46 protein-coding genes (2 of these 46 running past the window's edge) are annotated in these 57671 nt (G+C 68.4%); 9 read left to right on the top strand and 37 right to left on the bottom strand.

Features of this window, described 5'->3' with window-relative positions; all coding sequences use genetic code 11:
- The 4 genes in view from bioB to VZC37_RS19255 are tightly spaced (each overlapping or abutting the next) and all read right to left on the bottom strand, a layout consistent with a single transcriptional unit that may run on beyond the window.
- A protein-coding gene (gene bioB, locus VZC37_RS19270) for a biotin synthase BioB (protein WP_330434746.1) crosses the window boundary here: on the bottom strand, nucleotides 1-225 show its start. It extends 816 nt beyond the left edge of the window; the window shows 225 of its 1041 coding nt (coding positions 1-225); the start codon lies at nucleotides 223-225; its stop codon lies beyond the left edge, outside the window.
- A complete protein-coding gene (gene bioD, locus VZC37_RS19265) occupies nucleotides 222-1091 on the bottom strand; it encodes a dethiobiotin synthase (protein ID WP_330434745.1) in 870 nt (289 codons plus the stop codon). The genes bioB and bioD overlap by 4 nt, the downstream gene beginning before the upstream one ends.
- Complete coding sequence (locus tag VZC37_RS19260) at nucleotides 1088-2275, bottom strand: 8-amino-7-oxononanoate synthase (RefSeq protein ID WP_330434744.1); 1188 nt, start codon at nucleotides 2273-2275, stop codon at nucleotides 1088-1090. Before VZC37_RS19260 ends, bioD begins: the two co-directional genes overlap by 4 nt.
- Nucleotides 2272-3573, bottom strand: coding sequence for an adenosylmethionine--8-amino-7-oxononanoate transaminase (locus tag VZC37_RS19255; protein WP_330434743.1), 1302 nt, complete (start codon nucleotides 3571-3573; stop codon nucleotides 2272-2274). Before VZC37_RS19255 ends, VZC37_RS19260 begins: the two co-directional genes overlap by 4 nt.
- 141 nt (nucleotides 3574-3714) lie before the next feature.
- Here VZC37_RS19255 and VZC37_RS19250 point away from each other — a divergent pair, with 141 nt between their 5' ends.
- From VZC37_RS19250 to treY, 4 genes are all read left to right on the top strand, one after another.
- Nucleotides 3715-4323 (top strand): TetR family transcriptional regulator, encoded by a 609-nt coding sequence (locus VZC37_RS19250; protein WP_330434741.1) that lies wholly within the window; start codon nucleotides 3715-3717, stop codon nucleotides 4321-4323.
- Between the two features lie 185 nt (nucleotides 4324-4508).
- Complete coding sequence (locus tag VZC37_RS19245) at nucleotides 4509-6701, top strand: acyltransferase family protein (protein ID WP_330434739.1); 2193 nt, start codon at nucleotides 4509-4511, stop codon at nucleotides 6699-6701.
- A gap of 75 nt (nucleotides 6702-6776) precedes the next feature.
- Nucleotides 6777-9260 (top strand): glycogen debranching protein GlgX, encoded by a 2484-nt coding sequence (gene glgX / locus VZC37_RS19240; protein WP_330434737.1) that lies wholly within the window; start codon nucleotides 6777-6779, stop codon nucleotides 9258-9260.
- A 10-nt stretch (nucleotides 9261-9270) separates the two neighbouring features.
- Nucleotides 9271-11616 carry a malto-oligosyltrehalose synthase gene (gene treY / locus VZC37_RS19235; protein WP_330434735.1) on the top strand — a complete coding sequence of 782 codons (2346 nt, stop codon included), beginning with the start codon at nucleotides 9271-9273 and terminating at the stop codon, nucleotides 11614-11616.
- A gap of 60 nt (nucleotides 11617-11676) precedes the next feature.
- Here the strand turns inward: treY and VZC37_RS19230 are convergent, their stop codons facing one another.
- The 9 genes from VZC37_RS19230 to VZC37_RS19190 are packed head-to-tail and all read right to left on the bottom strand — an operon-like array spanning nucleotide 11677 to nucleotide 21001.
- Complete coding sequence (locus VZC37_RS19230) at nucleotides 11677-12489, bottom strand: hypothetical protein (protein WP_330434734.1); 813 nt, start codon at nucleotides 12487-12489, stop codon at nucleotides 11677-11679.
- Between the two features lie 14 nt (nucleotides 12490-12503).
- On the bottom strand, nucleotides 12504-13685 hold the full coding sequence (locus tag VZC37_RS19225) for an MlaD family protein (RefSeq protein ID WP_330434732.1): 1182 nt from the start codon (nucleotides 13683-13685) through the stop codon (nucleotides 12504-12506).
- On the bottom strand, nucleotides 13682-14833 hold the full coding sequence (locus tag VZC37_RS19220) for an MlaD family protein (RefSeq protein WP_431309450.1): 1152 nt from the start codon (nucleotides 14831-14833) through the stop codon (nucleotides 13682-13684). Before VZC37_RS19220 ends, VZC37_RS19225 begins: the two co-directional genes overlap by 4 nt.
- Complete coding sequence (locus VZC37_RS19215; protein WP_330434730.1) at nucleotides 14830-15930, bottom strand: MlaD family protein; 1101 nt, start codon at nucleotides 15928-15930, stop codon at nucleotides 14830-14832. Before VZC37_RS19215 ends, VZC37_RS19220 begins: the two co-directional genes overlap by 4 nt.
- Complete coding sequence (locus VZC37_RS19210) at nucleotides 15924-16913, bottom strand: MCE family protein (RefSeq protein ID WP_330434728.1); 990 nt, start codon at nucleotides 16911-16913, stop codon at nucleotides 15924-15926. Before VZC37_RS19210 ends, VZC37_RS19215 begins: the two co-directional genes overlap by 7 nt.
- Nucleotides 16910-17944 (bottom strand): MCE family protein, encoded by a 1035-nt coding sequence (locus tag VZC37_RS19205; protein ID WP_330434726.1) that lies wholly within the window; start codon nucleotides 17942-17944, stop codon nucleotides 16910-16912. Before VZC37_RS19205 ends, VZC37_RS19210 begins: the two co-directional genes overlap by 4 nt.
- Complete coding sequence (locus VZC37_RS19200; protein WP_330434724.1) at nucleotides 17944-19266, bottom strand: MlaD family protein; 1323 nt, start codon at nucleotides 19264-19266, stop codon at nucleotides 17944-17946. Before VZC37_RS19200 ends, VZC37_RS19205 begins: the two co-directional genes overlap by 1 nt.
- 12 nt (nucleotides 19267-19278) lie before the next feature.
- On the bottom strand, nucleotides 19279-20145 hold the full coding sequence (locus VZC37_RS19195; RefSeq protein ID WP_330434722.1) for an ABC transporter permease: 867 nt from the start codon (nucleotides 20143-20145) through the stop codon (nucleotides 19279-19281).
- 1 nt (nucleotide 20146) lies between these two features.
- Nucleotides 20147-21001, bottom strand: a complete 855-nt coding sequence (locus VZC37_RS19190) for an MlaE family ABC transporter permease (protein ID WP_431309449.1) — start codon at nucleotides 20999-21001, stop codon at nucleotides 20147-20149.
- A gap of 211 nt (nucleotides 21002-21212) precedes the next feature.
- Between VZC37_RS19190 and treZ the strand changes: the two genes are divergently transcribed.
- A complete protein-coding gene (gene treZ, locus VZC37_RS19185) occupies nucleotides 21213-23090 on the top strand; it encodes a malto-oligosyltrehalose trehalohydrolase (RefSeq protein ID WP_330434720.1) in 1878 nt (625 codons plus the stop codon).
- A 398-nt stretch (nucleotides 23091-23488) separates the two neighbouring features.
- Here the strand turns inward: treZ and ilvA are convergent, their stop codons facing one another.
- Nucleotides 23489-24874 (bottom strand): threonine ammonia-lyase IlvA, encoded by a 1386-nt coding sequence (gene ilvA, locus VZC37_RS19180; protein ID WP_330434718.1) that lies wholly within the window; start codon nucleotides 24872-24874, stop codon nucleotides 23489-23491.
- Between the two features lie 285 nt (nucleotides 24875-25159).
- On the opposite strand from ilvA, the gene VZC37_RS19175 reads away from it, so the two are divergent.
- Entirely contained in the window at nucleotides 25160-26077 is a 918-nt protein-coding gene (locus VZC37_RS19175; RefSeq protein ID WP_330434964.1) for an SMP-30/gluconolactonase/LRE family protein, read from the top strand.
- Nucleotides 26078-26164: 87 nt separating this feature from the next.
- Here VZC37_RS19175 and VZC37_RS19170 read toward each other — a convergent pair whose 3' ends face one another.
- The 4 genes from VZC37_RS19170 to lspA all read right to left on the bottom strand — a co-directional run bounded on the left by VZC37_RS19170 (nucleotide 26165) and on the right by lspA (nucleotide 31916).
- Nucleotides 26165-26416: a hypothetical protein gene (locus VZC37_RS19170; protein WP_330434716.1), complete on the bottom strand. Its 252-nt coding sequence runs from the start codon at nucleotides 26414-26416 to the stop codon at nucleotides 26165-26167.
- A gap of 149 nt (nucleotides 26417-26565) precedes the next feature.
- Entirely contained in the window at nucleotides 26566-30111 is a 3546-nt protein-coding gene (dnaE, locus tag VZC37_RS19165; RefSeq protein WP_330434714.1) for a DNA polymerase III subunit alpha, read from the bottom strand.
- Between the two features lie 277 nt (nucleotides 30112-30388).
- Entirely contained in the window at nucleotides 30389-31315 is a 927-nt protein-coding gene (locus tag VZC37_RS19160) for an RluA family pseudouridine synthase (protein ID WP_330434712.1), read from the bottom strand.
- Nucleotides 31308-31916, bottom strand: a complete 609-nt coding sequence (gene lspA, locus VZC37_RS19155; RefSeq protein ID WP_330434710.1) for a signal peptidase II — start codon at nucleotides 31914-31916, stop codon at nucleotides 31308-31310. Before lspA ends, VZC37_RS19160 begins: the two co-directional genes overlap by 8 nt.
- 54 nt (nucleotides 31917-31970) lie before the next feature.
- Here lspA and VZC37_RS19150 point away from each other — a divergent pair, with 54 nt between their 5' ends.
- Entirely contained in the window at nucleotides 31971-32894 is a 924-nt protein-coding gene (locus VZC37_RS19150; protein WP_330434708.1) for a hypothetical protein, read from the top strand.
- A gap of 100 nt (nucleotides 32895-32994) precedes the next feature.
- Here the strand turns inward: VZC37_RS19150 and VZC37_RS19145 are convergent, their stop codons facing one another.
- The gene (locus tag VZC37_RS19145) at nucleotides 32995-33537 is read right to left on the bottom strand and encodes a WKL family lipoprotein (RefSeq protein ID WP_330434705.1); all 543 of its coding nucleotides are present in this window, start codon (nucleotides 33535-33537) and stop codon (nucleotides 32995-32997) included.
- Between the two features lie 277 nt (nucleotides 33538-33814).
- On the opposite strand from VZC37_RS19145, the gene VZC37_RS19140 reads away from it, so the two are divergent.
- Complete coding sequence (locus tag VZC37_RS19140; protein WP_330434704.1) at nucleotides 33815-34771, top strand: asparaginase; 957 nt, start codon at nucleotides 33815-33817, stop codon at nucleotides 34769-34771.
- A 25-nt stretch (nucleotides 34772-34796) separates the two neighbouring features.
- Here the strand turns inward: VZC37_RS19140 and VZC37_RS19135 are convergent, their stop codons facing one another.
- Together VZC37_RS19135 and VZC37_RS19130 are read right to left on the bottom strand one after the other, a co-directional pair.
- Nucleotides 34797-36191, bottom strand: a complete 1395-nt coding sequence (locus tag VZC37_RS19135; protein ID WP_431309457.1) for a DNA polymerase IV — start codon at nucleotides 36189-36191, stop codon at nucleotides 34797-34799.
- A gap of 104 nt (nucleotides 36192-36295) precedes the next feature.
- Nucleotides 36296-36745, bottom strand: a complete 450-nt coding sequence (locus VZC37_RS19130; protein ID WP_330434699.1) for a nitroreductase/quinone reductase family protein — start codon at nucleotides 36743-36745, stop codon at nucleotides 36296-36298.
- A gap of 112 nt (nucleotides 36746-36857) precedes the next feature.
- Here VZC37_RS19130 and VZC37_RS19125 point away from each other — a divergent pair, with 112 nt between their 5' ends.
- Nucleotides 36858-37559, top strand: a complete 702-nt coding sequence (locus VZC37_RS19125) for a TetR/AcrR family transcriptional regulator (protein WP_330434695.1) — start codon at nucleotides 36858-36860, stop codon at nucleotides 37557-37559.
- 171 nt (nucleotides 37560-37730) lie between these two features.
- Here the strand turns inward: VZC37_RS19125 and VZC37_RS19120 are convergent, their stop codons facing one another.
- The 16 genes from VZC37_RS19120 to mraY form a co-directional block, all read right to left on the bottom strand.
- Nucleotides 37731-38633: an RNA polymerase sigma-70 factor gene (locus VZC37_RS19120; protein ID WP_330434694.1), complete on the bottom strand. Its 903-nt coding sequence runs from the start codon at nucleotides 38631-38633 to the stop codon at nucleotides 37731-37733.
- The gene (locus tag VZC37_RS19115) at nucleotides 38630-39823 is read right to left on the bottom strand and encodes an NAD(P)/FAD-dependent oxidoreductase (protein ID WP_330434692.1); all 1194 of its coding nucleotides are present in this window, start codon (nucleotides 39821-39823) and stop codon (nucleotides 38630-38632) included. Before VZC37_RS19115 ends, VZC37_RS19120 begins: the two co-directional genes overlap by 4 nt.
- Nucleotides 39824-39906: 83 nt before the next feature.
- Entirely contained in the window at nucleotides 39907-43131 is a 3225-nt protein-coding gene (ileS, locus tag VZC37_RS19110) for an isoleucine--tRNA ligase (protein ID WP_330434690.1), read from the bottom strand.
- Between the two features lie 430 nt (nucleotides 43132-43561).
- Nucleotides 43562-44281, bottom strand: coding sequence for a hypothetical protein (locus tag VZC37_RS19105; RefSeq protein WP_330434688.1), 720 nt, complete (start codon nucleotides 44279-44281; stop codon nucleotides 43562-43564).
- A gap of 25 nt (nucleotides 44282-44306) precedes the next feature.
- Nucleotides 44307-45143: a DivIVA-like cell division protein Wag31 gene (gene wag31, locus VZC37_RS19100; RefSeq protein WP_330434686.1), complete on the bottom strand. Its 837-nt coding sequence runs from the start codon at nucleotides 45141-45143 to the stop codon at nucleotides 44307-44309.
- A 320-nt stretch (nucleotides 45144-45463) separates the two neighbouring features.
- A complete protein-coding gene (locus VZC37_RS19095; RefSeq protein ID WP_330434685.1) occupies nucleotides 45464-45790 on the bottom strand; it encodes a YggT family protein in 327 nt (108 codons plus the stop codon).
- A 95-nt stretch (nucleotides 45791-45885) separates the two neighbouring features.
- Nucleotides 45886-46623, bottom strand: a complete 738-nt coding sequence (locus tag VZC37_RS19090) for a cell division protein SepF (protein ID WP_330434683.1) — start codon at nucleotides 46621-46623, stop codon at nucleotides 45886-45888.
- 93 nt (nucleotides 46624-46716) lie between these two features.
- Nucleotides 46717-47475, bottom strand: a complete 759-nt coding sequence (locus tag VZC37_RS19085; protein ID WP_330434681.1) for a YggS family pyridoxal phosphate-dependent enzyme — start codon at nucleotides 47473-47475, stop codon at nucleotides 46717-46719.
- Nucleotides 47462-48241, bottom strand: a complete 780-nt coding sequence (pgeF, locus tag VZC37_RS19080) for a peptidoglycan editing factor PgeF (RefSeq protein WP_330434679.1) — start codon at nucleotides 48239-48241, stop codon at nucleotides 47462-47464. The genes VZC37_RS19085 and pgeF overlap by 14 nt, the downstream gene beginning before the upstream one ends.
- 8 nt (nucleotides 48242-48249) lie before the next feature.
- A complete protein-coding gene (gene ftsZ / locus VZC37_RS19075) occupies nucleotides 48250-49422 on the bottom strand; it encodes a cell division protein FtsZ (RefSeq protein ID WP_330434677.1) in 1173 nt (390 codons plus the stop codon).
- A 225-nt stretch (nucleotides 49423-49647) separates the two neighbouring features.
- The gene (locus tag VZC37_RS19070) at nucleotides 49648-50370 is read right to left on the bottom strand and encodes a cell division protein FtsQ/DivIB (protein WP_330434675.1); all 723 of its coding nucleotides are present in this window, start codon (nucleotides 50368-50370) and stop codon (nucleotides 49648-49650) included.
- Complete coding sequence (gene murC, locus VZC37_RS19065) at nucleotides 50367-51947, bottom strand: UDP-N-acetylmuramate--L-alanine ligase (protein WP_330434673.1); 1581 nt, start codon at nucleotides 51945-51947, stop codon at nucleotides 50367-50369. Before murC ends, VZC37_RS19070 begins: the two co-directional genes overlap by 4 nt.
- Nucleotides 51948-52011: 64 nt before the next feature.
- Nucleotides 52012-53211 carry an undecaprenyldiphospho-muramoylpentapeptide beta-N-acetylglucosaminyltransferase gene (gene murG / locus VZC37_RS19060; protein ID WP_330434671.1) on the bottom strand — a complete coding sequence of 400 codons (1200 nt, stop codon included), beginning with the start codon at nucleotides 53209-53211 and terminating at the stop codon, nucleotides 52012-52014.
- 115 nt (nucleotides 53212-53326) lie between these two features.
- On the bottom strand, nucleotides 53327-54997 hold the full coding sequence (ftsW, locus tag VZC37_RS19055; RefSeq protein WP_330434669.1) for a putative lipid II flippase FtsW: 1671 nt from the start codon (nucleotides 54995-54997) through the stop codon (nucleotides 53327-53329).
- Nucleotides 54994-56574, bottom strand: a complete 1581-nt coding sequence (gene murD / locus VZC37_RS19050) for a UDP-N-acetylmuramoyl-L-alanine--D-glutamate ligase (protein WP_330434667.1) — start codon at nucleotides 56572-56574, stop codon at nucleotides 54994-54996. The genes ftsW and murD overlap by 4 nt, the downstream gene beginning before the upstream one ends.
- A gap of 10 nt (nucleotides 56575-56584) precedes the next feature.
- A protein-coding gene (gene mraY / locus VZC37_RS19045) for a phospho-N-acetylmuramoyl-pentapeptide-transferase (protein WP_330434665.1) crosses the window boundary here: on the bottom strand, nucleotides 56585-57671 show its 3' portion. It continues 8 nt past the right edge of the window; only the last 1087 of its 1095 coding nucleotides appear in the window; the start codon falls outside the window, past its right edge; the stop codon is at nucleotides 56585-56587.

Below are 57671 nucleotides of genomic sequence, written 5' to 3'. Positions count from 1 at the left end.
GATGATGCCCTCGACCTCCACCTCGGGACCGCACCACCGCATCCGGACGTCGTGGGCGAGTTCGAGCAACTCGGGAAGCCGGTCGTCGGGCAGGCGCAGCACCTGCAGGACCTGCTCGCGGTCGAGCGCTTCACCCTGCTCGAGCACCTGTCTGCGGGCGACGGCGAGGATGTCGTCGGCGGTCTGCGACTGCGCGGAGCCGGGGGCGACGGGGGCCTGGGTCACGGGAGAACTCCTTCTGTGGACTGTCGGTTCGGTGACGTGGAGGGTGCTGTGGGCGCAAAAGTGGGTTCCGTCGGCGCGGATCGGGGTTCCGTCGGCGAGAAAGTGGGTTCTGTCGGCGCGAAAGCGGGTTCTGTCGGCGCGAATCGGGGTTCCGTCGGCGGGCCGGCGGGGGCGAGTTCGCGCAGCAGCCAGGTGCGATCGATCCAGCCGGGGGCGCCGCGGCGGAACTCGGACGGCTCCAGACCGCCGGCTCCCGCCGGGATCGTCCCGACGATCGGCACACCGGTCAGCCGCGGTAGGTCGTCGCGGTTGCAGCGCATCGCGAGGTCGGGGTCGGTCGGCCAGGACCCGATGATCAGGCCGGCCGGGCGCAGGCCGTGGGCACGGACGGCGCGGGTGGTCAGCTCGGCGTGATTGAGCGCACCGAGTCCGGCCGGGACCACGACGACGATCGGGGCATCGACAGCGTCGGCGACGTCGAGCAGGGTGAGGTCGGCGGCCAGGCGGACCAGCACCCCGCCGGCACCCTCGACGAGGGTCACGTCGTGAGTCGCCGCGAGCCCTGTGATCGCGTCCGATGCGGTGTCGAGGTCCAGCGCCGACAGTCCGGCCAGTCGGGCGGCGGTTTCCGGGGCGAGGGGGTCGGGATAGCGGACGCATTCGGCGGTGGCGACCGGCCCCGCAAGGTCGTCGATGACGGCGAGGTCGCCCGGTTCGCCGGGCCCGATCCCGGTCTGGGCCGGCTTGCACACCGCGGGCGAGCACCCGGCGGCGCGGGCGGCGACGACCAGCGCCGCGGTGACGATCGTCTTGCCGACATCGGTCGAGGTACCGGCGACCGCGATGACGCGGCCGGGTGCCGTCATCGGGCGCCCACCGCGGTCAGCGCCTCGTTGACGACGTCTGCGACATGGTCGATGACGTCGAGTTCGAGGTCGGCGCGCACGGTCAGACGCAGCCGCGAGGTGCCGGCGGGAACCGAGGGCGGCCGGAAGCAGCCCACCAGCACACCACGGTCGCGACAGTGCGCCGCAGCCGCGACGGCCGCTCGCGGGTCGCCGACGATCAACGAGATGACCGCGGCCGACGGCATCGGCGCGCCGACGGCTTCCGCGAGGCGGGCGGCGTTGCCACGCAGGCGTTCGGGCAGCGATGGATCGGCACCCAGCACGCGCAGCGCGGCGTGTGCGGCACCCACCGCTGCCGGGTTCAGTCCGGTGTCGAAAATGAAGGTGCGGGCCCGGTCGATCAGATGCGACCGCAGCAGCTCGGGGCCGAGCACCACGCCGCCCTGGGCGCCGAACGACTTCGACAGGACCGTCGTCATCACCAGGTCGGGGGCCCCGGACAGGCCGAGTTCGGCGATCAGTCCCCGCCCACCGGGGCCGCGGACGCCGACAGCGTGGGCCTCGTCGACGAGCAGCGCGGCGCCGCCGTCACGAGCGGCGGCGTACAGCTCCGCCACCGGCGCCGGTTCGCCGTCGATGCTGTAGACGGAGTCGGTCACCACCAGTGCCCGTGCCTCCGTGCGCGCTTGCAGGGCATCGCGCACGGCCGCGTGGTCGCCGCGGTCCACGACCACCACCCGCGCCCGAGACAGACGGCACCCGTCGATCAGGGACGCATGGGTTCCGGTGTCGCTGACGATGAGATCGCCGCGTCCGACGAGCGCGGTGATCGCGCCGATGTTGGCGAGGTAGCCCGAGGAGAATGCGAGCGCCGCGGGGAATCCGAGGAAGCCGGCGAGGTCTTCCTCGAGGTCGACGTGTGCGGCGGTGGTACCGACGACGAGTCGAGACGCCGTCGACCCGGCACCCCAGGTGTCCAGTGCGGCGTGGCCGCCCGCGACGACGTCGGGGTGTGTGGACAGCCCCAGGTAGTCGTTGGATGCCAGGTTGATCATCGGCTGCTCGGCGCGGCGGACGACCGGGTCGCGGTGCAGTCCGGCGGTTTTCACCCGCTCGGCCTCCTCGGCGAGCCAACCCAGCGCGTCCTCGCGGGCGGCGGCGGTGTCGAGCAGTTCCGACAGCACGGAATCGGTGGTCGTCATCGTGCACCTTCCACGGCGAGGTCGGCGGACAGGCAGGCGTCGACGGCGGCGCGCACGCCACGGCAGATGGTGGCGATGTCGTCGTCGGTGCAGACGAACGGCGGCATCACGTAGACGTTGTCGCGGAACGGCCGCAGCCACACCCCGGCATCCACGGCCGCCGACGTCGCGGCGCCCATGTCGACCGGCCGGTCGAGCTGCACCACGCCGATGGCGCCGAGGACGCGGACGTCGACGACCCCACGCTTGCCCGCGAGGTCACCGAGACCGTCGTTCAGGCCGCGTTCGATCGCGCGGACACGCTCCCGCCAGTCCGACGACAGCAGAAGTTCGATCGCGGCGACGGCGACCGCGCAGGCGAGCGGGTTCGCCATGAAGGTCGGGCCGTGGGCGAGTCCGCCGGCCTCGCCGTGGCTGATCGTCTCCGCGATCTCGGTGGTGCACAGGGTGGCGGCGAGGGTGAGGTAGCCGCCGGTGAGCGCCTTGCCGAGGCACATGATGTCCGGGGTGACCCCGACGTGGTCGGCGGCGAACAGCTCCCCGGTGCGCCCGAACCCGGTGGCGATCTCGTCGAAGATCAGCAGCACTCCGGCGCGGTCGCAGATGCGCCGCAGCTCGGCGAGGTAGCGCGGGTCGTGGAACCGCATGCCGCCCGCACCCTGCACGACGGGTTCGACGATGACCGCGGCGAGCCGGTCGCGGTGTTCGGCGACGGCCGCCTCGAGCACCGCGACGTAGTCGGCGTCGAACCGGGCGGGTGGCGGTGGGACGAACACCTGGTCGGTCAGGACGTCGGTCCACATCGAGTGCATGCCGCCCTCGGGGTCGCACACGCTCATCGGGGTGAAAGTGTCGCCGTGGTAGCCGCCGCGCCACGTCAGCAGTCGGGTGCGCCGTGTCTCGCCGCGGCTGCGCCAGTACTGCAGCGCCATCTTGACCGCGACCTCGACCGAGACCGAGCCGGAGTCGCAGAAGAACACCTTCTGCAGGGCGTCGGGGGTGATCGACACGAGCAGTTGGGCCAGCCGCGCCGCCGGTTCGTGGGTGAGGCCGCCGAACATGACGTGCGACATCGACGCCGACTGCTCGACCAGTGCGGCGTCGAGCACCGGGTGCCGATACCCGTGGATGGCGGCCCACCAGGAACTCATCCCGTCGACGACGCTCCGGCCGTCGGCGAGCTCGATGCGGACGCCACGCGCACCGCGCACCACCAGCGGCGCCACCGGCGCCGGCATCGCCCCGTACGGATGCCAGATGTGCTCGGCATCGATACGGCTGATGGTGGGCTGGTCCACGCCTGATCGTCCTCACGGTGTCGCGATCCGCGCCGTCGGCGCGGTCTCGGGCGGTGGTCCTGGACGGTGTCCAGGACGCGATGTCCTGAACACTGTACAGGCATTTTCCTGAACGCTGTACAGGCCGCCTACGCTGGGCGGGTGAGCAACAGCCGAGTCGATGTCCTCCGCGCGGCCCGCGACATCCTCGCCGAGCACAGCCTGGCCGACCTGTCGATGCGGCGGCTCGCCGCGGACCTCGGGGTCCGACCCAATGCGCTGTACTGGCACTTCCCCAACAAGCAGACCCTGTTGGCCGCGTTGTCCGACGACATCCTCGAACAGATACCCGACGCACCAACCCACCTGCCGTGGGACGACCGCCTGGCCCACCTCGCCATCGGGCTGCGCACGGCGTTGCTCGAGGTCCCCGACAGCGCCGAGGTCGTCTCGTCCAGCTGGGCCAGCGGGCTGTCGGCGAAGACGATCGTGACGCAGCTGGCGGCAACGGCCCGCGACGGCGGTCTGAGTGAGCGCGATGCCCACGCGGTGGCGACCGCCGTATGTCAGCTCGCGATCGGACTGACGATCGAGGAGCAGACGCGCGCGCAGATGGAGCGCCTGCAGGTGACCGGGCCGTCCGGACGTGACTTCACCGGCGAGTTCGGCGACGGTCTCGGCGTGATCCTCGACGGCGCACGCCTACGCGCGGATCGCTCCGCCGTCACCTCGGCCGACGTCGAGAGCTCGGCCGAAGTCAAGAGAACGTAAAGGTCAGGGGCGGGTGCGGCACACGGTGTGTCGCACCGGACCGAATCGGGATATCACAGCTTCGACCTGTAAATTGCTCTGCGTAAATCGCTCCGGGACGCCGAGCCGGCACCACGCCGGCTCTCCGAGCAGCAGACTCGAGCACCGGGACCCGAGCACACAAGAGCAGAGAGACGCCCCAGTCCGTGGCAGCCACCACCCCCACCACCGCCTCGACCCATCGGGCCCCGGCGGACAATGTGCCCGCGTACCGCACCGACCTCGACGGTCTGCGCGGGATCGCGATCGCGTTGGTCGCGTGCTTCCACGTCTGGTTCGGACGCGTCTCCGGCGGTGTGGACGTCTTCCTCGTCCTGTCGGGGTACTTCTTCGTCGGGTCGTTGCTGCGGCACGCGATCCACAGCCAGGCCACCCACGTCACGCTGCGCGACACCATCAATCCGTGGCCACGGCTCAAGCGGCTGCTGCGACGACTGATCCCGGCCCTGTTCACGGTGCTGATCGCGGTCGCGATCCTGACCGTCATCGTGATCCCACAGACCCGGTGGGTGAGCATCGGCCGCGAGCTGATCGCCAGCGCGCTGTACTACCAGAACTGGCATCTGGCCTTCAATTCGCAGGACTACCTGGCGGCGAGCTCCGCCAACAGCCCGTTGCAACACATCTGGTCGATGTCGGTGCAGGGACAGTTCTTCGTTCTCACCCTGGTTGTCGCGCTCGCGTTCGCCGCGGTCATCAAACTCGTCGCGCGATTCATCGCCCCGGTGGCCGACCCTCGGGTCATCCGAATCCTGGTCGGCCTGGCCGTCCTCGCGGTGGCACTCGTCTCGTTCTACTGGGCGCACATGCGGATGGGCGTCAATCAGCAGTTCAACTACTACGACACCTTCTCGCGTCTCTGGGAGCCGCTCGCCGGTGGACTGCTGGCCATCTGGCTGCCGAGCTGGCGGGTGCCGCGCTGGCTGCGCACCGTCACCGCGGTCGTCGCACTCGCGTTGATCGTCACGTGCGGCTGGTGGATCGACGGCGTCAACGCGTATCCCGGCCCGTGGGCGCTGGTGCCGGTGGGTTCGACCCTGCTCATCATCTGGGCCGGGGCCACCGCGCTGGAACGACCGCGTGCCGGAACACCCGCGCCACAGGGATTACCACCGGTCAACCGGATGCTGGCGAGTCGCTGGCCGGTGTGGCTGGGCACCATCGCCTACTCGCTGTACCTGTGGCACTGGCCCCTGCTCATCTTCTACCTCACCTGGCGGGAGAAGAATCACGCCAACTTCATCGAGGGTGTCGGGCTGCTCGCCCTCTCGGTGGGCCTCGCGTGGCTGACCAAACGCTACATCGAGGACCCGCTGCGCGGCGGCCGCTCGGAGCCCGCACACGCCCGCCGCGACGGCCGCAGGCAGTGGGTGACCTATACCTCGGTGGTGACGTCGATGCTGGTGGTCGGCACTCTGGTCACCGGTATCGGCATCAAGGTCTGGGATCACCGCGTGGCCACGATGGTCGTCGACACCAAGAACCTCGATCCGCGGACCTACCCCGGCGCACGTGCCCTGCTCGAGGGCTGGCCGGTCCCCGCCGTCGACCCGCAACCGTCGCCGCTGATGGTCACGCAGGACTTCCCGGAGACCTCCACCGACGGGTACATGAGTGACTTCGAGGACCCGAGGATTCATGTCGGCGTCTACGGCGACCCGACCGCGACCAGGACGATCGCGTTGATCGGCGGCTCCCACGCCGAGATGTGGATCTCGGCACTGGACCTGCTCGGCCAGCGCAACAACTTCAAGGTCACCACGTACCTGAAGATGGGTTGTCCGATGTCCACCGAGCTGGTCCCCAAACAGGACGGTGTCCCCTACCCCGAGTGCCATGACTGGGTGATGCGCGTCATGGACAAGGTGATCGCCGACGACCCCGACGCGGTCTTCACCAATGCCACGCGGCCCCGCGACTACCAGCCCGGCGACTGGGTGCCGCCCTCCTATCCGCCGATCTTCGACGAGTTCATCGGCGCCGGCATCGAGGTGTTCGGCATCCGGGACACGCCGTGGCCGCACAACGCACAAGGTCTGATCGACACGCCCACCTGTCTGGCCGACGGCGGCTCGGCCACCAGCTGCGCGACTCGTCGAGCGGTGGCGCTGGCACCGGAGAACCCCGCCGAGGAGCTTGCGGCCACCCGTCCGATGTTCCACGCCCTGGATCTGTCCGACGGCGTGTGCGACGCCGAGTTGTGTCCTGCCGTCGTCGGCAACATCGTGGTCTACAAGGACTGGCATCACCTCAGCGCCACCTATGTCCGCAGTTTGACCGACGAACTGGGCAGGCAGATGGCCGCCACCGCACCCTGGACCGGGCCGCCGGGGCCGTGACGGAAGTCGCCATACCACACCGCAACCCGATCTGTCCGAGATGAACAGGCGACCGTCGACCGCTAGTGTTTTCTCATGGAATCGCCGAAGGCCGAGTTCACCAGGTTCGCGGCCCCCGCTACCGGTGGATCGAGCGCATCCGACCCCGCGGAGATCGCCAACGTCCCCGCTCCGGTGGACTACACCCAGACGCCGGCAGACTCCACCCCGTTCATCGTGTGGCCCGGGAACGCATATCCGCTCGGGGCCACCTATGACGGTGTGGGAACGAACTTCTCACTGTTCTCCGAGATCGCCACGGCGGTCGACCTCTGCCTGATCGACAGCGCCGGCGTGGAGCAACGGATCCGCCTCGAAGAGGTCGACGGCTACTGCTGGCACTGCTACCTGCCCAACGTGGGACCCGGACAGTTCTACGGCTTCCGGGTGCACGGTCCCTACGACCCGTCGCAGGGGCTGCGGTGCGACCCGAGCAAACTGTTGCTCGACCCCTACGGCAAGGCGTTCCACGGGGCGTTCGACGGGGATGCCTCACTGTTCTCCTACGCGATGGCCACGCCCGCCGAGGAGCCCCCCGCCGAGAACGCGGCCGAGCCCGCCGACGACGGGTCCGCGACGCCCGAGGACGAGACTGCCGAACCGACGATCGGGACCGACGCGACCCCGGCAGCGAAAGCACCGGCCGCCGGCGACGACGAGGTCGTCGAGACCGACCGGGTGCGTGCGACGACCGGCGAGCCGGAACCGGCGGTGTCGAGTACGGCCACGCCCAGCGTGCCGATGGCGTCGGCGCACCCTTCCGACATGCCGCAACTCGACTCGCTCGGCCACACCATGGTGTCGGTGGTGATCAACCCGTACTTCGACTGGCAGAGTGACCGGGCCCCGCGTCACCCGTACCACCAGACCGTGATCTACGAGGCGCACGTCAAAGGCATGACGGCGACGCATCCCGATGTGCCCGAACACCTCCGCGGCACCTACGCCGGCCTGTGCCACCCGGTCATCATCGACCACCTCAAGTCCCTCGGTGTCACCGCGATCGAACTGATGCCGGTGCACCAGTTCATGCAGGACTTCGTCCTGCTCGACAAGGGGCTGCGAAACTACTGGGGTTACAACACCTTCGGGTTCCTCGCCCCTCATCTGGAGTACGCGTCGCAGCCCGAGCAGCCCGCCAGCGCGGTGACCGAGTTCAAGGCCATGGTGCGGGAGTTCCACCGCGCGGACATCGAGGTCATCCTCGACGTGGTCTACAACCACACCGCCGAGGGCAACCATCTGGGGCCGACGATCTCGTTCCGCGGGATCGACAACGCCGCCTACTACCGGCTGGTCGACGGCAATCCCGAGATGTACATGGACTACACCGGCACCGGCAACAGCCTCAACGGCCGCCACCCGCACACGCTGCAACTGATCATGGACTCGTTGCGGTACTGGGTCCTGGAGATGCACGTCGACGGATTCCGCTTCGACCTCGCGTCCACCCTGGCGCGCGAGCTGCACGATGTGGATCGGCTGTCGGCGTTCTTCGATCTCGTCCAACAGGATCCGGTGGTCAGTCAGGTCAAGCTCATCGCCGAACCCTGGGATGTCGGCGAGGGCGGCTATCAGGTCGGCAACTTCCCGCCGCTGTGGACCGAGTGGAACGGCAAGTACCGCGACACCGTCCGCGACTACTGGCGAGGCGAGCCGGCCACCCTGGGCGAGTTCGCCTCACGGCTGACCGGATCGTCGGACCTGTACGAGGCCACCGGACGACGCCCCCTCGCGAGTATCAACTTCGTCATCGCCCACGATGGGTTCACCCTGCGGGATCTGGTCTCCTACAACGAGAAACACAATCAGGCCAACGGCGAGGACAACCGCGACGGGGAGAGTCACAACCGGTCGTGGAACTGCGGGGTCGAGGGCGCAACCGACGACCCGGACATCCTGGAACTGCGGGCCCGGCAGCAACGCAACATCCTCGCGACGCTCTTCCTGTCCCAGGGCACCCCGATGCTCGCCCACGGCGACGAGTTCGGGCGCACGCAGCAGGGCAACAACAACGTCTACTGTCAGGACTCCGAGCTGGCGTGGATGGACTGGGCGCTGGCCGAGAAGAACTCCGACCTCCTCGAGTTCACCCGCAAGGCGATCGCGCTGCGGACCGGTCATCCGGTGTTCCGGCGACGACGGTTCTTTGCGGGCAAACCGATCCGCTGGGGCGATCAGGCCCTCGACATCGTGTGGCTCACCCCGGCCGGTCAGGAGATGACCTCGGAGGACTGGGACAGCGGGTTCGGCCGCAGTCTCGCGGTCTACTTCAACGGTTATGGCATCGGCGAGCCCGACGAGCGCGGCGAGAAGATCGTCGATGACAGCTTCATCGTCTGTTTCAACGCCCATGACGGCGACATCGACTTCCGGCTCCCGTCGGCGTCGTGGGGCGCGGAATGGATCGGCGAACTCGACACCACCGACCCCACCGGCAGCACGGACCTGACCGCCACCGCCGAGGAGACCGTGACCGTCGGCGGGCGATCGGTGCTGGTGCTGCGCCGGACGGCGTGAGCCGCCACCGATGACCACCGACCGCTCGACCGCCACCGGCGGGTCACGTGAACCCGTCGCGACCTATCGCATCCAGCTGACCCCGGACTTCGGCTTCATCGAGGTGATCGGCATCCTCGACCATCTCGTCGACCTCGGGGTGAGCCATCTCTACCTCTCCCCCATCGGCCGCGCGACGGCCGGCTCGATGCACGGCTACGACTGGGTGCCGCCGCCGGGTGTCGCCCCGGCACTCGGCGGATTGTCCGGACTGCGCGAACTCCGTAGCGCTGCAACCACTCTCGGCCTGGGCCTGATCATCGACATCGTGCCGAACCACACCGGGGTCGCCGATGTGGCGCAGAACCCGTGGTTCAGCGACCTGCTCCGCTACGGTCCGGCGTCGCGCTACGCCGGCTTCTTCGACGTCGACTTCTCCACCGCGAACGGCTCCGACGGCAAGATCGCGCTCCCCGTCCTCGCCGCCGACGGCGACCTGTCCCCACTCGTGGTCGAGGACGGGCACCTGCGCTACTACGACCACGTCTTCCCCACCGCGCCCGGCAGCACCGCCGCGGGCGACCCGCTCGAGGTCCATGACCGTCAGCACTACCGCCTGGTGCCGTGGAACAGCGGGCTGATCGGCTACCGGCGGTTCTTCACCGTCAACGAGCTCGCGGGCCTCCGCCAGGAGGAGCCCGCGGTGTACGAGGCGACCCACCGGTGGCTCCTCGACCTCATCGACGAGGACCTGATCGACGGTGTGCGGGTGGACCATCCGGACGGCCTGTGGGATCCGCAGTCGTACCTGCGGCGACTGCGTGGCGACATCGGCGAACACCGCCTGCTCTACATCGAGAAGATCCTCGCCCCGGACGAACCACTGGAGCCCACTCTGCCCGTCGACGGCACCACGGGCTACGACCAGATGCGGGTCATCGACGCGGTGTTCACCGCACCGACCGGTGTCATCGAGCTCGGCGAGATCCACGAACGGATCACCGGAGTGCCCGGCGATGGGGCGTGGTTGCATCGCACCGAACGCGACCGCAAGCTGACCACGCTGCGCTCGATGTTCCCGACCGAGCACCGCCGCCTGGTGCGAGCCGTCACCCATTCGGATCCGTCCGCCGACGCCGAGGCGATCGAGGAAGCGACCGCCGAACTCATCGCCGACCTGGGGGTGTATCGCGCCGACTACCCGGCGCTGCGTCCACGACTCGAACGGATCGCATCCGAGATCACCGCCCGCACAGCCCGTCTCGAACCGGCCATGGAGCTCGTCGTGCGCGCCACGGCGAGTCCCGGCGCGGCGACGTCGCGATTGGCCCAGACGTGTGGGGCGGTCACCGCGAAGAGTGTCGAGGACAGCCTCTTCTATCGCACGGCCCGCCTGGTGTCGGCCCAGGAGGTGGGCGGCGACCCGGCCGACCCGACGATGGGTCTACGGGAGTTCCACGCGCACAACGTCCACCGTGCGCGCGAGTGGCCGTGGGCGATGACCGCCACCTCGACACACGACACCAAACGCGGCGAGGATGTGCGTGCGCGCATCGCCGTGCTGACCCAGGTGCCCGAACGCTGGTCGATGATGGTCGACACGATCTGGCGGTCCACCCCGCCACCGGACGACCTGACCGGATACTTCCTGCTGCAGAACATCATCGGCGTGTGGCCGACCGACGGCCCGGTCGACGACATCCTGCGTACCCGCATCACCGAGTATGCGACGAAGGCCGTCCGAGAAGCCGGGCTGCGGACCACGTGGACCGAGGTCGACGACGACTTCGAAGCCGCACTCTCGGACTGGATAGCGGCGATCACGTCCGGGCCCGCCGCGGAGGCCATCTCCGGACTGGTGGCCGAGATCGCCCCCAGCTGGCGGTCGGAAGCGCTGGGCCGCAAGATGATCGCATTGCTGGGGCCGGGCGTGGGCGATGTCTACCAGGGCACCCAGTGGTGGGAAGACTCACTGGTCGACCCGGACAACCGACGACCAGTGGATCACACGCAGTCCATGGACCACCCGAAGACCCAGCTCGTTCGGACCGCCCTACGGGTGCGCGCCGAGCACGCCGAGGCCTTCCGCGCCGGCAGCGGCTATCTGCCTCTGCTCGCCGAGGGCCGGGGAGCCGATCACGTCATCGCATTCGCCCGGACCGCCGGCGACGACCCGCGCGTCGTCGTGGTCGCGACCCGCTTCACCCATGCGCTCTCCGAGCACGACCGGGCGTCGACCACCGTCCCCCTCCCCGCGGGTCGGTGGCGCGACCAACTCGCCCCCGGGTCCGACGGCGAAAAGTTCCGGGAGGCAACGGTATCGCTCGCCGACCTGGCCACCTGGCACGGTCTGGCCCTGCTGACCCCGGCCGACTGAGCCCCACAGCTCCCACGACCGGCTGCTCGAGACCTACCGAGAGAGTCGAGACGCTCAGCGTCAGCCCGCCGGTGCAGGCGCCGGGGCCGGTTGCGGCGCCGGTGCGGGTGCGGGTTGCGCGGCGCCACCACCCTGTTCCGGCCCGATCCCGGCTTGCGCACCGCTGAGCTCCGACACCAGCCACTGTCCGTCTTCTTTGCGCAGATCGAGCCACATCAACATCAGGCTCTGGCCACCGTCCGGCGCGAGCGTGCTCGTTCCGCTGACCTCCATCAGCACGGCGGTGCGCGCGGTATCGGTGTCGAAGGTCTCCACCGACACCGACTTCACCGCCGACTCGGCATCCTGCAGATTGAGCTGCTGCACTGCTTCGGCGGTATCGGACTGCTGCTGTTCGAGGTGTTGGCGGAACTCGCCGGTCGACAACGGACCCAGCAGCTCCTTCATGCTGCCGACCCCGTCCTTGGTCATCGTGCTCACCAACTTGGTGACGAATTCCTCGGAGGCGGCCTTGCTGCCGTCGAACGCGTCGAGCCGTTGGCGCTCCTGGTAATACCCCCACCCGAGCAACGCGACGCCGACGACAGCAACGATCGCGACCACCGCGACGGCGACCTTCGCCAGGCCTGCGCTGGTGAACGTCAGCGAGAACTGACGCGGTCCTGACGATGGGATCTTCCCGGGCCCGTCGGTCTGCGTCGTGGTCTCATCGCTGTCACGGTCGGTCGACGGCCGCGCCGACGACCCACCCGACTTGCGCGCGGCCTTCGTCCGCGGGCGCGGGGTGGCCTCGGCTGTGGGGGTCTCGTCGCCCTCGGTCTCGACGGAGTCGGTCTCTGCGGAGTCGTCGGTCGGCTTGTCCTGCTCGGTCATTCCTACTCTTCACATCACTTGTCGAGCGGCACGGTCCGCGCGTTCGGGTCGAAACCGGGAGGCGGACCGGCGGTGTCGTCACCGGGCGGCCGTGGCGCGTTGGCCGATCCCCGGATCTGCTGTTGCGGATCCTCAGTGACACAGTACAGATTCGTCGGGACGGTGAGTTCCAGGATCTTGGTCGGCCGGACCGGCGTGACCGCGTAGTTGCAGTGCGGCCGCGGATACACCGATCCGAATGCCCACCACGCACCGTCGTGGAACATCGAGAGGCTCTTGACGCTCGCGTCACGAATCGACGGCAGCAGATTGGCGATAGCGGGCGCCCGGAGTGCACCCTGGCGCGCGATGTCGACGAGCTGGCCCACCACGTCGGTGACCGGATCCCGGATCTGGTTGAGCGAACCGGTCAGACTCGTCAGCTGGGTCGGCCCCCGGTCGAGTAGCGTCCGCAGCTCCTGATCGGCGGCGACCGCGGCGTTGACGATCGTGCTCAGCGAATCGACGGTCGTCCCGAGATCGGGCTGGATCTGGGCGGTCGTCTGCAGGATCGTGCCGGTGTTCTCGATCAGTTCCGTGGTCTCCGGCAGCACCCGCGCGAGGTCGGCGAAAATGGTTCCGCCGGAGACGAACAGCGATTCCAGGACGTTGTCACCGCCGTCCGCGCCGAGCCCGACCTCCAGGTTGTCGATCGCCGACCGGAGCTTCACCGGGTCGATCTGGTCGACGACGTCCAACGTCGCCTCCAGTGTGCCCGGGAACGGCGCGGTGACCCGAGTCTGATTCATGTTGATCTCGTCGCCGTTGGTGAAGTACGGACCGTCGGCGGTCGCGGGCTGGAAGTCGACGTACTGTTCACCCGCGGCGGACAGCCCGAGGGCGGCGACCACGGCGTTGCGGTTGATCTTCACGTCCTCGGACACCGTGACGGTGACGTCGACGGAGTCCGGTTGGACCTGGATGTCCTCCACGTCGCCGATGCGGTCGCCACGCAACGTGACGCCCGAAGTCTCCTGCAGACCACCGGAGTTCGGGAAGTGCACGGTGAGCTGATAGGTGCCCCGGAACGGGTCCCAGCGCAGCGCACCGAACGACAGATACGCCAGGCCGACCAGCATCACCAGGATCAACCCGAGGTTGCCGAACAGCACCGCATGCTTGCGCAGCCACATGATCGGACCTCCCGACGCGCTCATCCGCAGCACCCCTGTGTTCCGTTGAGCCGCGCCAGGAGTCGGGTGAGCGTCTGCTGCAACGCCTCCGAAGCAGAGTCCACGTCATCGAGTTCGGGCAGCCGGGTCGCGGAGTCGAACCCGACACCCGGGTTGAGGTAGTACACCTTCGACGACAACGCGGCCGCGCTGCCCGGAGTCGCCTTCACCCACTTCGGCGTCAGTTCGGCGAGATTGTCCGCCAACGGCCCCAACGTGACCGCCCCTTCCCGCAGCCCGTCGAGGGCGGTCTCGAGATGAGCCAGCAGTTCGACGAGGTTGTCCGAATCGGACTCGAGGAAGTCGTTCGTCGCCGCGGTCACCTGGTTCGTCTTGTCGAGTGTGGTGAGGATCTGTCCGATCTGGCTGTTCACCGCATTCACCGCCGGTGCGAGCTTGTTGATCGACGCCATGATCTGGGCGCGGCCATCCGCGAGCTGACCGGTCAGCACGCTCGTCACGCGCATCGACTCGTCGACCCGCGCCGCGTTCTCGTTGAACTTGGTGATCGCAGTGGTGAGGCCCTCGATCGACCCGGACAACGCGTCCGGGTTCGGCGAGACCGCCTTGCTCAGCTCGGTCAGGATCACCGTGAGCGAGTTGAGCGATCCGCTGTCGACGACCCCGGCGGTGCTGACGAGGAGGTCTTCGACCGTCGCCGCCGCCGAGGTCTCCCCTCCCAGCTCGTCACCGTCGGCAAGGTAGCCTTCCGGCTCGCCGGGTGGCGGGAGCAGCGCGACGAACACGTCACCGAGCGGCGTGGCCTGGCGCAGTTCGGCGCCCGTGCCGACCGGCAGCTGGGTGGCGTTGCCGACCTGCATGGTGACCACCGCGGTGTAGTCCTCGGCGACGATGTCGGACACCTGGCCGACGTCCATACCGTTGAGTTTCACCTTGGCGCGGGTGGGCAGGTTGAGGGCGTTCTCGAAGGTCGCGGTGATGTCGATGGAGTCGCCGATACCACCGGGCGCGGGCAGCGGGATCTGCTCCACGGTGAGGCCGGGCACCACCCCGCACCCGGACATCGCGAGGACCGCGGCCGCCGTCAGCGTGACCACCCCGCGTCGACCCAGTCGCCGGGGATTACGCGGTTCGCCGACGACCTGGAAGGGCCGTACTCCGTCGCGGGTCATTTCGCCAGCTCCAGCATCGCCGAGAACACTCCGAGGTCCGGACCGAAGCCCTCGAGCCGCCCCGTTCGGCAGCCGTTCTCCTGCAGGTTGATCGCCTGGCAGAACGTCGACAGCAGTTCGGTGTCGACGAGCGACTTGTCGAGGAGTACCTGCGCACGCCAGGCCCCCTGTTCCGGCGACACCGAGTTGCTCAGGTTCTGGAACAGCAGCGGACCGAGGTCGATGGTCTCGACCACCTGACGGGAGAAATCGCTGAGGTTGGCCGCGAGCGCAGCCAACCGGCCGGTGGACGAGCTGATCGCACCAGAGTTGTTCTGCAGGAAGACCGTGGTGTTCTGCAGTGCGACGTTGAGATCGCCGAGCACGGCCTGCAAACCGGGCGCCTGGGACTGCAGCATCTGGGACACGTCGTTGATGGAGTTGGAGAAGGCCGTCATCTTCGGGTAGTTGGCGACCAGCGTCGACGTGAGATCCTGCACCGTGCGGATGATGTCGACGAGCGCGTCGCCGTTGCCGGAGGCCACCTCGGCGGCCTGGCCCAGTTCGTCCAGCGCGAGCCGCATCCGTTCGCCGTTGCCGCTGGTGATCCCGGCGGTGATGTCGATCATGTCCGCGATCGGTCCCTCACCCGGGCCGTCCCCCGACAGCGACACCATCAATCGGTCGATGGAGTCGAACAGTTCGCCGACCGACACCGGACTCTTCGTCTCCTCGATCACGCCGCCGTCGACGAGTTCGGGCCCCTCGGTGTAGGCGGGGGTGAGCTCGATGTGGCGGGTCGTGACGATCGAGGTGTTGACGATGGCCGCGGTGGCGTCTGCGGGCACCGGCACGTCCTCGTCGACGGTGAACGTGACCTTGACCCGACCGCCCTGCTGTTGCACGGAGGTCACCTGGCCCACGGGCATGCCGAGCACGGCGATGTCGTTGCCCTCGTACAGGCCTGAGACGTCGTCGAAGTAGGCGGTCGCCTCGATGGCCCAGCCGAACGCGGAGGTCCACGACGCCGGGATGAGCGAGCATCCTGAGATACCGAAGACGGCGAACAGCGACACCGCCGTGAGGGCGACCGAGCGACGCATACGGGCGGTCAGCATCCGTCCACCACCCGGGCGGTGCACAGCCAGTTGTCGGGGAAGATGCCCCACGGCAGGTAGCCGTTGGCGTAGGGGCCGTCGCCGAGAGTGTTGTTGGTGGTCCGCGCGGTGATGGGCAGGATCTCGAGCAACTTGCGGAGATTCGCGCGGTTCTTCTCCAGGCCCTGCGAAATGGTGTTGAGGTTCGCCATGATCGGCGCGAACTGGTTGCCGTTCTCCTGCGCGACGGCGCGGGCCTGCTCGGCGAGTTCCGCGATGCCGTCGAGCATCCGGGTGACCAGAGCCTCCCGGGTCGCGATCTTCTCGGCGAGCTGCTGACCCTGGCCGACGATGATGGACAGCTGAGCCTGGCTGTCGTCGACGATCGCGGTGACGGCCTTGGTGTCGCTGACCAGCTGGTTGATCTGGTCGCGCCGGTTGGTGATGATCTCCGACATCGCGGTCAGCGAGTCGAGCGTCGGCTTGGTGACCGCAGGCGCGCCGGCGAGTTGGCGGTTCAGGGTGCGGATGCTCTCGCTGAGTTCCACGTCGTCGATGCCGGCGATGATCGGCGTGCCCTCTTCGATGGTCTTCTGCAGGTCATACGGGACCCGGGTGTCGGTGATGCGGTCGCCGTCGAGCAGGTCGGGCGAATCACCCAGGGTGACATCGACGTAGCGCTGTCCGAGCAACGTCGACATCTTGATCTCGGCCGACCCGTTCGCGGTGACGTCGACGTCGTCGTTCACCTTCATGGTGACGTCCACCTGGTTGCCGGCGAGCTCGGTGGCGCTGACCTCACCCACGTCGATCCCGGCGACGCGCACCTTGTCGCCGGGACGGATGCCGCCGGCCTGGGCGAACTCACCGACGTAGGTCTTCTTGCCGAGGTGTGCCTGGGCCAACGCGGTGACGCCGAGGACCAGCAGCACGATCACCACGGCGCCGATCACGCCGTACCACATCCGCTTGTTCTCACGGAAATAGTTGCGCCACCTACTCATTGGCACACCTCCGAGTGCTTGGTGCCGCCGATCTTGTTGATGATGCCGGGCGGGAAGAGCACGTCACCGATCGCGATGTCGAGGTCGCAGGCGTAGATGTTCAGATACGCTCCCTGGCCCTGCACCTGCGGGAAGTGCCCGAGGAAGATCGGCAGCTGGAAGGCCATCTTGTCGAGTTTGGAGCCGTTGGCGATGAGCGTGTTGGTCGCGGCGCGCGCGTCGGTGGCCGCGCCGGCCAGCGAGCTGCGGCTGCGGGCCAGGACGTCGGCGAAACCGGTTGCCGTCTCCCCGATCTGCGACACCGAGCGGCCGAACGCGGCCGAATTGGCGTTGAGGTTCTCGATGAGGGTGGAGATGCTGTCGATCACCGTCCCGACTTGCGAACCCTGCAGTGCGAGGTCACGCATGACGGCGCTGAGGTTGTCGATGATGGCCCCGATGACCGCGTCACGGTCGGCCATGTCGCTGGCCACCTGACCCACCTCGGCGACCGTGTAGCTCAAGGACACCTCGTTGCCCTGGAACGCCTGGATCAGGCCCTCCGACAACGCGTTCACCTGATCGGGTTCCAGCGTCTCGAAGACCGGCTGGAAGCCCGCGAGCAACTCGGTGACGTCGAACGAGTCCTCCGACGGCTGCTGCAACGTCGAACCGGCGGGCAGGGGGTTGTTGGGCTCGTCGGGCACCAGCGACAACGCCAGGTAGCGCTGTCCGATCAGGTTCTGGTAGCGGATGGCCGCCATGGTGTTGGTGAACACCGACTGATCGGTCAGCACCTCGAAACGCACTCGGGCGCGGCCGTCGTCGAGCACGATCTCGTCGACGCGACCGACCCGCACACCCGCCATCCGCACGTCGTCGCCGGACGCCAGTCCGGACGCGTCGTTGAAGACGGTGTCGTAGGTGCGGGTGTCGCCCGGCAGGGCACGTTCCAGCGTCGACCAGATGACGTAGGTCAGCAGGATCGCGATGACGGCGAAGATCGAGAAGCCGATGAGCGGCTTGCGGATGCCGGATTGTCCGTGGCTCATCAGCGGCCCCCTTCCCGCTCGCCGGGTGCGTCCGGCACGATCTGCGACGACTGCACGAGTGGTCCGAGCATCAGGGTGTCGGCGGTGTTCGGCTGGCGGCGCAGCGCCTCCCCCAGCGTGACCTTGTCCCCGGACGTCGACACCATCCCGAAGGTCTCCGCGGCACGGCGCATGCCGTCGGACGGATAGATCGTCAGCGGACCCGAACTGGTGGGGCCGGTGCCGGTGCCGGGGCCGACACAGTTCGGACCGCGCATCGTTCCGTATGGTCCGCCGTTGTAGACGGGGCAGTTCTGCCGCGTATAGCGCTCGAACGCACCGAAGTTCACACCGATGTTGAGCTGCGGATGGCCGTTGACGCCGGTGAAGACGGTGAGCACCCGGGCGGCGAGGTTGTTGAGCGCCGCCAGCCCCTGCGGCAGTGATTCCGGCTCGAGTACCGCGGCGCCGATCAGCCGGTTGAGGTCACGCACCACACGCTGGCCGCTGTCCCCGTTGGCCGCGAACAACGCCTGGGTCTCGTCGAGCAGGCCCTGGCCCGCCGACAGCAGTGCGGTCAGATCCTGCTGCTTCTCGGCGACCGTCATCGCGGGAATGACACTGCGGCCCAGGGTGTCGAGCAGTTCGGGCGTGGACTCCGCGAGACCCCGCACCGCGTTGTCGAAGTTGTCGAAGCCGCCCGGTGCGCCCGGCGGGAACTGTGCGTTGATGGTCTGCCAGTAGTTGTCCAGCAGGGGCACGAACGCGCCGAACACCGCGCCACCCCCTTCGAGTGCGTCGGCGATGACGCCGAGCACCGAGGCCAGATCCTCGGGAGGGACCGCCTGCAACAGGACTCGCAACTCGTTCTGCGCGTCCTGAAGTTTCAGCGTGGGCAACGACTCGTCGGCCGGGATCGTGGTCCCCGATGTGAGATGGTCCTCGCTGGGGTCGGCGGGCCGGATGAGTTGGACCGAGTTCACACCGAAGAGGTTGGCCGGAACGGTACGCGCGGTGACGTTCGCCGGGATGCCGTCGGCCTGGTCAGGGTCGATGTCGATCTCGACGTTCTTGTACTGGAGGTTGCGCGGCCCCACCTCGTCGCTGAGATCGATCGACTTGACCGACCCGACGATCAGCCCGTTGTAACGCACGTCGGCCTGCGTGATCAGTCCGTCGCCGACGTCGGTGAGCTTCGCGGTCACCGGGACGGTCGAGGTGAACACACCCTGGTAGCGCATGAACAGCAGCACGAACAGGATGAGCAGCGCGACGAGGAACGCGACCCCGCGCAGGATGTACTGCGGGAGCGAGGGGTTGCGGCCGTCGGTGTCGATCTGCATCGGTCTGTCCCCCTATCCCGATATCTGTATTCCGGGCGAGGTGCCCCAGAAGACCAGTGTCATGACCAGATTCGCGAAGACGATCACGATGATCGCCATGCGGATCGCGTGACCCGCGGCCACCCCCACTCCCTCGGGACCGCCCGAGGCGAAGTACCCGTAGTAGCACTGGATGAACGTCGTCAGCAGAACGAAGACGATCACCTTGACGAACGAGAACGCCATGTCCCCGGAGACGAGGAACTGGTTGAAGTAATACAGGTAGGTGCCCGCGCCCTGGCCGCTCTGCAGTTGGAACATGACCTGGCAGGCGAGGTAGTTGGCCGCCAGCGACACCGAGTAGAGCGGGACGATCGCGAGCACCGCGGCCGACATCCGGGTGGTGACCAGATACGGCAGCGGGCGGATCGCGATCGATTCCAGCGCGTCGATCTCCTCGCTGATCCGCATCGAACCGAGCTGGGCGGTGAACCGGCACCCCGACTGCGCGGTGAACGCGGTCGCCGCGAGCAGCGGGGCGATCTCACGGGTCGTCGCGAACGCGGACAGACCACCCGTCAGCGGGGACATGCCGAGCAGGTTGAGCGCGGTGTACCCCTCGATGCCGACCGTCGCGCCGCCCATGACGCCGAGGATGACCATGACCCCGACGGTGCCGCCGCCGACAACGATCGCGCCGTTGCCCCAGGCGACGTCGGACAGGAGCCGCCACACCTCTTTGCGGTAGTGGGTGAACGTAATCGGGACCGAGCCGATCGACTTCACCAGGAAGGTGATCAGGTGCCCCATCGCGGCGAGCGCGTTGCGCGGGCCCCGGTAGAGGCCCTTGGCCGCCTCGACCGGGCGCAGCAGCGGCGGTACGTAGCGTGAAGCGGTCACGTCACACCACCCTCGACGGGACGAGGATCGCGAACAGCTGGGTCAGCGCGACGTTGACGGTGAACAGCAGCAACACCGAGTTGACCACCGCGGCGTTGACCGAGTTGGCCACGCCGGCCGGCCCGCCCTTGGTGGTCAGCCCGCGGTCGCACGCGACGATGGCCACGATCGCACCGAAGATGACCGCCTTGATGATCGCGAAGGCCAGATCGGCCACCGACGCGAACGACGCAAATGTGCCCGTATAACTGCCCGGCGTACCGCCCTGGAAGTAGACGTTGAACACGTAGCCGGTGATGAACCCGACGAAGCACACGAATCCGCAGAGCAGGAAGCTGACCACCATGGTGGCCAGCAGTCGCGGCGAGATCAGGCGCTCGACCGGGTTGACGCCCATCACCCGCATCGCGTCGATCTCGTCGCGGATGGTGCGGGAGCCCAGGTCGGCGGCGATGGCCGACCCCACCGCTCCCGCGAGCAGCAGCGATGTGACGAGCGGCGCGCCCTGTCGGATCACGCCGAGGCCGGTGGCGGCACCCGAGAATGACGTCGCACCGATCTGACCGGCGATGTTGGACACCTGGATCGACACGATCACGCCGATCGGAATGGCGACCAGCAGGGTGGGGAACACCGAGGTGCTGGCCATGAATGCGCACTGCCGGACGAACTCCCGGAACGGGAACCGGCCCTTGGCGAGGTCGACGATCAGGACGCGGAAGACCTCGACGAACATCGCCATCTGCCGGCCGAAGGTGTCGAACGACGCCAGCACGTGCTCACGGAACCACCGACGAATACCGCCGCCGGAACCACGTGTGCCCTCGCCGCGCGAGGTCGCCGTGTCAGTCGTCACTCCCCTGCCCCTGCTGTCGGCTGCCTCAGATCGAGGCTCGTCGTATCACATATATGTTCCGCGAAGAGTGTCCTGTCAGACCACTCGAACACGGCTTCCCCCTGTCGACGACCCCCGGCCCGGAAATATACCTCGCTTCGATACTCGCTTGTGCTACGGGTCACAGTACCGACATCTGCGGCGGTGGCGTCCGCGACATACCTTGTGTTGGATGACCGATCAGTCAGGGGCTCCGGACACCATAACTGGGACGAGCGACCAACGTGCGCGAAATACTCGCATTTCGGTCCCGGCGAGTCCTTTCACACCGCCGTCGGATCCGGGTGAGATCCGGGTCTGGGCCCCCGCGGCCGGCACCGTCACCCTGGTCATCGGTACCGATGCCGGCGAGAGCACTGAGATCGCCCTGCAGCCCGACCCGACCGAGCCGGAGTGGTGGATGTCCCCGCCCGACGCGATCCCGAGCGAGATCCGTACGGCCGATCCCGCCGGGATGCGCTATCGGTTCGTTGTCGACGATGGGGACCCGTTGCCCGATCCCCGCTCGGTGCGCCTACCCGACGGGGTGCACTCGGCGTCCGCCCTGCACCGACTCGACGAGTCGATCTTCACCGACGAGGACTGGTCCGGCATCGACATGCGCGGTGCCGTGCTCTACGAGTTGCACATCGGCACCTTCACCCCGGAGGGCACATTCGACTCCGCGATCGGCCGGCTCGATCATCTGGTGGCGCTCGGCGTCGACGTCGTCGAGGTGATGCCGATCAACGCGTTCAACGGCACATACGGCTGGGGCTACGACGGGGTCGCCTGGTACGCCGTGCACGAACCGTATGGCGGGCCCGACGGATTCGCGCGGTTCGTCGACGCCTGCCACTCTCGTGGTCTCGGTGTGGTGCTCGACGTGGTCTACAACCATCTCGGGCCGTCGGGAAACTACCTACCGGACTTCGGCCCGTATCTCGCCGAGGGCACCACCAGCTGGGGGTCGTCGGTGAACCTGGCCGAGCCCGACTCCGACGAGGTCCGCGCATTCATTCTCGGCAATGCGCTGCGCTGGCTTCGTGACTTCCATGTCGACGGTCTCCGACTCGACGCCGTGCACGCGCTCGCCGATCACCGTGCCGTCCACCTCCTCGAAGAGCTCGCCGTCGCCACCGACAGGCTCGCCGAGGAGCTCGGCAGGCCGTTGACCCTCATCGCGGAGAGCGACCTCAACGACCCGCGACTGATCACCCCTCGCCGACTGGGCGGCTACGGGCTGGCCGCCCAATGGGATGACGACATCCACCATGCGATCCACGCCACGGTCTCGGGTGAGCGCCAGGGCTACTACGCCGATTTCGGCGGTCTCGACGGGTTGGCAAAGGTCCTGGAAGGCGGCTACTTCCACGACGGCACCTACTCGTCCTTCCGCCGCCGCCGCCATGGCCGGCCGATCCCGACCGACATCATCGATGCCTCGGCGCTGGTGACCTACACCTGCAACCACGACCAGGTCGGCAACCGGGCGACCGGCGACCGGCCGTCGGCGTACCTCGACAGTGGGCAGCTCGCGATCAAAGCCGCACTGGTGCTCTTGTCACCGTTCACGCCGATGCTGTTCATGGGCGAGGAATGGGCCGCCGACACCCCGTTCGCCTTCTTCACCTCCCACCCGGAACCCGAACTCGCCGAGGCGGTGCGGACCGGGCGGCGCAGCGAATTCGCCGAGCACGGCTGGGACGCGGCGGAGGTACCCGATCCGCAGGACCCGGCCACCTACGAGTCGTCGAAACTCGACTGGTCGGAGCTCGACGAGCCCACGCACGCGCGCATGCTCGCGTTCTACCGAGACCTCGTCGCGTTGCGGAAGTCCGAGGCCGACTTCGCCGCCTCCGGGTTCGCCTCCGTCACCACCGATTTCGACGACGATGCCGGCTGGTTCGGCATGTTCCGTGGCGGCTGGGTGGTCGTGTGCGTGCTCGGCGAGAACGAGACGGCCGTACCGATCCGGATGGACCCGGCGCTGGTGTGGGAGGACGTGACCGTCGATGACAGTTCGGTGCGCAGTCCGGGACACAACGTGGTGATCGGAAGGCTCCGCTGATCTTCCGCTGATCGAGTAGGTCGAGCCGCCAGGCGAGACCGTATCGAGATCCCTTGCCCGCGAACCAGATCTCGATACAACCTCCGCTAGCGCTCCGGTCTACTCGATCAACGACAGAAAGCCCCCAACCGCTGATCGAGTAGGTCGAGCCGCTAGGCGAGACCGTATCGAGATCCCCTGCCCGCAAACCAGATCTCGATACAACCTCCGCTAGCGCTCCGGTCTACTCGATCAACGACAGAAAGCCCCCAACCGCTGATCGAGTAGGTCGAGCCGCTAGGCGAGACCGTATCGAGATCCCCAGCCGCCCAACCAGATCTCGATACAACCTCCGCTAGCGCTCCGGTCTACTCGATCAACGGAGGGTAGCGTGTTCTCGATCAAACGAAAGTGCGCGGTCAGGTCAGGTAGTCGTATGCCGGCGTTCCCGGTTCCAGGCGCTCGCAATGCAGACGTGAGTGCGACATCCGGTCCATCAACCCGGCGAGCCCGGCAGGCTCGCCCAACTCGATGCCGACGAGCGCGGCACCGGTCTCGCGGTTGTTGCGTTTGACGTATTCGAACAGAGTGATGTCGTCGTCCGGCCCCAGGACCTCGTTCAGGAAGCGGCGTAGCGCGCCCGGCTCCTGAGGGAAGTCGACGAGGAAGTAGTGCTTGAGGCCCTTGTGAACGAGAGACCGCTCGATGATCTCGCCGTAGCGCGAGACGTCGTTGTTGCCGCCGGACACCAGGCAGACGACCGTCGCATCCGGCGCGATCTGCAGAGACGACAGCGCGGTCACGGCCAACGCCCCGGCGGGCTCGGCGATGATCCCCTCGTTCTGGTAGAGCGCCAGCATGGTCGTACAGATGGCGCCCTCGTCGACGTGGGTGATGTGGACGCTGCCCGGCGACGTGACATGGCGGGCATCGGCGGGGAGAACGTCGACGGCCGACCTGGGCGCGACGTCGGCGAGAACCGGGTGATCGGTGATGGTGGCGCCGAGCGACGACATCACGCGGTGTCCGATCGAACCGATCCGTTTCACGGCCGCACCGTCGACGAAGGGATCGATCGTGTCCAGCGTGACGGGCCCGCCCGCGGCGAGTGCGGCGCTCAGCGACACGGCACCGGTGGGTTCCACGCCGACGATGGCAACGTCGTCGCCGACCGACCGGAGGTAAGTCGCCATCCCGGCGAGGCAGCCACCACCGCCGACCGGGGCGACCACGACGTCGGGCACGGTACCGAGCTGCTCGACGATCTCGTGGGCGATGGTGCCCTGACCGGCGGCCGTGCGCGGGTCGTCGAAGGCATGTATCCACGACGCCCCGGTGCGCATCACGTCGGCCTGCGCGGCCGCCGCTGCAGCGTCATAGGTCTCCCCGACTGCGAGGAGTTCCACGAATTCCCCACCATGCCAACGAATCCGATCGCGCTTCTGCTTCGGTGTCGTCGTCGGGACGTAGATTCGTCCACGCACCCCCATCGACCGGCACGCGAACGCGACACCCTGCGCATGGTTTCCGGCGCTGGCGGCCACCACCCCGCGGGCCAATTCCGTGGAGGACAGCTGCGCCATCACGTTGTAGGCCCCGCGGATCTTGTACGAACGCACCGACTGCAGGTCTTCACGCTTGAGCAGGACCCGGGCTCCGATCGCCGCAGAGATGCGGGGCGCCTCCTCGAGCGGTGTGCGGGCGACCGCAGCGGCAATTCGCTCGACCGACGCGCTGACGGCGTCGCCCGTCAATTGGTGGTCGTGCTGATGAACCGGTGCCTGCTGGGTACTCACGATCTCCATGCTCTCACCTGCCCCGATCGGCGGCGCGCGGGAGGTCACGGCGCCCGGTCGGGCCGGGTTCGATCCTCGACGGCTCCTCGACCGCGACATAGACTCCGCACAGGGCCAACGCCGTAGCCGTTCGAGATCCCGGGTGGCAGGCGACCACCACCGATGCGGGAGGCCGGCATGTTCGGACGCAGCAGCTCGGACCCTGACGATCGTTATTCCCACGCTCCGGGCCCGCGGCCCCGACCACACCGACGACGGCTTCCCGCTGCCGGGGTGATCGCGGCCGCCATATCGATGGTCGCCGCATTGCTGACCGCCATCGCACCCGGAACCGCATCGGCCGCACCGATCTGCCCCGGTGCGGGCCAGGCACCGCGGCTGGTCGGCGTCGTCCCGGGTGCTGCGCTACAAGGCTTGACCGTCGACGCCGCGGGACGCATGTACACCACCGACCTGATCTCGGGCCGGGTGTTCCGACTGTCCGCACCGGGGGCGCCGGCGGTTCCGATCGCCCGGGTACCCGAGAGCGGAGCCGGCGGGTTGGCCTGGACGCCGAACGGCACACTGCTGGTGGGTTACGGAGCCGATCCCCGCGTCGTCGCGGGCGACGCGCTGCGTCATGCCGGAATCGCACGCCTCGACATCGGCACGCTCGCGATGCGCCCGTGGGTGCGCGGACTGTCCGCATCCAACGGGATGGATGTCGCCGGCAACGGGATCGTCTACGCCACAAACGACTTCGGCAATCTCGTCGGACGCGCCTACCCGAACGGGGCGGTACAGGCCGACTGGGGTTCGCTGCCGAGCGCGAACGGTGCCGTCCTCGGTCGCGGCGACCGATGGCTCTACGTCTCACGGACCTTCGTCAATCCGGGCGTCAGTCGCATCTCGACGTCGAACCCGCGGGTCGTGCAGAGCCTGCTCAATCTCGGCGGCGGCGATGTCACCGCGACACCCGACGGGCTCACGCTCGACTCGCGGGATCGGCCGGTGGTGCCGTTCAACGTGAGCGGCCAGATCGTCCGGGTCACCTCACCTGGACAGTTCTGTGTGCTCGGGTCGAGCGCCGGATTCGCCAGCGTGGTGTCCTACGGTCGCGGCGACCGTGGGTTCTCGGCCGGCCGACTGTTCCGCGCCGGATTCGACGGACGAATCTACGAGATCCCCGGCGGCTTCGATCGAGGTGCGACTGCCGCCTACCCGGGTCGCTGAGCGGCCGCAGGCACCCCGGAAAGAAAGAATCCACCTTCCTCGGAAGGAAGGTGGATTCACCAAGTCATTGTGGCTATCGCATGCCGCTCATGCGCCCCGGCGGGTGACCCAGAGTCGTTCACCCCACCAGATGCTGAGCAAGGCCGCGCCGGCGGTCCAGGCGACGACCTGGCCCGATCCGGTGATGAGCAGGGCGGCGACGGCGACGAGCACCGCCACGAGCAGGGCGTGGACCTTGTACGCCGGCCATCGGACACCTGCGATGACGACCGTCGGCGGGAGCGATCGAACCCGTGCAGGGCGGAGTTCGATCAGGCCGGAGATGTTCGCTGCGGTCATGACGCTCCTCGTGCTCGGTGGTGATCACGGGCTGAGTGGTCTCCACGTGCACGCCAGTGTAACGCGTCCGGAACTAAAATGTTCGGTGGGCCGAAACTTGCTGTTCGGATGTGTTGACGTTCACGTCCGGCCAGGGCGCGGGACTGAGGTCATCCGCCGAGGCAGCTCGGCCCCAGTAGGGCCTTCAGGTCTCCCATCAGCGCCGAGCTGGGACTGACCCGCAACGCCTCGGTCAGCCGCAACACCGTGGACCGCTGCTCACTGACGAGGGTGACGTGGACGTCGGCGGTACCCGGGTGACGCGACAGCACCTGTTTGAGGGCCTGGACGCGGTCGGGGGTACAGGCGCGGGCGCTCAAGGTGAGCGCGACCGGCTTCGCCGTCCCCACGGCCGCGAGATCCGGTACGGCAAGGTCGTTGGCGCTGATCATCGTCGAGTCGTCGCGGACGTTGACCCGCGCCTTGATGAGCACGATGTTGTCGGGGACGATGTCCATCCCGAAGACGGAGAACGAGCGGGGGAAGAAATAGACCTCGACGCCACCGACCATGTCCTCGAGGGTCACCACCGCATACGGCTCACCCTTCTTGTTCACCCGACGATTGACGGCCGAGATGATGCCACCGATGGTGATCTGCGCGCCGTCGGGCACCGACCCTTCCAGCAACGATGTGATCGATGTGTCGGTCTGGGCGGCGATCGCATGCTCGACACCGCCGAGCGGGTGACCGGACACGTAGAGCCCGAGCATCTCGCGTTCGAGGGCGAGTTTGTGCTTGGACTCCCACTCTTCGTCGGGCACCTTGACCGCGAACACCTCGGCCATCGAGTCATCCGCGCCTCCGGCGTCGCCGAAGAGGTCGAACTGGCCGATGGCCTCGGCCTTCTTGGTGCCGATGACCGACTCGACCGCGTCGCCGTGCACCAGGAACAGGCCCTTGCGCGGATGGTTCAGTGAGTCGAACGCGCCCGCCTTGATCAGCGACTCGGTGACCTTCTTGCTGCACGCGGTCACGTCGATCTTGCCGAGGTAGTCGGAGAAGCTGGTGAACTTCCCCTTCTCGTCGCGCGCGGCGAGAATCGACGACACCACGCCGGTTCCGACGTTGCGGACCGCGGCGAGGCCGAATCGGATGTCGCCGCCGACCGCCGCGAAGTTGCGCTGTGACTCGTTGACGTCGGGAGGCAGCACCGTGATGCCGAGCTTGCGGCAGTCCGACAGATAGATGGCCGCCTTGTCCTTGTCGTCGCCGACCGAGGTCAACAGACCCGCCATGTACTCGGCCTTGTAGTTGGCCTTGAGGTAGGCGGTCCAGAACGACACCAGGCCGTAGCCGGCGGCGTGCGACTTGTTGAACGCGTACCCGGCGAACGGGAGAATCGTGTCCCACAACGCCTTGATCGCGGCCGAGGAGAAGCCATTGGACTTCATGCCCTCCTCGAAGCCCTCGAACTCGGCGGCGAGGACCTCGGCCTTCTTCTTCCCCATCGCGCGGCGCAGGATGTCCGCTCGGCCGAGGGAGTATCCGGCCACCTTCTGCGCGATCTGCATGATCTGCTCTTGGTAGACGATCAGACCGTAGGTGTCGGCGAGGATCTCCTTGAGCGGTTCCTCGAGTTCCGGGTGGATGGGCCTGACCTGCTGCCGCCCGTTCTTGCGATCGGCGTAGTCGTTGTGCGCGTTCATGCCCATCGGGCCGGGCCGATACAGCGCGAGCACCGCGACGATGTCCTCGAACCCCGTGGGCTGCATCCGTTTCAGGAGTTCGCGCATGGGTCCGCCGTCGAGCTGGAAGACACCCAGCGTGTCGCCGCGGGCGAGCAGTTCGTAGGTCTTCGGGTCCTCGAGCGGCGCGGCGTCGAGGTCGAGGTCGATGCCGCGGTTGGTCTTGATGTTCTCGATCGCGTCACCGATGACGGTGAGGTTGCGCAGCCCGAGGAAGTCCATCTTCAGCAGACCGATGGCCTCGCACGACGGATAGTCCCAGCCGGTGATGATCGCGCCGTCCTGCGCGCGCTTCCACACCGGGATCGCGTCGGTCAGCGGCTCACTGGACATGATGACCGCGCAGGCGTGCACGCCGGCGTTGCGGATCAGCCCCTCGAGACCGAGCGCGGTGTCGTAGATCTTCTTGACGTCCGGGTCGGTCTCGATGAGGGTGCGGACCTCGGTGGCCTCGGCGTAGCGCTCGTGCTCGGGGTCGGTGATGCCCCAGACCGGGATGTCCTTGGCCATGATGGGCGGCGGCAACGCCTTGGTGATGCGGTCGGCGATGGCGAACCCGGGCTGCCCGAACTGGACACGCGCCGAATCCTTGAGTGCCGCTTTCGTCTTGATGGTGCCGAAGGTGATGACCTGGGCGACCTTGTCGCTACCCCACCGCTCGGTGGCGTAGCGCACCATCTCACCGCGGCGACGGTCGTCGAAGTCGATGTCGATATCCGGCATCGACACGCGCTCGGGGTTGAGGAACCGCTCGAACAGCAGGCCGTGCGGAATCGGGTCGATGTTGGTGATGCCCAGTGCCCACGCGACCAGCGAACCGGCTGCCGACCCGCGGCCCGGGCCCACCCGGATGCCGACTTCGAGCGCGTGTTGGATCAGGTCGCCGACGACGAGGAAGTAGGCCGGGAACCCCATCTGGATGATGACGTCGAGCTCGTAGTTGGCCCGACGCTGGTACTCCTCGGGCACCTCGGTGCCGGCGAAACGGGTCTCCGCGAGGCCTTTCGCGACCTCTTTGCGCAGCCAGGTCTGCTGCGATTCACCTTCCGGGACCGGGAAGACGGGCATCCGGTCGCGGTGGGTGAACACATCGGCGTAGCTCTGCACGCGCTCGCCGATCTCGACCGACGAGTCGCACCCACCCGGAACCATCGAGTCCCACAGTTCGCGCATCTCGGCGGGCGACTTCAGGTAGTAGCCGTCGCCGTCGAACCTGAATCGGGTGGGATCGGACAGCGTCTTGCCGGTCTGCACGCACAGCAAGGCCTCGTGGCTCTTGGCGTGTTCCTGCGTGACGTAGTGGCAGTCGTTGGTGACCAGTGGTTTGATGCCGAGCTTGCGGCCGATGTCGAGCAGGCCGTCGCGGACCCGGCGCTCGATCTCCAGACCGTGTTCCATCAGCTCGAGGTAGAAGTTCTCCTTGCCGAAGATCTCCTGCCACTTCGCCGCGGCCTCGAGGGCCTCGCGGTCGTGGCCGAGTCGCAGCCGGGTCTGTACCTCACCCGACGGGCAGCCGGTGGTGGCGATGATGCCCTCGGCGTATTGCGCGATCAGGTCGGCGTCCATGCGCGACCATTTGCCGAGCTGTCCCTCGATCGACGCCAGCGACGACAGCTTGAACAGATTGCGCAGACCGGTCGCGTTCTCGGCGACCATCGTCATGTGGGTGTAGGCACCCGAGCCGGAGACGTCGTCGCTCTTCTGATCGCGGGTTCCCCAGGTGACGCGTTTGGTGTTGAAACGCGACTCGGGCGCGACGTAGGCCTCGATGCCGATGATGGGCTTGATGTCGTTGGCGACGGCGGTGTTGTAGAACTCGCTCGCGCCGAACATGTTGCCGTGGTCGGTCATACCGATCGCCGTCATCCCCAGGCGTTTGGCCTCGGCGAACAACGGGGACACCTTGGCGGCACCGTCGAGCATCGAGTACTCGGTGTGGTTGTGCAGGTGAACGAACGAATCGGCCACGGACGCCTCTCACCTCATGTTCTACGACGAAACTGTTCTGCGACGAAACTGTTCTGCGACGAAATGTTTCCCCACCCGCGCGGTGCCGGCCATCGCGCGTCCAACGGGCAGCCCCAACTGTATGCCGATGATCCGACAGCCTCGGCCACGGCACGCCCGATGTGACAGATGGGACGACGGGGCGCGGTGTGTCGGACCGGCGTGTCGGGCGGCCGGGGTTCCGTCGGCGGGATTCCGGGTTCTGTCGGCGCGATTCCGGGTTCTGTCGGCGACGGGGTCAGGCGTCGCGCAGGACGTCGAGCGCGTGCTGCAGATCGGCCGGGTAGGGACTGGTGAACGTGACCTGCCGTCCGTCGGCGGGGTGCGCGAACGACAGGGACCGCGCATGCAGCCACTGCCGGGCCAGGCCGAGGCGCTGGGCCAGCACCGGGTCGGCGCCGTAGGTCAGGTCACCACAGCACGGATGGTGCAGGGCCGCGAAGTGCACCCGGATCTGGTGGGTGCGCCCGGTTTCCAGATGGATGTCGAGCAGCGATGCCGACGCGAACATCTCGACGGTGTCGTAATGAGTGACCGACGGCTTGCCGGTCGCGGTGACCGCGAACTTCCAGTCGCTGCCCCGGTGCCGCCCGATCGGCGCGTCGATCGTCCCCTCAGGCGGATCGAGGTGGCCCTGAACCAGCGCGTGATACCCCTTGTCGACCTCGCGATTCTTGAACGCGCGCTTGAGCAGCGAGTACGCCCGTTCCGAAACGGCCACGACCATCACTCCCGAGGTGCCGACGTCGAGACGCGAGACGATGCCCTGACGCTCCTGGGCACCTGAGGTGGCGATCCGGTACCCGGCCGCCGCGAGCGCTCCGACCACGGTCGGGCCGGTCCAGCCCTGCGACGGGTGGGCGGCGACCCCGATAGGCTTGTCGACCACGATGATGTCCGAATCGTGGTAGATGATGTCCATTCCCTCGACCGGGGTCGGCTCGATCCGCAGCGGTTCCTCGGGCTCGGGCAGCGTGACGTCGAGCCAACTGCCCGCGGTCAGTTTGTGCGACTTGCCGACCGCGACGCCGTCGACGGTGACGTCGCCGTCCTCGGCGAGTGCGGCGACCACCGTGCGCGACAACCCGAGGACACGGGACACGCCGGCATCGAGTCTCATCCCGTCGAGCCCGTCGGGTACGGGCATCGATCGCGACTCACGCATCGGCATCCTCTGCGGCCGGCCGGTCGTCGGCGCCGTCCCCACCGGAACTCCGCCGTGCGGCCCACCCGGTGCGGGAACCGTCGTACTCGAAGCCCAGCAGCGACAGGGCCACGAGCAGAATCGCACCGCACACGACGGCGGAATCGGCGACATTGAACACCGGCCACCAGCCCACCGACACGAAGTCGACGACGTGTCCGCGCAGGGGGCCCGGTGACCGGAAGATGCGGTCGATGAGGTTGCCCACGGCGCCGCCGAGGACCAGGCCGAGCCCGACGATCCACCAGGCCGACCGCAGCCGGTTGCTGTACCGGATGATCCCGATCACCACGCACAGCGCCACGATGGTCAGCACCCAGGTGTAGCCGGACGCCATCGAGAATGCCGCGCCGCTGTTGCGCACCAAGGTCAGCGTGACGGCGTCGCCGATGATCTCGATCGGGTCCTGCGGGTCGAGAAACGCGACGGCCAGGGTCTTCGTCAGCAGATCGAGCCCGATGATCACGGCCGCGAGGGCCAGCAGGTTCCGCACCACTCGGCGGCTCTCGTGCCGCGACGACCGACCGCCGGAGTCCACCGGAGGAGATGTCGGTTCGCTCATGAGTCCATCATCCACCTCATCATCATCCATGAGCGCTCCCATACGCTGGCTGCCGTGTACCCCCGCCTCGCCAGACTCACCGTCGCGGCGGCCCTGCTGATCGGGCTGACCGGCTGCGGATCCGACGACCCGCCCACCGAAGCCGCCCCGTCGGGAACGACGGCCGGATGCACCGAGGAGTCCACATCCGGACTCGAGGGTGTGAATCTGCTGCCAGTCCCGCCGGCGAAGATCACGGTCCTAGACGCAGGCACCGGCGAGCGTCGACCGCCGGCCGCAGCCCCCGACCGGACCAGCCCACAGACGGTCACGCTCGAGACCACGTCGTCGGTGCGTTCGGCCGGCGACGATCAGACCCAGACCGTCCAGATGCCGCTCGACGCCGTGTTCCACTGCACGGACTCGACCGACCTGGAGATGACCCTGGGTTCGGTGACCTCGCCCGACCCGGCGCTTGCCGAGCAGCTGGAGCCGGTGGCCGGCTCGCGGGCCGGGCTCGCGATCGGGCCCGGATTGATGCCGATCTCGCTGCGTCTGCTACCCGCCGACGATGCCGGCCCCGAGGCGCGGCTGGCGGTCGAACAGACCCTGCTACAGGCACTGCAGATGTCGGTTCCGTTGCCGACCGAGCCCATCGGGATCGGGGCGCGGTGGCGCGTGGAACGCACCATCGACTCGGCGATGACGATCACCCAGCAGATCGACGCCACCCTGGCCGCCTGGGACGGCAACCGGATGACCGTCGACGTCACGGTCGAGGAGACGCCGGTGAACTCCGTGTTCGCGATCCCCGGCTCGCAGGACTCCCTGACCATCACGCGCTTCACCAACACCGGGACCGGGCAACTCACCCTCGACCTGGCTCGCGGCCTGCCCGTCTCGGGGTCGATCGAGCTCGGCGGGGCACGTGAACTCGTGGGGGCCGACCCGGCGCAGCCGCTACTGCAGCAGACCGGGCTGTCGGTCGCCTGGCGCTGACCGGCGCGCTCGTCGGAGGTCGGTGAACCCGGCGCAACGAGAAGGCCGGCGGCGCGGGCTCTCGCCCGCACCACCGGCCTCCGGTCGTACGATCCTCAGATCAGTTCGGGGTTCCCGAACCCGATGCGCCCTCGGTGCACATCGGCGTCTGCACGTTGTTCGCGGTGATCAACGGGCACACGGTGTCGCGGGAGAGCTTCCAGCGGCCGTCGGTGTAGACGATGCTCGCGTCGAGCGTGGTCGGCGGGTTGTCGGGCAGCTTGACCTGCACCTTCACCGACGCCTTGTTGGGTCCGGCCGGGATGACCGGCGGGAAGATCTCGTAGGTGACGTCCGGGTTGTCCTGCTGGGCCTTGACGAGTTCGTCGAAGATGGCCGGGTCCGCAGACGATCCCTCGACGAGTTCCGTCTTCTCCGAGTTCGGGATGTCCGGGTCGAGAGCCTCTTCGAGCATCTGGTTCAGTGTCGCGACCGACGGGCGCGTATCGGGGTCGGTCACCCCGCCGTCGCCGGACCCGGCATCTGCCGTCGCCGACGACACCGTCGGCACTGCCGGGACGTCGCTGTCATCGCTGCCGCAGGCGGCCACCGATGCCACCGCACCCGCGATCAACGCGGCGGTCACGATCTTCGGAAACTTCACCGAAAATTCCCCTCACTAGTCGTTCGTCCGGTCTGCGTCTTCGTCTCGCAGATCCCGGTGGATTCTGGACGCTCATCCCCTGCGGGGCCGCCAAAACTCCCACCACTATGCCAAACCGACGAGAACGCACCCAACATTCGATGCGGGTCGTCGCACGTCGGAACCGCAACGGTCGGGAGTCGCTGCGGGTTCCCGGCGCCCCGAGACCATGCGCCGCCCCGAGACCATGCGCCGCTCTGAGACCATGCGCCGCCCGGGGACCATACGCTGGGACACCATGACGGCCACCCGCATCGTCCTGATCTCGACCGGCGGCACGGTATCGGCCCGGGCGACCGCCGACGGCGCGGTCCCGGCCCTGTCCGGTCACGACCTCCTCGGCACGGCCGACGGCGACCGCCACGCGCTCGGCGAGGTCGAGGTGACCACGACGGATCTGATGGCCGTGGACAGCTCGGCGATGTCGGTCGCCGACCAGTTCGCCATCGCCGCCGCGGTACGTGACGCGCTCGCCGACCCCGCCTTAGCCGGGGTCGTGGTGACCCACGGCACCGACACGATGGAGGAGAGCGCCTACCTCGTCGACCTGTTCCACTCCGATGACCGTCCGGTGGTCTTCACCGGTGCGCAACACACGGCGGACTCGCCCACCTCCGACGGTCCGCGCAACATCGCCGATGCGATCCGGGCCGCCGCGACCGCCGACCACCGCAGTCGCGGCGTCCTCGTCGCGATGGGCGGCCGGCTTCTGCCGGCGCGTGGGCTGTTCAAGTCCTCCACCACCGCACTCGAGGCCTTCGACACCGTTCACGACGCCATACCGAGGGTCGTCCTCGACGTTCCGCCACCGGCCACCGGCCACGCCCGAGTCGACGCCTTCGGCCTCTATCCCGGCGTGTCCCCGGGACTCATCGCGGCCGCGATGAGTCAGCACGCGGCGGGAATCGTGCTGGCGGGCACCGGTTCCGGAAACACTCACCCGGACATCACGGCCGAGGTGAGCGCGGCGGTCCGGGAGGGGATCGTGGTGGTGGTGTCCACGCGGGTGCCCTTCGGTCCGGTGGTGCCGACGTACGGAGGCGGCGGGGGTGGCGTCGATCTCGAGCGCGCGGGCGCCATCGTGTCGCGCTGGCTGCGGCCACCGCAGGCCCGGATCGCGTTGTTGGCGTTGCTCTCCACCGGCGCCACGACCGACGAGGTCCGCGACTTCTTCGTTCGGATCGACCCCGCCTGACCCTGTTACGCAACGGTTCTGCGGATCAGTCGGCGTCCGCTGTCGGACGGACGTCGGGCCACGCGAGGCTGGCGATGGGATCCGCGCGAGCGAGAGCAGGATCGTCGACCGGGAACGTCACGGCCCGGCCGGGTCCGGTGGCCCGTGTCTCGAATCGCACCGTCACCACGCCGTGCCCGCTGCCCTGCACCCAGCCGTGGCCGTGTTCCGGGTGCGCCACGTCGGTCCCGGTCTCCCATCGCGGGGCCGCGGTCTCGTCTGGCGGTCCGTCGGTCGGCTCCGCGACATCCGGTTCGGGACCGGCGGTGACGAACGCCGCCTCCACGTCGTCGACGTCGCCGACCTCGACGACGGCACCGTCGAGGTGATCGTCCAGTTCGGCGAACAGCGAGAACTGCTGCACCGCAGTCAGTCCCGAGTATCCGACACCGACGAGACGGATCGGTCCGATGCTGCGCGGATCGAGGGCCAACCGCTGGGCCGCCGTCGAGAGCACCGACAGTTCGGTGGTCGCCGCGGGCAGCGTGGTCGACCGGGTGAGGATCGAGAAATCCGACCGCCGGAGTTTGAGCACCACGGTCCGCGCGCCCCGACCGTCGGCGAGCAGGCGTCGGTGCGCCCCCTCGGCGGCCGCGTCGATCGCGGGCCGGAGTTCGTCGAGGTCGACGAGGTCGCGGGGAAAGGTCGATTCGGCGCTGATCTGCTTCGCGGACGCCCGTTCGGTGACCGGACGTTCATCGACGCCCTGGGCCAGACGATGCAGCGCCGGGCCGAGCGTCGCCCCCAGCACCGAGACGACCTCGAGGTCGGACATCGCGGCGAAGTCGCCGATCGTCTCGATCCCGAGCCGATGCAGCCGGTCACCGGACACCGGGCCGATCCCCCACAGCTTGCGCACCGGCAGCGCGTGCAGGAACGCGAGCTCACGGCTGGGCGGGATCGCCATCACCCCATCGGGTTTGGCGAGACCGGACGCGATCTTCGCGATCTGCTTGCCACTGCCGAAACCGACCGACGCCGAGATGCCCACGGTGTCCCGGATCTGCGCACGCAGCCGTTCGGCGAATGCGGTCACGTCCTCGACGTCGGCGCCGGAGAGTTCCGCCGGCTCGCCGAACGCCTCGTCGAACGACAGCATCTCGATCACCGGTATGGCATCCCGCACCAGCCGGAAGACGCGGGCACTGACCACCCGGTACACGCCGCCGCGGGGCGGCAACACCACGACTCCCGGGCCCACGAGTCGTCGCGCCTGGTGCATCGGCATCGCCGACCGGGCACCGAATGCGCGCGCCGCGTAGCTGGCACCGGCCACCACTCCCCGACCCCCGGTGCCACCCACCAGCACCGGCCGGTCACGCAGGGTCGGGCGCGTCAGCTGCTCCACGGAGGCGAAGAACGCGTCCATGTCGAGATGCATCACCCACCGCGCACTGCGTTCGGTATCGGCGTGCCCGGGGTCGGCCACGGGCGGGACGGCGGAGTCCACCCCCGCATCGTATGCGGCCGCAGATCGGCGATTCCTCAGCGGATCTCGAAGACGGGCAGGTCGCCGACGTGCCGGGCGAGGGTGGCGTCGTCGGGCTCGGTTCCCATCCCCTCGGGCAGGAACCGCTTGACCTCCCATCCCCATTTGTCGAGGTAGGCGCGGATGATCGGCGCGCGGTCGGCCGGTGCCACCTCGACCAGCCGGATCGACCGGCGCCGACGGCCACGGCGCAGCTCCGCCGCGTCGTTCACCCGGGCGTTGCGCGCCCATTGGGTGTTGCCGCGCGGCGAGACCAGGTACTCGCGGCCATCCCACGGCATCGGGTTGACCGGGACGGTCTGCGGCGTGCCGGACTTGCGTCCGGTGACGGTCAGCGTCTGGGCGCCCGCGAGGTTCACCCCGCGTTCGACCAGCCAGCGGGCCACCCGATTGAATGCCGCATCCATTCCCTTCGGTCCGCGATAGTGCGCCTGAGCTGCGTGCATGATGAGTCTCCTTCGTGAGGTCAGAATCGAGAGCACCGCTCTCGATTCCCAGTGTGCGCGCCTCCGCGGGAAAATTCAAGAGCACTGCTCTCATTTGTGCGAAGATGTCCTCATGGCCACCACCACACGCGCCGCGAATCGGGCGGCGATGGAATCGGAGATCCGACGACTCGGCCGCGAGCATCTGCGCACCTACGGCGCCGCCGGCCTGTCCCTCCGTGCGGTCGCCCGCGATCTCGGCGTGGTGTCGTCGGCGGTGTACCGCTATGTCCCGAGCCGCGACGACCTGCTCACGTTGCTGCTGGTGGAGGCGTATTCGGACGTGGCGGACGCCGTCGAGCAGGCGATGGAAGCAGTCGCGCCGGAGCGTCATCGGGACCGCCTGCGAGCCGCGACCCGAGCACTCCGAGTCTGGGCAGTCGACGACCCGGCCCGGTGGGCACTGCTCTACGGAAGTCCCGTCCCGGGATACTCCGCACCCGCCGAGCAGACCGTCGAGCCCGGCACGCGGGTGATCGCGATGCTCATCGCCGAACTCGCGCGTGCCGAGGCCGACGGCGCCCTGCACTGCCCGGAGCCGGACCTGACCACCGGCCTTCGCCGCGACCTGGCGACGATCCGTGACGAGTTCGGGCCGGAACTGTCCGACGCCGGACTCGTGGTGGCCACCACGCTGTGGTCGACGACCATCGGCGCGGTCGGTCTCGAGGTGTTCGGCCAGTACGGCACCGACACCTTCGCCCACCCGGACGCCCTGTTCGACGTCGTAGTCGGGAACGCCCTGGCCCCTGTCGCCGAGGCGCCCCGCGAGTGAATGCGGGTGCTAGTGTCCCGCACCGGAAATTCGTTGATGATTTCGACGCCCAGGCGGCGCCTCGCTTCGTTGGCGTCGTCGCAGGTACATCCAGTACCCGCCTCCTCCGCCGCCTCGCGATGCATCCACCTGGACCGCCGAACTCATGAAACGAATTTCCGGCGCGAGACACTAGCGGGCGATCGACCGCTCGGTCTCGATCCCGGTCAGTTTCTCCGGATTCCGCATCGCATAGATGTCGCGGACGACCCCGTCTGCGAGATCGAGCACGAACACGCCCTGCAGGCATCCGTCGAAGTAGATGCGCATGCCGGGCAGGCTGTTGAAGATCCCCGCCTCGAGCCGGAAGTCGTCGTACGTCGACCCGACCCGGTTGAAACCCGACAGCAACCGCGCCACGGCCAGCGCGCCCTTGATCGGCCGACGAACGGCGTTCGCCTTCCCGCCCGAATCGGCGGTGAACACGACATCCGGCGACAACATGGTCATCAGCTGCTCGACGTCCCCCGACGACGCGGCCGCCAGGAATGCCTCGGTCACCTCGGCGGTGCGCGCAGAGTCCACCGGTTCGAAACGGTGACGACGGGCGTGCACGTGCGCCCGGGCGCGGTGCGCGATCTGGCGCACCGCCGCCACGGACTTGCCGACCATGTCGGCGATCTCGTCGTGGGAGAACCCGAAGACCTCCCGGAGCACGAAGACGGCGCGTTCGTCGGGTCCCAGGCTCTCCAAGACGACCAGCATCGCCGTCGAGACCGATTCCGCGAGAACAACATCCTCGGAGGCGTCGCGCTCGTCGAGCAGGATCGGCTCGGGCAGCCACGGCCCGACGTACTGTTCCCGTCGCCGCGCCGATGTGCGCAACGAGTTGAGAGCCTGCCGGGTCACCACCTTCGCGAGGTAGGCCTTGCTGTCGGTGACGGCGTCGAGGTCGACGTCGGCCCACCGCAGATAGCTCTCCTGCACGACGTCGTCGGCGTCGGCGGCCGAACCGAGGATCTCGTAGGCGACGGTGAACAGCAGTGGCCGTAGTTCGGTGAACCGTTCGACGTGGGCGTCGGTACCGGCAGTCATCCGGCCGCCTCCAGGCGCGCGGGTTCGGCGGCGTCGCGCGGCCGACCGAACGACGGGGTCGCACCCGGGTGGCGGCCTTCGAAGCGAAGGCCCAGAATGACGCTCCGGCAGACCAATTCCTTGATCGCCGCGGCCGTTCTCCCGGAGATGGCGGCTTCGACCGGGGTGTCGTCACGTCGCGTCGGCTGGACGACGGCGGCGTGCCGGCCCAGTGAGGTGCACTGCCCGAGGAACGCGAGTGCCACCGGCTTCGGTTGCGTGCCGGCCAGTCTGGCGCGGACGGTGTCGCCGGCGTGCGGACCGAGCTGATTGGCCGCCTGGCAGCTCATCCGGAACGATTGCCCCGACGGCGCGACGGAATCGCCCGCGCCGACGATACGTGGATCGTCGACGCTGGTGAGGGTCTCGTCGGTGACGAGTCTCCCGATGGCGTCGATGGTCAGACCGCTCTTCGCGGCGAGGTCGGGAGTCCCGAACCCGGTGGCCACCACCGTCGTCGCACTCGGCAGGATCGCGGTCGACTCGCCGGCGGACACCGTCACCGTGTCGGCACCGATGCTGTGCACCCGGTGGTTCTCCAGAATCTCCACGCCGAGCTTGGTCAACCGCCGCCGGGCGATGCGTCGCGAACGGTTACCGAACGACGGGGCAAGCACGCCGCGGCACACCAGACGAACCGACCGTCCGGCGTCGGCGAGCTCGGCGGCCATCTCGATCCCGGTGAGCCCGCCGCCGATGACGGTGATCGACGCGTCCTCGGCGACCTCGGCCAGCCGGGCACGCAGTCGCTCGGCGGCCTCCCATTCGCCGATCGGATAGCCGTGTTCTTCCGCACCCGGAATCGTGTTCGCGGACAACGCGGTCGAGCCGACGGCGTAGACCAGCTGGTCGTAGTCGAGCGTGTCACCGCCGGCAAGCTCGACCCGACCGCCGGCCACGTCGATGCGGGCGGCGGAGTCGACGACCAGACGCACGTCGGGACCGAGTACCTGGTCGAAATCGTGCTCGGCCTCCCCGGTTCCGGTGGCCCATTGATGCAGCCGGATGCGGTGGACGAAACGTGGGCGCGGGTTGACCAGCACCACGTCGGGTGCCGGTTCGGTACCTGCGCCGGCGATCCGGTTGGCGGCCATGGTCCCGGCGTAGCCTCCGCCGAGGACGACGACCCGCGGGCGTCGAGTGGTCTTCATGGGTTGCTCCTCTCGAAAAAGGTGGACAACCTCTGAGACACCGTACGCCCGCGGGACGTGACAGCGAGTGACTCAGATCACACTCAGGCGCGCGCCACCTTCGTGACGTCCGCGCTGACCCCGTCGCCGAGTTCGACGCCACCCGCCGCACCGGCTTCCGCGTCCACGACGTCGAAGGAGACCGCGAGCACCTCACCGGCGATCAGATCGGCGTGCGTCCGTGCCCAGTCGGCGCGGTTCGCCGGCACCACGAGCCGGACGCCGATCCGATCGGAGACGTCGAGACCGAGAGTGCGCCTGGCGTCCTGCAGTTCGCGGATGCGGTCCTTGGCCCAGCCCTCGGCCTCGAGTTCCGGGGTGACGGCGGTGTCGAGGACCACCAGACCGCGCCCACCGGGCAGTTCCGCGGTCGAGTCCGGCTCCACGGCGACCAGGCGGCGGGTGTACTCGCCGTCGTGCAGTTCGATGCCGTCGGCGACGACCACCTCTGCGCCGTCGGACCCGGCCTGCACCGACCAGTCACCGCCCTTGACCGCCTTGATGGCCCGCTGCACGTCCTTGCCCAGGCGCGGACCCGCGGCCCGTGCGTTGACCGCGATCTCGTACCGGCCGTACAGGTCGGCGTCGGTCGCGAGGGTCACCGACTTCACGTTCATCTCGTCGGCGATGAGATCGGTGTAGGGCGTCAGCTGTTCGGCGGTCGGCGATGCGACGGTCAGCCCCGGCAGCGGCAGCCGCACGCGCAGCTTGTTGGCCTTGCGCACACTCGAGGCCACCGAGCAGACCTCCTGCACCTCGTCCATGGCCGTCACCAGCTCCGTGTCCGACGGCAGTTCGTCCGCGGTCGGCCAGTCGGTCAGGTGCACCGACCGGCCACCGGTCAGCCCCCGCCAGATCGCCTCGGTCGCCAGCGGGAGGAGCGGCGCGGCCAGACGCGATGCCACCTCGAGCACCGTGTACAGGGTGTCGAAGGCGTCGGCGTCGCTGTCCTGTCCCACCCAGAAACGGGCCCGGGAGCGACGCACGTACCAGTTGGTGAGCGACTCGACGAACTCCCGGTACGCCTCGCAGGCCCCGGCGACGTCGAAGACGTCGAGGGCCTCGGTCATCGTGTTCCGGGTCGCCGACAGCTTCGCCAGGATGTACCGGTCGAGCACGTGCGTGGAGTCGGTACGCCACGTCGCGGGCCGTTCGGCGTAGAGCTGCAGGAAGCTGTAGGCGTTCCACAACGGCAGCAGGGCTTGGCGGACGCCTTCCCGGATGCCGCGTTCGGTGACCACCAGATTGCCGCCGCGCAGCACCGGCGACGCCATCAGGAACCACCGCATGGCGTCGGAGCCGTCGCGGTCGAACACCTCGTTGACATCGGGGTAGTTGCGCTTGGATTTCGACATCTTCTGGCCGTCATCGCCGAGGACGATGCCGTGGGCGATCACGCTCTTGAACGCCGGACGGTCGAACAGCGCGGTCGCGAGTACGTGCAGGTTGTAGAACCAGCCACGTGACTGCCCGTTGTACTCGACGATGAAGTCACCCGGATTGTGCGGCAACTCGCCGGTCTTGGGATCACCGTCGAACCAATCGGCGTTCTCGAACGGGTAGTGCACCTGCGCGAATGGCATCGAACCGGATTCGAACCAGCAGTCGAACACCTCCGGCACCCGGCGCATCGTCGACTTACCCGTCGGATCATCGGGATTGGGCCGGGTCAGTTCGTCGATGTAGGGGCGGTGCAGATTGTCCGGCCGCACGCCGAAGTCCCGTTCGAGTTCGTCGAGGGAGCCGTACACGTCGGTCCGCGGATACTCCGGGTCGTCGGAGATCCACACCGGGATCGGCGCGCCCCAGAAGCGGTTCCGGCTGATGTTCCAATCACGGGCACCCTCGAGCCACTTGCCGAACTGACCGTCGCGGATGTGATCCGGCGACCACGTGATCTGCTTGTTCAGCTCGAGCATCCGCTCCTTGATCGGGGTGACCGCGACGAACCACGACGGAACCGCCATGTAGATCAACGGCTTTCCCGACCGCCACGAGTGCGGATAGGAGTGCTCGATGGTCTCGTGACGCAGGATCTTTCCGATCGCCTTGAGGTCCTTGATGATCGCCGGGTTCGCGTCGAACACCATCTGACCCTCGTAGGGCGGGACCTGCGCCGTGAACTTCCCGCCCGGGTCGAGTGGCTGGACGACCTCGATGCCGTTGGCGGTCGCGAGGTCCATGTCCTCCTCACCGAAGGCGGGCGCGAGATGCACGACACCCGTACCGCTCTCGGTGGTCACGTAGTCGCCGAGCAAGATCCGGTGGGCGTTCGGGTGGCCGACGAAGAAGTCGAACGGCGGGGTGTAGGACATGCCCGCGAGCTCGGCACCGCCGTAGCTGTGCACGATCTCGGCGTCCGGGATCTCCTTGGCATAGGCGCCCAACAACGCCTTGGCGAGGAGGTAGTCCTGGCCGTCGGATGCCTTCACGTGCACATACTCGACGTCGGGATTGACCGCGATCGCGAGGTTGGACGGCAGCGTCCAGGGGGTGGTGGTCCAGATCAGTGCGTTCACGCCGTCGAGTTCGGGATGGGCGTCGTCGCCGACAAGCGGCATCCGCACGGTGATCGCGGGGTCCTGACGCATCCGGTAGGCGTCGTCGAGCTTGCTCTCCTGATTGGACAGCGGCGTCTGCTCGTACCAGCTGTAGGGCAGGACGCGATAGCCCTGGTAGATCAGTCCCTTGTCGTGCAGCCGCCTGAACGCCCACATCACCGACTCCATGAAGTCGAGATCGAGCGTCTTGTAATCGTTGTCGAAGTCGACCCACCGGGCCTGGCGGGTGACGTAATCGCGCCACTCGCCCGTGTAGCGCAGCACCGAATCGCGGCAGTAGTCGTTGAACTTCTCCATGCCCATCGACTCGATCTGCGACTTGTCGGTGATGCCGAGCTGGCGTTCGGCCTCGAGTTCGGCGGGCAGACCGTGGGTGTCCCAACCGAATCGGCGCTCCACCCGCTTGCCACGCATCGTCTGGTACCGAGGTACCAGATCCTTGACGTAGCCGGTGAGCAGGTGGCCGTAATGCGGCAGCCCGTTCGCGAACGGCGGTCCGTCGTAGAAGACGAACTCCTCACGGTCTGCGCGGTTCTCGATCGAGGCGGCAAAGGTGTCGTCGGCGGCCCAGTAGGACAGCACATGCTCTTCCAGATCGGGGAAGGACGGTGCGCCGCGGGTTCCGCCGGTCATGTCGATCACGGGATAGACCCGGGCATCGGCGGATGCATCGGCGTCCTGGGGGTGCAACGGTGGGGTCTGCGCCATGGTCGTCTCCTCGTGCCTGGCATGTCGTGACTGCTCTGGCACGGGGACGCACACCTGTGGTCGACGACCACTCGATCCGCGCGGTACCACCCCGCTTGCGGCGACGGTCCGATGGATCCGTGCGCCGCCACTCTCCGGCTCACGCCTCGCGCGAACCCACGGCTGTCTCGGGCCGCTCCCGCCCGGTTCTACTAGGGGGTGCGACTGGCCGCACGACCCCGTTCTTCCGGGTGCTCCCCGGTGATGGCCGGATCAACGCAGGTTCGAGTGTAGCCCTCGACGCACCGGCCGGACGAATCGCTTTCCCGGCTGCGCCGATCGGGGCGCGATGTCTCGAGACCGAACGCGCAGCTTCCAACCGGCCGCGCACCTTGCACTGTGAGCGGGAGGTTGGAAGCTGCGCGTTTGGGCCGCAGTCAGTGGGCCGCGGTCACTCGAGCGGCGGCCGCCAGTTCGGGTCGAGAGGGTCGAACCGTTGCTTGCGCGGCTCGTCGGGCGGCGTGGATTCGCGGCGCGGGGGCTCGGCAGGCGGGGGTTGAACAGGAAAGGACTCGGTCACCGCGTCATCCGGGCGTCGTTGCGACGACCCGTACCCGGACGGTGGAGGTGCGGGCGGCCGCGGCTGCCGTGATCCCGGCGGGGGTGGCGGGTATCCACCGACCGAGCGCAGGTAGTCGTCGTAGGTGCCGTCACGTCCCGGCGCGGGGTCCGGCTGACGCGGAGTTGGGGGCGGCGCCTGCGGCGGTACGTCGGCACGACCGTGGCGCCCACGCGTCTCACCAGCGACATCAGCACCAGCGACATCGGCACCGGGGTCGACGACACCCGGGGCCCCCGCACCAGCACCACCGGCATCGATACGACCGCCGGCGGTCTCGCGGCCGAGGCGCGTGGCCTCCGGCCCTGCGGCTGGGCGACCGGCAGCGTCGAGGTCACCGGGGCCACCGGCCGATTCGTCGACATCGACGAAGTCGGCGAGGGTGCGCTCCTCACGCTCCCGTCGACCCCCGATGATGTCGGCGATCAGGAAGCCCAGCCCGACCAGGCACACCACGATGCACGAGATCGCCAGCCAGACCGTGCCGGTGATCAACCCGAGCACCAGCAACACGAACCCTATGAGCGTCGCCGCCAGGGCCAGCGTCAGCACGAGAACCCTCCCGCTTGTCCGCCGACTAGCTCGGGGAGTAGCTGGTGAATCCGCCGTTGCCGGGGTCGGAGGAGAACGAGTCGGAACGACCACCCTCGACCGGGGCGGCGCTACCCCGCTGCTGGAGTTCCTCGAGCTGGGACTCCAGATAGGTCTTCAACCGTGTGCGGTACTCGCGTTCGAACGTCTTCAGCTGCTCGATGCGGCCTTCGAGAACGGTGCGCTGCTGATTGATCGTGCCCATGATCTCGCTGTGCTTGCGCTCGGCGTCGCTCTGCAGGGCGTCGGCGCGTTCCTGCGCCTGCCGGACCTGCGCTTCCGACCGCGTCTGCGAGTCGGCGAGGATGGCCTCGGACCGTTGGCGGGCGTCGGATAGCAAGGCGTCGGCCTTCGACTGGGCCTCGGAGACCATGGCGTCGGCGCGCGAGCGCGCGTCGGCGACCAGCGAGTCGGCCTCCTGCCGGGAGGTGGAGGTCAACCGGTCGGCGGTGTCCTGCGCGAGCGCGAGCACGCGCGCGGCGCGAACGTTCGCGTCGTCGTCGGAGAACTGCGGCTGCGGGGCCGGTTCCGGAGCCGCGGGCTCGGGTGCAGGTGCGGCGGCGAAGACCTGGGTGCGCTCCTCGGCGGCCGGCGCCGCGGAGACACCGGAATCGGCGGCGGGAGCGCCGGATCGAGCGTCGGTGAGCTCACCTTCGAGCTCCTCCACACGCTGCTTCAGGTCTCCGTTCTCCTCGATCAGCCGCGCGAGTTCGGCCTCGACAAAGTCGAGGAACTGATCAACTTCATCCTCGTTGTAGCCGCGTTTACCGATAGGCGGTTTGCTGAACGCGACGTTGTGCACATCAGCTGGTGTCAGCCGCATGTCGGTTCCCCTCATTGTCAGTCGAACTGTCTGGATGGCCGGATCAAGCCCTGTTCAGTTGAAACAAACAGATACCAGTCTGCACAGTATTTGCTACAGGCTGTCACTGTTTATTCATACCAGTCCACTGGGTAACTGGCGTCAAATCCTGTCACACGAGAACCGTTCGTAGCAGAGCATCGATGCTGTCCTGCAATCAAACGGTCACTCGATGATGACACTCAACGGTAAACCACCGGCGGCCGATGGTCACGAAGAGGTCACGGCGGGCGTGTCGACGGACAGTCGACTCAGTGTCCCCGGCGCAACACTCCCCCAGGTCATGCGAGTCCGGCGATGGCGAGGGCCGCAGCAGAGCTACGGCTCAGCGAGCTGACCACCTGCATGGCGATGAGCACGACGATCATCACGATCATGAGCGACAGGTCGAGCCGGACCGGTCCGAGCGGAATCGGCGGCAACACCCGCCGTAGCGCACGGATCGGCGGATCGGTCGCGGTGAACACGATCTCGATGATCACCACCGCCAGTCCGGTGGGGCGCCATTCCCGTGCGAACGAGCGCACGAGCTCGACGACGAGCCGCGCCAGCAGCAGCAACCAGTAGATGAACAGCAGGTAGTAGAGAACCTGGAACACAATCGTCACGCCTCAAGGTTGCCTGATATGTCGCACCTGCGCTGCAACCGCCCGTGACCAGGGCTTTCTTTCAGGCTCCGGGCAGTGACGACGACCCGAACACCTCAGCCGTGGTTGTAGAAGCCCGTTTCCGCGATCTTGCGGCGATCCTCGGGCGAGACGTCGATGTCGGCCGGCGAGAGCAGGAACACCTTGGTCGCGACCTTGTCGAACGAGCCGCGAAGCGCGAAGGCGAGCCCGGCGGCGAAGTCGACGAGCCGCTTGGCGTCGTCGTTGCTCATGTCGACGAGGTCCATGATGACCGGGTTGCCGTCGCGGAAACGTTCACCGATCGTGCGCGCCTCGCCGTAGTCGGACGGTCGCAGGGTGGTGATCTTGTGCAGCGGACCGTCGGCGAACACACGCTCGAGTTCTGCTCGCTGGTCGCCACCCGCACCACTTCGCGCCACACCCGCCGGGCGCATGCCCGGCCGCTGTAGCGGCTCGAGTCGGTGCGCGGACCGCATCCGCTCCACCGGCTCCCCGCTGTGGCGCCCCCCGGCGTATGCGTACTCGGGGACGGGCTCGAAGCCGCCGTCGAAGCCGTTCATGTCGTAACCGGCATGCGCGAACGCCTGAGGTTCGAATTCCCCCGGGAAACGGCGGTCGTCGACGTAGGCGAAGTCGGCGTCGCGCGGCCCCTCACGGAAGCCCGGCTCGCGGTACCCACCGTCGGCGTAGAAGTCGTCGCGGTAGGGCCGCGGACCCCGGACCGGTCCGCCCGGCTCCTCCAGGTAGTCGTCCTCGTAGTCACTCGGAGGCACCATGCCGAAATATGCCTTGAACTTCTGCATCGTGGTCATAGCTGGCCTCTCTGTTGTCCAACGCTGCCGGGGAGCAGTCCTGTGGTGCAAGTGTGGTTATTGTGTTCGCTGGTTTTCATGTGACCAATGTGATTACTGAGAGACTAACGGCCGAGGTCCCATGATCGCGGTTCCGACACGCACGCATGTCGATCCGTGCGCAACCGCCTCTTCGAGGTCACCGGACATGCCCGCGGACAGCTGCCACGCCTCGGGATGCTCCTCGACGAAACGCCGCTGGATCTCCGCGGCACGCTGCATCCACCGCTCCGCCGACCCTTCGACGGGCGCGATCACCATGAGCCCCTTCAGCGAGAGTCCGTCCGCACCGATCACCCGCTCGGCCAGCGCCGGCAGCTCGTCCTCGGTGGCGCCTCCCCGGTGCGGATCGCCATCCAGGCTGACCTGCAACAGAATTCCCAGATCGGCGGTGCGGGCCCCGCTGTCGAGGGCGGCCTGCGCTCCCCGGGCGAGGGCGTCGACGATCTTGTCCCGATCGACCGAGTGCACCGAACGCGCCCATTCCGCAATCGTTTTCGCCTTCTTCGACTGCACCGACCCGATCATGTCGAATCGGGCGTCGGTCGCCGTGTCGTCGAGCGCGGCGCTGCGCACCTCGGCGATCTTGCGGCCCGCCTCGGGTTCGCGGGACTCACCGAACGACCGCACCCCGAGCCCGATGAGGCGGGTGACGTCGTCGGCCGGGAAGAACTTCGTCACGACCAGTAGTTCGACGTCGTCGCGCCGACGCCCGGTGGCGTCGATCGCGGCGTCGAGGCGCGCCCGGGCCGCCGCGTAGCGCTGCGCGAGGTCGTCGCGACGCGCGTCGCCACCCCCGTCAGCTCCGGTCATCGCCGTTCTCGGGATGTGGCCGCGGGGAATCGGACGAGTCGGTCTCGGCCGCCGGGGCGGCGGAGGAGTCGATCCAGATCACCGACGCGAGTCGGCCGGTCGGGGCACCCCGCCGGTGGCTGAAGAGCGCGCGGTCCTCGATCGTGCATCGCGGATCGGCCGCGACCGCGGAGACCCCGGCCGCCAGGAGCTGGCGACGGATGCCCGCCCGCAGATCCAATCCCGCGGTGCCCTTCTCGGTGATGCAGGCGCTGCCGGGCAGGTGCTCCTCGACGTCGCGCTGCATGTGCGCTGGCACCTCGTACTGTCGCCCACTGGCCGCGGGTCCGAGCAGTGCGCCCATCCGATCGGGTCGGGCGCCGAGCCGGATCATCTCCCGCAGCGTCGCCGGGATGATGCCGACGCGTGCGCCGACCCGGCCTGCGTGGATTCCGGCGATGACCCCGGCCTCATCGTCGGACAGCAGCACCGGGACGCAGTCGGCCGACAAGACGGCCAGTGCGAGATCCGGTTCGGTCGTGACCAACGCGTCGGTGGCCGGCACCGGAGCGTTCATCGGACCGTCGACGACGGTGACGTTGCGGCTGTGGATCTGTTCCATCCAGACGATCCGTCCGGGTGTCAGACCGATCTGCTCGGCCAGCCGATCCCGGTTGGCCGACACCGCCTTCGGATCGTCGCCGACGTGATCGCCGAGATTGAACGAGTCGTAGGGCGCCACCGACACCCCGCCGGAGCGTCCGGTGACCACGCGACGAACCCGCATCGCGGGGCTCAGCGTTTCATGAACGACGGCACATCGACGTCGTCGTCATCGAGGGTCACGTTGTTGCGACGCGGCCGCTCCGGCTGCTCCTCGGTGAACGGATCACCCGATCCCGCGGGCATCTTGCCGAACAGCGGGTCGTTGTCCTGCGGCTTCGACGCCACCGCACCGGCCTGGCCGGAACCGACCGACGACTTGCCCACCGCGGCGGGGATGTCGGTGCGCTTTCGCGGTGCGCCGCCGTCGAATCCGGCCGCGATCACCGTGACGCGCACCTCGTCGCCGAGGTTGTCGTCGATGACCGTGCCGAAGATGATGTTGGCGTCCTCGTGGGCCGCCTCCTGCACCTGGGTGGCGGCGTTGTGGATCTCGAACAGTCCGAGGTCGCTGCCACCTGCGATCGAGATGAGCACTCCGCGAGCACCTTCCATCGACGCCTCGAGCAGCGGCGAGTTGATGGCCGCCTCGGCGGCCTTCTTCGCCCGGTCCTCGCCGCGCGACGAACCGATACCCATCAGCGCGCTGCCGGCGTCACTCATCACACCCTTGACGTCGGCGAAGTCCACGTTGATCAGTCCGGGCGTGGTGATCAGGTCGGTGATGCCCTGAACACCGTTGAGCAGCACCTCATCTGCGCTGCGGAACGCGTCCATCAGGCTGACCTGCGCGTCGCCGAGCTGCAGGAGGCGGTCATTCGGGATGACGATCAGGGTGTCGCACGATTCGCGCAGCGCGGTGATCCCGGCCTCCGCCTGTCCACCACGACGCTTGCCCTCGAACGAGAACGGACGGGTGACCACGCCGACGGTCAGCGCGCCGAGCTTGCGGGCAATGGATGCCACCACCGGCGCGCCGCCGGTGCCGGTGCCGCCACCCTCGCCGGCGGTCACGAAGACCATGTCCGCGCCCTTGAGGAGCTCCTCGATCTCGTCGCGCGCGTCTTCGGCGGCGCGGCGCCCGACCTCGGGGTCGGCACCCGCCCCGAGACCGCGGGTCGAGTCACGGCCGACGTCGAGTTTGACGTCGGCATCGCTCATCAGGAGCGCCTGCGCATCGGTGTTGATCGCAATGAACTCAACGCCTTTGAGTCCTTGCTCGATCATTCGGTTGACGGCATTGACGCCGCCGCCGCCGATGCCGACAACCTTGATCACGGCCAGGTAGTTGTGCGGTGGCGTCATGTGCCCGCCTTCCTCGTTCGATCCGAAACCCTAAACCTGAACCATAGATTTAGAGTTATGTCAAGTAGATGGATGTTGGGCATGACGCTAGGCATCCGAGGGCTGGGCCGCCAGCAAGCGGGCGGCGTGTCGCGAAGTTGGTCCGGTCTTTTTTCTGCGACATACCCGTCGATCCCAGGCGCGAGGGATCGTTGCACGTCAGCAGGGCCACCCACCGCCACCCGATCAGCTGAACGCGGGGAACTCCGGACTCGACACGTTGTAGGTCGAGGCGGGACGGGTCAACAGTGCGTCGAGGGTTCGGGCCTTCTCCGCTCCCCGTTCGCTGTCGCCCCACACCACCGTCTTGTCGCCTTCGAGGGTGAACTCGATGTCGACCGGCGATGACGCGGAGACGGCGATGAGACGTCCCGAGATCGACTCCGGCAGTTCGGACACCGCGCCCAGCGTCTCCACCGTCGTCGGGTCGCTGGGGCCGGGATTCGGGGTGGAGAACTCCGGGAGACCGTTGATCTCCGGCGGGACACCGGTCGAGGTGTCGAAGGTCAGGTAGCCGACACCGGAGCGGTCGAGGACGTGCACCTTGTCGCCGTCGGTCACCTTCACCACCGGCTGCCGCTCGACCACCGTGATGGTGAGGGCGGACGGGTAACTCCGTTGCACGCGCACCGATTCGATCGACGGGATGGCCGCGATGCGCTGGGCGACGGCCTGCGTGTCGACCTGTAGCAGCGGGGTCCCGTCCGCGACCCGCGCGGCCCCGATGATCTGGTCCGCCGGGACGGCCTCGTTGGACTGCACGTCGGTGGACCGGACGGCCATCAGCGGGGTGAAGTACGCGATCGCGGCGAGACCGGCGACCACGACGATGACCGCGAGGGTGCCGAGCAGCAATCGCGGACGCCTGGGCCGCAGCCGCCCACCGCGCTCTCGTCCCCGGCCCGTCACGGTTGGGTCCCTGCGGTATCCGCGGGCGCGGGCGATGGCGAGGTCGGGTCACCGGACTCCCCCGCAGCCCGCAGGGCTGCCAGGATCTCGGGACCCTGCATGGTGATGTCGCCGGCGCCCAGGGTCAGCACCAGGTCGCCGGGTCGGACGAGGTCGGCGACGGTCCGCGCGAGCGCCGAGAGATCCGGCTGGAAGACGACCGGCCGGGTCACGCGGGCGGCGATGGCGGCGCCGCTCACACCGGGGATCGGTTCCTCCCGCGCGCCGTACACATCGGCGAGGACGACCTCGTCCGCGAGGTCGAGGGCGGCGGCGAAGTCGTCGGCGAATTCACGTGTACGGGAGTACAGATGGGGTTGGAAGACCGCGACGACGCGGCCCGGACCACCGTGCTCGGTGTGTCCGACACCGGCCTCGGCGACGCTCTCGACCGCCTGGCGGGCCGCGGAGAGGACGGCCCGCACCTCGGTCGGATGATGCGCATAGTCGTCGTACACCTCGACACCGCCGACGCGGCCCCGGAACTCGAAGCGCCGGTGCACACCGCTGAACGCGGCCACGCCGTCGAGCACACCGGGCAGCTCGCCGCCCGCGACGCAGCATGCGACAGCAGCACCGATCGAGTTGAGCGCCATGTGCTTTCCCGGCAGCGTCAGGTCGATCACACAATCGACCGCAGGATCGGCGAGTGGCGCTCCGAAGCGGACGCGTGCGGTGCCGCCGGCACCCCGCGCCGCCCACGACAGCAGGGTGGCGACATGGTTGACGGCCGGCGCGAGCGCAGCGTGGCTGCCTTCTCCGTAGCCGAGCACGGAGATGCCGCGGTCGGCGAGACCCTCGGCGCATCGACCGGCGAACCGGGCGGCACCCTCGTCGTCGAGGCACACGACCAACGTCCCGCCCGGTTTGATCCGTTCGGCGAACGAGTCGAAGACCTCGACGTAGGCCTCCTCGGTCCCGAAATAGTCGAGGTGGTCGACCTCGATGTTCGTGACCACGACGACGTCGGGTTCATATTCGAGCAGCGACCCGTCGCTCTCGTCGGCCTCGGCGACGAAGATCCCGCCACTGCCGTGGTGGGCGTTGGTGCCGGACTCGTTCAGCTCGCCGCCCACCGCGAACGACGGATCGAGGCCGCAGTGTTGCAGGGCGACGACCGCGATCGACGTCGTCGACGTCTTGCCGTGGGTACCGGCGACGAGCAGCGTCCGGTAGCCCTGCATCAACTCTGCGAGGACGTGCGGTCGCAGCAACACCGGGATGCCGCGGGCCCGCGCCGCCACGAGTTCGGGATTGGTCTTCGGGATCGCGGCGAGTGTCGTGACCACGACCGACGGGCCGCCGGGCAGCTGATCGAGGGCGGACGGGTCGTGACCGACCTGGATGCGTGCACCGCGGGTGCGCAGGGCGAGGATGCCCCGGCCTGCCTTCGCGTCCGATCCGGACACCTGGCCACCGCGGGCGAGGAGGATTCGCGCCAGCCCGCTCATCCCGGCGCCGCCGATGCCGACCATGTGAACCCGACGCAGCTGCTCGGGCAGGTCTCCGATGGGTGCGGACGGGTCCCCGCCGCTCATCGCCTCACCTCCCGCTCGGGCCGTCGCCGTGTGACCGTCGACCGACTGTCCTGCCCATCCATTGTCACGTCTGCGGGCCCGATCCCGGCGAGCGAAACGCGGAGCGCAGACGTGCCCGATAGGTTCCGGCGCGATGCTCGGCCGCGAGTTCGAGCGCGGCGGACGCGACGGAGTCGGCGGCATCGCGATGCCCGGTCCGCCCCGCGGCGCTCGACATCGCGGCCAACCGGCCTGCGTCCGACAGCATCGCCGGGACCTCGCGCGCCACCCAGTCGACGGTCATCTCCGCGTCGTCGACGATGATGCCGCCACCGGCGTCGACGACCGGCAGGGCGTTGAGGCGCTGCTCGCCGTTGCCGTGCGGGAGGGGCACGTAGATCGCGGGCAGTCCGGTGGCCGACACCTCGGCCACCGTCATCGCACCCGACCGGCACATGACGAGGTCGGCGGCCGCATAGGCGAGGTCCATGCGCTTGAGGTAGCCGACGCCGCGATACGGCGGAGCGCCGGCCGGCGAATCGGGGTTGATCGTGTTCTTCGGGCCGTACGCGTGCAGCACACCCACCCCGGCCTTGCCGAGCGGGCCGGCCGCACCCGCGACGGCCTCGTTGAGCCGTTGCGCCCCTTGCGAACCCCCGAACACCAGGAGGGTCGGGGCGTCCTCGTCGAGGCCGAAGTAGTGGCGGGCCTTCGCCCGCAGTCCCGGCCGGTCGAGTTCGGTGATCACGCCGCGCACGGGAATGCCGACGACGTCCGCGTCCAGACCCGAGCCGCCGACCGCCGCCATCACCCGGTCCGCGAACCGGGCACCGACCTTGTTCGCGATGCCCGCACTGGCGTTCGCCTCGTGGATGATGATCGGCAGTCGACTACGGGAGCGGACGCGCATCCGCGCTGCCAGATACGCAGGCAGCGACACGTAGCCGCCGAACCCGATCACCACGTCCGCGCCGACCGCCGACAGGACCGACCGCGCCGCCGACACCGCACCGAGGAGGCGGGCCGGCGTCTTGGCGAGTTCCATCCCGGGCTTACGCGGTAACGGCACTGCCGGGATGAGCTCGAGCTGGTATCCGCGCTCGGGCACCAGAGTGGTCTCCAGACCACGGGTGGTACCCAGGGCGGTCACCCGAGCGGTGGGATCGAGCCGGGTGACCGCATCCGCGACCGCGAGTGCGGGTTCGATGTGTCCGGCGGTCCCGCCGCCGGCGACCACCACCGACAGCGGCCGATCCGACCGCGACCGGTTTCGCTCAGAATTCACCGCTGACCCACTCCACTTTCCCTGTCCTGGACCGCCCTGTCCGGAAGCGCCGTCCTGAACTGTTCGTCCGAATCGATCTCCAACCCACCGGCGGACAAACGGTGTGGACCGCGTGTCAGCGCCTGGTGCCGCCACGTCCGTCCGGCCGCCACGACGACGTGGGGCCCGACCGCCGACCGCCCGGCGCGTTCGCGGTCACGCCACCGCTGCCGCCCCAACGGGTGGACCCGCCGGTCGACCGCGACGTCGATGCCCGGTCCGCACCGTTCCCGCGTGTGCCGGAATACCCCGTACGGTAGTCCACCCGGACCCGGGAGGTACGTGGTGCCCGGCCGTCGCCGGTCGACCGCCGCGCCGACGGTTTCTCCGTCCCACGCGCCGCACCACGTAGTCGCGGCCACTTCGACCCGCTCGCCGCGGGCGGGGCGGGTCGGGAGCGCTCCGGCCGGCGGCGATCGAGGCGATCGCGCAGTGCGTCGGCGCGGGTCGGCCGATAGGGCACCGGTGTCGGCAGCCGCAACCATCGTCCGAACCGGCTCGGTTCACCGCCGACGAGGGCGGCCACCGCCTCTGGCTCGTGACGTGCCGCGTTGGCCAGCAGCCCGAGCATCGCGAGGACCGTCAACGTCGACGTCCCGCCCGCCGACAAGAGCGGCAACTGGATACCCGTCACCGGCAGCAGGCCGACGACGTACCCGATGTTGATGAATGCCTGCGCGGTGATCAGCACGGTGATTGTGGCGGTCATCAGGCGCAGGAACGGATCCACCGATCGCGCGGCGATCCGGAAGCCGATGAACGCGAGGATCGCGAAGAGCAGGACCACCAGAAGCCCACCCACCAGACCGAGTTCCTCACCGATGATCGCGAAGATGAAGTCGTTGTGGGCGTTGGGTAGATAGTTCCATTTGGCCCGGCTCTGTCCCAGCCCGACGCCGAAGACACCACCGTTGGCGAGGGCGAACGTCGCCTGTCGCGCTTGATATCCCGCGCCCTGCGGATCGTCGATCGAACCCAGGAAGCTCATCACACGCTGGGACCGGTAACCCTCGACCAGCGCGAGCAGCACGGCGAGTGCGACGCCGACCGCCGCGAAGGACAGGAACACCTTGACGGGTAGCCCGGCGAACCACAGCAACGCACCCACGATGATCGCGATCGTGATCGTGGTCGACAGGTTGGGTTCGAGAACGATCAGCACACAGATCAGCAACGCCACCGGCAGCAGCGGGATGAGCAGTTCCTTGAGCGAGGCGTTCTCCCGGCGTCGGGAGGCGAGCAGGTGGGCGCCCCAGACGCACAACGCCACCTTGACCAGTTCCGACGGCTGCACCGACAGACCACCGACCACGAACCAGCGGCGAGCGCCCTGACTCAGGGTGCCGATGCCCGGCACCAGCACCAGCGCCAGCAGGATCGTCGTCACCACGATCAGCGGGGCGGCCACACGCCGCAACAGCCGCACCGGCAGGCGCAGCATCACGTAGAAGACGGCCAGGCCCAGCAACGCGAAGATGACCTGGGTGGCGAACAGTCCGTAGGCCGAGCCTTCTTTGGAATAGCCCTCCACCGACGACGCGGACAGCACCATCACGAGCCCGAATGCGGTCAGCAGGAACGCGATCGTGAGGATCAGGTGGTAGGAGGCCAGCGGCCGCGACAGCAGATTGCCGATGCCCTCGGAGATGGCCGCGGGCCAGGAACCCTCGGACGAGGCCCGCCGGGAGCGATCTCGACCGCCGGTCGCCGACCGATCCGGCGACGCCTTCTCGGTCGGCGTGCTCACCGCGACGTACCGCCGGGATGGCCGGCAGCCGGCACGGCTGCGCCGGGAAGTGCCCGCGCCGCATCGGCGAACGCGTCACCCCGCGCACCGTAGCCGGGGAACATGTCCAAAGAGGCGGCGGCGGGCGCCAGCAGCACCGTGTCCGTGCGATCGTCGAGGCGCGCGAGATGCGCCGCCACCTCGACAGCTCGGGTCAGGACGGCCGTCGCGGACCCGCCGACCGCGCCGGGCGGCACCGCACCGGACGGGATCATCGCGGGGAAGTCCACGATCGTGGGGGCCTCGGGAGTCGCGGGCGCGTGCTGAACGGTCACCCGGTCATCGTCCCCTGTGAATACTGTGACTGTTGGGACTTCTGGGGCGTGTCGCGAGATCGCCTCCACGATCAGCTGCCGATCCTGGCCGATCGCGACGACGGCAGCCAGCCGGTCCCGGGTGTCGCGGATCATCGCGTCCACCGATGCGCCCTTCAGCAGCCCCCCGGCGATCAGCACGACCCGACGGTGACCGAGGATCGCGGCACACGCGGCATGCGGATTGGTGGCCTTCGAATCGTCCACGTAGTCGGTGCCCTCGACCCGCACCACCACCTCCCCGCGGTGCGCGGCCGGCCGGAACGCACCCAGGCCCGCACCGACCTGCGCCGGCGAGATCCCGGCGACGAGTGCAAGAGCCGCGGCGGCCAGGGCGTCGGCCACACCGGACGGCCCGGGCGGGTGGACGGCGGCCGCGTCGACGAGGTCCCGCGGATGGGCGTCGGACCCGAACGCCCGGTCCACCAACCTGCCGTCGGTCACCCCGAGTTCCCCGGCGGCGGGGGTGCCGAGAGTGAAGCCCACCCGGCGGCCGACGACCGGAAGCCTCGAGGCGACGGCATCGTCGAGGCCGACCACCCCCACCCGACCCTGCAGCGCGATGGCCTTGGCCTCCGCGTAGGCGTCGAACGACCCGTGCCAGTCGAGATGGTCGTCGGCGACGTTGAGGACCACACCCGCGTCCGGCGCCACCGACGGCGCCCAGTAGAGCTGGAACGACGACAACTCGGCGCACAGGACGTCGACCCGCGGTTCGGCCCGCATGGCGTCGAGCACCGGCAGGCCGATGTTGCCGCAAGCGGCGCCGGCGAGTCCCCCGCCGGCGACGATCTCGGCGAGCATGGAGGTCGTCGTCGTCTTGCCGTTGGTGCCGGTGACCACCAGCCAGGTGCGCGGTGGACCGAGCAGCCCGGCCCGATCGATCCGCCACGCCAGTTCCACCTCTCCCCAGACGGGGATCCGGCTGTCGCTCACCAGTTGCATCAGCGGATGCGTCGGGGCGAATCCGGGCGACACGATCACCAGTGAGTACCCGTCGAGGGCGGCCGGTTCGAGCGACGCGGTGCCGTCGAGCAAGTGCGAGGTCGCGATCTGTGCGATCCCGAGGGCAGAGAGTTCGTCGTCGTCGTGCCCGGATCCGAACCGGGCGTCGGTGACGGTGACTTCGGCGCCGACGTGCGCGAGGTAGCGCGCGGCGGAGCGTCCGGCGGTGCCCGCGCCGGCCACCAGCACGGACGCGCCGGCGAGCGCGGTGACGTCCACGACGGTGTCCTCAGCCACTGACGGCCAGGAACTCGCTGTAGAACAGGGACAGGCCGAGGGCGCACGCGATGGCGGTGAGCAGCCAGAACCGGATGATCACCGTGGTCTCCGCCCACCCGCCGAGTTCGAAGTGGTGATGGAACGGCGCCATGCGGAAGACCCGACGCCCGGTGGTGCGGAAGAACGCGATCTGGATGACCACCGAGATGATCTCCGCCACGAACAGGGCACCGATGACGACCGCGATGAGTTCGGTCCGGGTCGTGATCGACAACCCGGCCAGCATTCCGCCGAGTGCCAGCGAACCGGTGTCACCCATGAAGATCTTGGCCGGCGCGGCATTCCACCACAGGAACCCGAGGCAGGCGCCGCCACCCGCCACCGCGATGAGCGCGAGATCGAGCGGATCCCGCACCACGTAGCAGCCGGGGGTGATCTCCTCGGTCGACTTGGGGCCGCCGGTGCACGCGTTGCGGTACTGCCAGAACGTCACCAACACGTACGAGCCGAGCACCATGGCCATCGAGCCCGCGGCGAGGCCGTCGAGGCCGTCGGTGAAGTTGACCGCGTTCGACCACGCGGCGACGACGAGCCAGCAGAAGATGACGAACACCGGCGCCCACATCGAGATGGCGTCGATGTCACGGACATACGACAGGTGGGTGCTCCCGGGCGTGTATCCGGCGTCGTTGCGGAACTGCAGCACCAGCACGCCGAACAGGATCGCCGCGCCGAACTGTCCGATGGATTTCGCGGTCTTGTTGAGTCCGAGGTTCCGATGCTTGCGGATCTTGATGATGTCGTCGAGAAAGCCGACACCGCCCAGCGCGGTCGCGAGCCCGAGGACGAGCAGGCCGGACGCGGTCATCCCGGTGCCGCCGGTGAACATGCCGAACAGGTGTGATCCGAGATAGCCGGCCCACAGTGCCGCGAGGATGGCGACGCCACCCATCGACGGCGTGCCCCGTTTGGTCTGGTGACTCTGGGGCCCCTCGACACGGATCTCCTGGCCGAACCCCTGACGGGTGAACAGCCGGATCAGCAATGGCGTCAACAGGATCGACACCGCGAGCGCGATGCCGCCCGCCATCAGGATC

This window comes from Gordonia sesuvii (genome assembly GCF_036350415.1).
Lineage (GTDB): Bacteria > Actinomycetota > Actinomycetes > Mycobacteriales > Mycobacteriaceae > Gordonia > Gordonia sesuvii.
Note: the sequence above shows the minus strand (reverse complement) of the source record. Positions and strands in the feature narration are given on the sequence as shown.

Excerpts from the sequence above, each read along its gene's own strand:
- VZC37_RS19125 (WP_330434695.1), top strand. The coding sequence starts at position 36,858 with ATGGCCACCACCACACGCGCCGCGAATCGGGCGGCGATGGAATCGGAG.
- VZC37_RS19200 (WP_330434724.1), bottom strand. The coding sequence starts at position 19,266 with ATGCAGATCGACACCGACGGCCGCAACCCCTCGCTCCCGCAGTACATC.
- pgeF (WP_330434679.1), bottom strand. The coding sequence starts at position 48,241 with ATGCGGGTTCGTCGCGTGGTCACCGGACGCTCCGGCGGGGTGTCGGTG.
- VZC37_RS19175 (WP_330434964.1), top strand. The coding sequence starts at position 25,160 with ATGGTCGCCGCATTGCTGACCGCCATCGCACCCGGAACCGCATCGGCC.
- VZC37_RS19220 (WP_431309450.1), bottom strand. The coding sequence starts at position 14,833 with ATGACCCGCGACGGAGTACGGCCCTTCCAGGTCGTCGGCGAACCGCGT.
- VZC37_RS19140 (WP_330434704.1), top strand. The coding sequence starts at position 33,815 with ATGACGGCCACCCGCATCGTCCTGATCTCGACCGGCGGCACGGTATCG.
- VZC37_RS19160 (WP_330434712.1), bottom strand. The coding sequence starts at position 31,315 with ATGCGTGAGTCGCGATCGATGCCCGTACCCGACGGGCTCGACGGGATG.
- murC (WP_330434673.1), bottom strand. The coding sequence starts at position 51,947 with ATGAGCGGCGGGGACCCGTCCGCACCCATCGGAGACCTGCCCGAGCAG.
- lspA (WP_330434710.1), bottom strand. The coding sequence starts at position 31,916 with ATGAGCGAACCGACATCTCCTCCGGTGGACTCCGGCGGTCGGTCGTCG.
- VZC37_RS19210 (WP_330434728.1), bottom strand. The coding sequence starts at position 16,913 with ATGAGTAGGTGGCGCAACTATTTCCGTGAGAACAAGCGGATGTGGTAC.
- VZC37_RS19115 (WP_330434692.1), bottom strand. The coding sequence starts at position 39,823 with ATGAAGACCACTCGACGCCCGCGGGTCGTCGTCCTCGGCGGAGGCTAC.
- wag31 (WP_330434686.1), bottom strand. The coding sequence starts at position 45,143 with ATGCGGCTGACACCAGCTGATGTGCACAACGTCGCGTTCAGCAAACCG.
- treZ (WP_330434720.1), top strand. The coding sequence starts at position 21,213 with ATGACCGATCAGTCAGGGGCTCCGGACACCATAACTGGGACGAGCGAC.
- VZC37_RS19085 (WP_330434681.1), bottom strand. The coding sequence starts at position 47,475 with ATGACCGGAGCTGACGGGGGTGGCGACGCGCGTCGCGACGACCTCGCG.
- VZC37_RS19120 (WP_330434694.1), bottom strand. The coding sequence starts at position 38,633 with ATGACTGCCGGTACCGACGCCCACGTCGAACGGTTCACCGAACTACGG.
- VZC37_RS19130 (WP_330434699.1), bottom strand. The coding sequence starts at position 36,745 with ATGCACGCAGCTCAGGCGCACTATCGCGGACCGAAGGGAATGGATGCG.
- VZC37_RS19135 (WP_431309457.1), bottom strand. The coding sequence starts at position 36,191 with ATGCATCTCGACATGGACGCGTTCTTCGCCTCCGTGGAGCAGCTGACG.
- VZC37_RS19170 (WP_330434716.1), bottom strand. The coding sequence starts at position 26,416 with ATGACCGCAGCGAACATCTCCGGCCTGATCGAACTCCGCCCTGCACGG.
- bioD (WP_330434745.1), bottom strand. The coding sequence starts at position 1,091 with ATGACGGCACCCGGCCGCGTCATCGCGGTCGCCGGTACCTCGACCGAT.
- VZC37_RS19230 (WP_330434734.1), bottom strand. The coding sequence starts at position 12,489 with ATGACCGAGCAGGACAAGCCGACCGACGACTCCGCAGAGACCGACTCC.
- glgX (WP_330434737.1), top strand. The coding sequence starts at position 6,777 with ATGGAATCGCCGAAGGCCGAGTTCACCAGGTTCGCGGCCCCCGCTACC.
- ileS (WP_330434690.1), bottom strand. The coding sequence starts at position 43,131 with ATGGCGCAGACCCCACCGTTGCACCCCCAGGACGCCGATGCATCCGCC.
- ilvA (WP_330434718.1), bottom strand. The coding sequence starts at position 24,874 with ATGGAGATCGTGAGTACCCAGCAGGCACCGGTTCATCAGCACGACCAC.
- VZC37_RS19090 (WP_330434683.1), bottom strand. The coding sequence starts at position 46,623 with ATGACCACGATGCAGAAGTTCAAGGCATATTTCGGCATGGTGCCTCCG.
- VZC37_RS19215 (WP_330434730.1), bottom strand. The coding sequence starts at position 15,930 with ATGCTGACCGCCCGTATGCGTCGCTCGGTCGCCCTCACGGCGGTGTCG.
- VZC37_RS19225 (WP_330434732.1), bottom strand. The coding sequence starts at position 13,685 with ATGAGCGCGTCGGGAGGTCCGATCATGTGGCTGCGCAAGCATGCGGTG.
- VZC37_RS19205 (WP_330434726.1), bottom strand. The coding sequence starts at position 17,944 with ATGAGCCACGGACAATCCGGCATCCGCAAGCCGCTCATCGGCTTCTCG.
- treY (WP_330434735.1), top strand. The coding sequence starts at position 9,271 with ATGACCACCGACCGCTCGACCGCCACCGGCGGGTCACGTGAACCCGTC.
- VZC37_RS19260 (WP_330434744.1), bottom strand. The coding sequence starts at position 2,275 with ATGACGACCACCGATTCCGTGCTGTCGGAACTGCTCGACACCGCCGCC.
- ftsZ (WP_330434677.1), bottom strand. The coding sequence starts at position 49,422 with ATGACGCCACCGCACAACTACCTGGCCGTGATCAAGGTTGTCGGCATC.